General features: G+C 64.2%; 59 protein-coding genes and 1 tRNA gene (2 of these 60 running past the window's edge). 33 read left to right on the forward strand and 27 right to left on the reverse strand.

Annotation, left to right across the window (positions count from 1 at the left end):
* The 4 genes in view from AC07NT_RS11245 to AC07NT_RS11260 are tightly spaced (at most 13 nt apart) and all read left to right on the forward strand, a layout consistent with a single transcriptional unit that may run on beyond the window.
* Positions 1-396, forward strand: partial view of a hypothetical protein gene (locus AC07NT_RS11245; protein WP_498598939.1) — the 3' portion only. Its footprint begins 159 nt before the window's first position; only the last 396 of its 555 coding nucleotides appear in the window; its start codon lies beyond the left edge, outside the window; it ends in the stop codon at positions 394-396.
* A complete protein-coding gene (locus AC07NT_RS11250; RefSeq protein WP_498598938.1) occupies positions 393-1,292 on the forward strand; it encodes a PulJ/GspJ family protein in 900 nt (299 codons plus the stop codon). Before AC07NT_RS11245 ends, AC07NT_RS11250 begins: the two co-directional genes overlap by 4 nt.
* Complete coding sequence (locus AC07NT_RS11255; RefSeq protein WP_498598937.1) at positions 1,289-1,714, forward strand: agglutinin biogenesis protein MshP; 426 nt, start codon at positions 1,289-1,291, stop codon at positions 1,712-1,714. Before AC07NT_RS11250 ends, AC07NT_RS11255 begins: the two co-directional genes overlap by 4 nt.
* A gap of 13 nt (positions 1,715-1,727) precedes the next feature.
* The gene (locus AC07NT_RS11260; protein WP_498598936.1) at positions 1,728-6,032 is read left to right on the forward strand and encodes a hypothetical protein; all 4,305 of its coding nucleotides are present in this window, start codon (positions 1,728-1,730) and stop codon (positions 6,030-6,032) included.
* A gap of 167 nt (positions 6,033-6,199) precedes the next feature.
* Here AC07NT_RS11260 and AC07NT_RS11265 read toward each other — a convergent pair.
* Positions 6,200-6,284: transfer RNA gene (locus tag AC07NT_RS11265), tRNA-Leu, on the reverse strand.
* A 40-nt stretch (positions 6,285-6,324) separates the two neighbouring features.
* Between AC07NT_RS11265 and cysM the strand changes: the two genes are divergently transcribed.
* From cysM to AC07NT_RS11280, 3 genes are read left to right on the forward strand one after another with little or no spacing between them, the layout of a single operon-like run.
* Positions 6,325-7,227: a cysteine synthase CysM gene (gene cysM, locus AC07NT_RS11270; RefSeq protein ID WP_498598935.1), complete on the forward strand. Its 903-nt coding sequence runs from the start codon at positions 6,325-6,327 to the stop codon at positions 7,225-7,227.
* A gap of 11 nt (positions 7,228-7,238) precedes the next feature.
* Positions 7,239-7,787, forward strand: coding sequence for an NUDIX domain-containing protein (locus AC07NT_RS11275; RefSeq protein WP_498598934.1), 549 nt, complete (start codon positions 7,239-7,241; stop codon positions 7,785-7,787).
* 47 nt (positions 7,788-7,834) lie between these two features.
* Entirely contained in the window at positions 7,835-8,062 is a 228-nt protein-coding gene (locus AC07NT_RS11280; RefSeq protein ID WP_460489006.1) for a sulfurtransferase TusA family protein, read from the forward strand.
* 33 nt (positions 8,063-8,095) lie between these two features.
* Here the strand turns inward: AC07NT_RS11280 and galU are convergent, their stop codons facing one another.
* The 5 genes from galU to AC07NT_RS11305 form a co-directional block, all read right to left on the reverse strand.
* Positions 8,096-8,977, reverse strand: coding sequence for a UTP--glucose-1-phosphate uridylyltransferase GalU (gene galU / locus AC07NT_RS11285; RefSeq protein WP_498598933.1), 882 nt, complete (start codon positions 8,975-8,977; stop codon positions 8,096-8,098).
* Positions 8,978-9,016: 39 nt separating this feature from the next.
* Positions 9,017-11,884 (reverse strand): valine--tRNA ligase, encoded by a 2,868-nt coding sequence (locus tag AC07NT_RS11290; RefSeq protein WP_498598932.1) that lies wholly within the window; start codon positions 11,882-11,884, stop codon positions 9,017-9,019.
* Between the two features lie 100 nt (positions 11,885-11,984).
* Positions 11,985-12,179, reverse strand: coding sequence for a DUF2783 domain-containing protein (locus AC07NT_RS11295; protein ID WP_498598931.1), 195 nt, complete (start codon positions 12,177-12,179; stop codon positions 11,985-11,987).
* Positions 12,180-12,188: 9 nt separating this feature from the next.
* Positions 12,189-13,895, reverse strand: a complete 1,707-nt coding sequence (locus AC07NT_RS11300) for an FAD-dependent oxidoreductase (protein WP_498598930.1) — start codon at positions 13,893-13,895, stop codon at positions 12,189-12,191.
* Entirely contained in the window at positions 13,892-14,518 is a 627-nt protein-coding gene (locus tag AC07NT_RS11305; protein WP_498598929.1) for a VOC family protein, read from the reverse strand. Before AC07NT_RS11305 ends, AC07NT_RS11300 begins: the two co-directional genes overlap by 4 nt.
* A gap of 259 nt (positions 14,519-14,777) precedes the next feature.
* Between AC07NT_RS11305 and AC07NT_RS11310 the strand changes: the two genes are divergently transcribed.
* The 4 genes from AC07NT_RS11310 to AC07NT_RS11325 all read left to right on the forward strand — a co-directional run bounded on the left by AC07NT_RS11310 (position 14,778) and on the right by AC07NT_RS11325 (position 18,974).
* Positions 14,778-15,200: a rubrerythrin family protein gene (locus tag AC07NT_RS11310; RefSeq protein ID WP_498598928.1), complete on the forward strand. Its 423-nt coding sequence runs from the start codon at positions 14,778-14,780 to the stop codon at positions 15,198-15,200.
* 100 nt (positions 15,201-15,300) lie between these two features.
* Positions 15,301-16,650: a (Fe-S)-binding protein gene (locus tag AC07NT_RS11315; protein ID WP_498598927.1), complete on the forward strand. Its 1,350-nt coding sequence runs from the start codon at positions 15,301-15,303 to the stop codon at positions 16,648-16,650.
* 17 nt (positions 16,651-16,667) lie between these two features.
* On the forward strand, positions 16,668-17,258 hold the full coding sequence (locus tag AC07NT_RS11320; RefSeq protein WP_498598926.1) for a DUF3501 family protein: 591 nt from the start codon (positions 16,668-16,670) through the stop codon (positions 17,256-17,258).
* Positions 17,259-17,306: 48 nt separating this feature from the next.
* Positions 17,307-18,974 (forward strand): SulP family inorganic anion transporter, encoded by a 1,668-nt coding sequence (locus tag AC07NT_RS11325; protein ID WP_498598925.1) that lies wholly within the window; start codon positions 17,307-17,309, stop codon positions 18,972-18,974.
* A gap of 30 nt (positions 18,975-19,004) precedes the next feature.
* Here the strand turns inward: AC07NT_RS11325 and AC07NT_RS11330 are convergent, their stop codons facing one another.
* From AC07NT_RS11330 to AC07NT_RS11340, 3 genes are all read right to left on the reverse strand, one after another.
* A complete protein-coding gene (locus AC07NT_RS11330; RefSeq protein WP_498598924.1) occupies positions 19,005-19,715 on the reverse strand; it encodes a hypothetical protein in 711 nt (236 codons plus the stop codon).
* Positions 19,716-19,920: 205 nt separating this feature from the next.
* Positions 19,921-20,514 (reverse strand): TMEM175 family protein, encoded by a 594-nt coding sequence (locus AC07NT_RS11335; RefSeq protein WP_498598923.1) that lies wholly within the window; start codon positions 20,512-20,514, stop codon positions 19,921-19,923.
* Between the two features lie 62 nt (positions 20,515-20,576).
* Positions 20,577-21,284 carry a pseudouridine synthase gene (locus AC07NT_RS11340; protein WP_498598922.1) on the reverse strand — a complete coding sequence of 236 codons (708 nt, stop codon included), beginning with the start codon at positions 21,282-21,284 and terminating at the stop codon, positions 20,577-20,579.
* Here AC07NT_RS11340 and yaaA point away from each other — a divergent pair.
* Positions 21,283-22,059 (forward strand): peroxide stress protein YaaA, encoded by a 777-nt coding sequence (yaaA, locus tag AC07NT_RS11345; RefSeq protein WP_498598921.1) that lies wholly within the window; start codon positions 21,283-21,285, stop codon positions 22,057-22,059. The genes AC07NT_RS11340 and yaaA overlap by 2 nt on opposite strands.
* A complete protein-coding gene (queF, locus tag AC07NT_RS11350; protein ID WP_498598920.1) occupies positions 22,056-22,901 on the forward strand; it encodes an NADPH-dependent 7-cyano-7-deazaguanine reductase QueF in 846 nt (281 codons plus the stop codon). The genes yaaA and queF overlap by 4 nt, the downstream gene beginning before the upstream one ends.
* A 13-nt stretch (positions 22,902-22,914) precedes the next feature.
* On the opposite strand, the gene AC07NT_RS11355 is transcribed toward queF, so the two are convergent.
* From AC07NT_RS11355 to dinB, 4 genes are all read right to left on the reverse strand, one after another.
* Positions 22,915-23,274 carry a hypothetical protein gene (locus AC07NT_RS11355; protein WP_498598919.1) on the reverse strand — a complete coding sequence of 120 codons (360 nt, stop codon included), beginning with the start codon at positions 23,272-23,274 and terminating at the stop codon, positions 22,915-22,917.
* On the reverse strand, positions 23,258-24,103 hold the full coding sequence (locus tag AC07NT_RS11360; protein WP_498598918.1) for an enoyl-CoA hydratase-related protein: 846 nt from the start codon (positions 24,101-24,103) through the stop codon (positions 23,258-23,260). The genes AC07NT_RS11355 and AC07NT_RS11360 overlap by 17 nt, the downstream gene beginning before the upstream one ends.
* Positions 24,104-24,115: 12 nt before the next feature.
* A complete protein-coding gene (locus AC07NT_RS11365; RefSeq protein ID WP_498598917.1) occupies positions 24,116-24,394 on the reverse strand; it encodes a hypothetical protein in 279 nt (92 codons plus the stop codon).
* 68 nt (positions 24,395-24,462) lie between these two features.
* Positions 24,463-25,665: a DNA polymerase IV gene (gene dinB, locus AC07NT_RS11370; RefSeq protein WP_498598916.1), complete on the reverse strand. Its 1,203-nt coding sequence runs from the start codon at positions 25,663-25,665 to the stop codon at positions 24,463-24,465.
* A 120-nt stretch (positions 25,666-25,785) separates the two neighbouring features.
* On the opposite strand from dinB, the gene AC07NT_RS11375 reads away from it, so the two are divergent.
* Positions 25,786-26,379, forward strand: coding sequence for a putative pterin-binding protein (locus tag AC07NT_RS11375; RefSeq protein ID WP_498598915.1), 594 nt, complete (start codon positions 25,786-25,788; stop codon positions 26,377-26,379).
* Here AC07NT_RS11375 and AC07NT_RS11380 read toward each other — a convergent pair.
* The 8 genes from AC07NT_RS11380 to AC07NT_RS11415 form a co-directional block, all read right to left on the reverse strand.
* Entirely contained in the window at positions 26,364-27,521 is a 1,158-nt protein-coding gene (locus AC07NT_RS11380; protein WP_498598914.1) for an alpha-hydroxy acid oxidase, read from the reverse strand. The genes AC07NT_RS11375 and AC07NT_RS11380 overlap by 16 nt on opposite strands.
* A gap of 61 nt (positions 27,522-27,582) precedes the next feature.
* A complete protein-coding gene (locus AC07NT_RS11385; protein ID WP_498598913.1) occupies positions 27,583-28,692 on the reverse strand; it encodes a 6-phosphofructokinase in 1,110 nt (369 codons plus the stop codon).
* A gap of 40 nt (positions 28,693-28,732) precedes the next feature.
* Positions 28,733-29,221 carry a hemerythrin domain-containing protein gene (locus tag AC07NT_RS11390; protein ID WP_498598912.1) on the reverse strand — a complete coding sequence of 163 codons (489 nt, stop codon included), beginning with the start codon at positions 29,219-29,221 and terminating at the stop codon, positions 28,733-28,735.
* Between the two features lie 163 nt (positions 29,222-29,384).
* Positions 29,385-30,041, reverse strand: a complete 657-nt coding sequence (locus AC07NT_RS11395; RefSeq protein WP_498598911.1) for a cupredoxin domain-containing protein — start codon at positions 30,039-30,041, stop codon at positions 29,385-29,387.
* A gap of 1 nt (position 30,042) precedes the next feature.
* Positions 30,043-30,477 (reverse strand): group I truncated hemoglobin, encoded by a 435-nt coding sequence (locus AC07NT_RS11400; protein WP_498598910.1) that lies wholly within the window; start codon positions 30,475-30,477, stop codon positions 30,043-30,045.
* Positions 30,478-30,518: 41 nt separating this feature from the next.
* Positions 30,519-31,451 (reverse strand): DUF3034 family protein, encoded by a 933-nt coding sequence (locus AC07NT_RS11405; RefSeq protein WP_498598909.1) that lies wholly within the window; start codon positions 31,449-31,451, stop codon positions 30,519-30,521.
* 104 nt (positions 31,452-31,555) lie between these two features.
* A complete protein-coding gene (locus AC07NT_RS11410; RefSeq protein ID WP_498598908.1) occupies positions 31,556-32,329 on the reverse strand; it encodes an anti-sigma factor in 774 nt (257 codons plus the stop codon).
* Positions 32,326-32,916 (reverse strand): RNA polymerase sigma factor, encoded by a 591-nt coding sequence (locus AC07NT_RS11415; protein ID WP_498599168.1) that lies wholly within the window; start codon positions 32,914-32,916, stop codon positions 32,326-32,328. The genes AC07NT_RS11410 and AC07NT_RS11415 overlap by 4 nt, the downstream gene beginning before the upstream one ends.
* A gap of 277 nt (positions 32,917-33,193) precedes the next feature.
* On the opposite strand from AC07NT_RS11415, the gene AC07NT_RS11420 reads away from it, so the two are divergent.
* A complete protein-coding gene (locus AC07NT_RS11420) occupies positions 33,194-33,784 on the forward strand; it encodes a ferritin-like domain-containing protein (protein WP_498598907.1) in 591 nt (196 codons plus the stop codon).
* A gap of 40 nt (positions 33,785-33,824) precedes the next feature.
* On the forward strand, positions 33,825-34,373 hold the full coding sequence (locus AC07NT_RS11425; protein ID WP_498598906.1) for a DUF3455 domain-containing protein: 549 nt from the start codon (positions 33,825-33,827) through the stop codon (positions 34,371-34,373).
* 19 nt (positions 34,374-34,392) lie between these two features.
* Here the strand turns inward: AC07NT_RS11425 and argH are convergent, their stop codons facing one another.
* Positions 34,393-35,826 carry an argininosuccinate lyase gene (gene argH, locus AC07NT_RS11430; RefSeq protein ID WP_498598905.1) on the reverse strand — a complete coding sequence of 478 codons (1,434 nt, stop codon included), beginning with the start codon at positions 35,824-35,826 and terminating at the stop codon, positions 34,393-34,395.
* A 111-nt stretch (positions 35,827-35,937) separates the two neighbouring features.
* On the opposite strand from argH, the gene AC07NT_RS11435 reads away from it, so the two are divergent.
* The 3 genes from AC07NT_RS11435 to AC07NT_RS11445 are packed head-to-tail and all read left to right on the forward strand — an operon-like array spanning position 35,938 to position 38,560.
* Complete coding sequence (locus tag AC07NT_RS11435) at positions 35,938-36,975, forward strand: sensor histidine kinase (protein ID WP_498598904.1); 1,038 nt, start codon at positions 35,938-35,940, stop codon at positions 36,973-36,975.
* 58 nt (positions 36,976-37,033) lie between these two features.
* The gene (locus AC07NT_RS11440; RefSeq protein WP_498598903.1) at positions 37,034-37,783 is read left to right on the forward strand and encodes a LytR/AlgR family response regulator transcription factor; all 750 of its coding nucleotides are present in this window, start codon (positions 37,034-37,036) and stop codon (positions 37,781-37,783) included.
* Positions 37,784-37,810: 27 nt separating this feature from the next.
* Positions 37,811-38,560, forward strand: coding sequence for a TerC family protein (locus AC07NT_RS11445; RefSeq protein WP_498598902.1), 750 nt, complete (start codon positions 37,811-37,813; stop codon positions 38,558-38,560).
* A 15-nt stretch (positions 38,561-38,575) separates the two neighbouring features.
* On the opposite strand, the gene lolA is transcribed toward AC07NT_RS11445, so the two are convergent.
* Positions 38,576-39,223: an outer membrane lipoprotein periplasmic chaperone LolA gene (lolA, locus tag AC07NT_RS11450; RefSeq protein WP_498599167.1), complete on the reverse strand. Its 648-nt coding sequence runs from the start codon at positions 39,221-39,223 to the stop codon at positions 38,576-38,578.
* Positions 39,224-39,452: 229 nt separating this feature from the next.
* Between lolA and AC07NT_RS11455 the strand changes: the two genes are divergently transcribed.
* From AC07NT_RS11455 to AC07NT_RS11475, 5 genes are all read left to right on the forward strand, one after another.
* The gene (locus tag AC07NT_RS11455; protein WP_498598901.1) at positions 39,453-39,938 is read left to right on the forward strand and encodes an FAS1-like dehydratase domain-containing protein; all 486 of its coding nucleotides are present in this window, start codon (positions 39,453-39,455) and stop codon (positions 39,936-39,938) included.
* A 207-nt stretch (positions 39,939-40,145) separates the two neighbouring features.
* On the forward strand, positions 40,146-40,874 hold the full coding sequence (locus AC07NT_RS11460; RefSeq protein WP_498598900.1) for an alpha/beta hydrolase family protein: 729 nt from the start codon (positions 40,146-40,148) through the stop codon (positions 40,872-40,874).
* Positions 40,864-41,244 carry a hotdog family protein gene (locus AC07NT_RS11465; RefSeq protein WP_498598899.1) on the forward strand — a complete coding sequence of 127 codons (381 nt, stop codon included), beginning with the start codon at positions 40,864-40,866 and terminating at the stop codon, positions 41,242-41,244. Before AC07NT_RS11460 ends, AC07NT_RS11465 begins: the two co-directional genes overlap by 11 nt.
* A 10-nt stretch (positions 41,245-41,254) precedes the next feature.
* Entirely contained in the window at positions 41,255-42,121 is an 867-nt protein-coding gene (locus AC07NT_RS11470) for a CheR family methyltransferase (RefSeq protein ID WP_498598898.1), read from the forward strand.
* A gap of 8 nt (positions 42,122-42,129) precedes the next feature.
* Positions 42,130-42,999, forward strand: a complete 870-nt coding sequence (locus tag AC07NT_RS11475) for an alpha/beta fold hydrolase (protein WP_498598897.1) — start codon at positions 42,130-42,132, stop codon at positions 42,997-42,999.
* Here AC07NT_RS11475 and AC07NT_RS11480 read toward each other — a convergent pair.
* On the reverse strand, positions 42,996-43,661 hold the full coding sequence (locus AC07NT_RS11480; RefSeq protein ID WP_498598896.1) for a GNAT family N-acetyltransferase: 666 nt from the start codon (positions 43,659-43,661) through the stop codon (positions 42,996-42,998). The two genes, AC07NT_RS11475 and AC07NT_RS11480, sit on opposite strands and share 4 nt — an antisense overlap.
* Before the next feature lie 191 nt (positions 43,662-43,852).
* Between AC07NT_RS11480 and AC07NT_RS11485 the strand changes: the two genes are divergently transcribed.
* Positions 43,853-45,331, forward strand: coding sequence for a hypothetical protein (locus AC07NT_RS11485; RefSeq protein WP_498598895.1), 1,479 nt, complete (start codon positions 43,853-43,855; stop codon positions 45,329-45,331).
* 55 nt (positions 45,332-45,386) lie between these two features.
* Here AC07NT_RS11485 and AC07NT_RS11490 read toward each other — a convergent pair whose 3' ends face one another.
* Both AC07NT_RS11490 and AC07NT_RS11495 read right to left on the reverse strand, forming a co-directional pair.
* Positions 45,387-47,729, reverse strand: a complete 2,343-nt coding sequence (locus AC07NT_RS11490) for a DNA translocase FtsK (protein ID WP_498598894.1) — start codon at positions 47,727-47,729, stop codon at positions 45,387-45,389.
* A 44-nt stretch (positions 47,730-47,773) separates the two neighbouring features.
* Positions 47,774-48,451: a Crp/Fnr family transcriptional regulator gene (locus AC07NT_RS11495; protein WP_498598893.1), complete on the reverse strand. Its 678-nt coding sequence runs from the start codon at positions 48,449-48,451 to the stop codon at positions 47,774-47,776.
* 148 nt (positions 48,452-48,599) lie between these two features.
* Here AC07NT_RS11495 and trxB point away from each other — a divergent pair, with 148 nt between their 5' ends.
* The 5 genes from trxB (at position 48,600) to AC07NT_RS11520 (ending at position 51,831) form a co-directional block, all read left to right on the forward strand.
* Positions 48,600-49,553: a thioredoxin-disulfide reductase gene (gene trxB, locus AC07NT_RS11500; RefSeq protein WP_498598892.1), complete on the forward strand. Its 954-nt coding sequence runs from the start codon at positions 48,600-48,602 to the stop codon at positions 49,551-49,553.
* A gap of 138 nt (positions 49,554-49,691) precedes the next feature.
* The gene (gene rpmB / locus AC07NT_RS11505) at positions 49,692-49,925 is read left to right on the forward strand and encodes a 50S ribosomal protein L28 (RefSeq protein WP_498598891.1); all 234 of its coding nucleotides are present in this window, start codon (positions 49,692-49,694) and stop codon (positions 49,923-49,925) included.
* Between the two features lie 11 nt (positions 49,926-49,936).
* Positions 49,937-50,107: a 50S ribosomal protein L33 gene (gene rpmG, locus AC07NT_RS11510; protein WP_057676949.1), complete on the forward strand. Its 171-nt coding sequence runs from the start codon at positions 49,937-49,939 to the stop codon at positions 50,105-50,107.
* A gap of 157 nt (positions 50,108-50,264) precedes the next feature.
* Positions 50,265-50,591, forward strand: coding sequence for a hypothetical protein (locus AC07NT_RS11515; RefSeq protein WP_498598890.1), 327 nt, complete (start codon positions 50,265-50,267; stop codon positions 50,589-50,591).
* 13 nt (positions 50,592-50,604) lie between these two features.
* Positions 50,605-51,831, forward strand: a complete 1,227-nt coding sequence (locus AC07NT_RS11520) for a DUF2325 domain-containing protein (RefSeq protein ID WP_498598889.1) — start codon at positions 50,605-50,607, stop codon at positions 51,829-51,831.
* A 12-nt stretch (positions 51,832-51,843) separates the two neighbouring features.
* On the opposite strand, the gene murB is transcribed toward AC07NT_RS11520, so the two are convergent.
* Positions 51,844-52,899 (reverse strand): UDP-N-acetylmuramate dehydrogenase, encoded by a 1,056-nt coding sequence (gene murB / locus AC07NT_RS11525; RefSeq protein WP_498598888.1) that lies wholly within the window; start codon positions 52,897-52,899, stop codon positions 51,844-51,846.
* A 68-nt stretch (positions 52,900-52,967) separates the two neighbouring features.
* Here murB and AC07NT_RS11530 point away from each other — a divergent pair, with 68 nt between their 5' ends.
* The 3 genes in view from AC07NT_RS11530 to AC07NT_RS11540 are tightly spaced (at most 43 nt apart) and all read left to right on the forward strand, a layout consistent with a single transcriptional unit that may run on beyond the window.
* The gene (locus tag AC07NT_RS11530) at positions 52,968-53,453 is read left to right on the forward strand and encodes a YajQ family cyclic di-GMP-binding protein (protein ID WP_498598887.1); all 486 of its coding nucleotides are present in this window, start codon (positions 52,968-52,970) and stop codon (positions 53,451-53,453) included.
* Positions 53,454-53,496: 43 nt separating this feature from the next.
* Positions 53,497-54,108 carry a retropepsin-like aspartic protease family protein gene (locus AC07NT_RS11535; protein ID WP_498598886.1) on the forward strand — a complete coding sequence of 204 codons (612 nt, stop codon included), beginning with the start codon at positions 53,497-53,499 and terminating at the stop codon, positions 54,106-54,108.
* A gap of 41 nt (positions 54,109-54,149) precedes the next feature.
* Positions 54,150-54,631, forward strand: partial view of an HD-GYP domain-containing protein gene (locus tag AC07NT_RS11540; RefSeq protein WP_498598885.1) — the 5' portion only. The gene runs 481 nt beyond the window's last position; the window shows 482 of its 963 coding nt (coding positions 1-482); the start codon lies at positions 54,150-54,152; its stop codon lies off the right edge, out of view.

Consider the following 54,631-nt stretch of genomic DNA (forward strand, 5'->3'; position numbering starts at 1 on the left):
AAGCAGATGCTGGCCATCGCCGAGAGCGTCATGGAAGAAGTACGACTCCAGAGTCACGGCTGGTGCGACCCCGATGACGCCAATGTCGCCACGGCCACCAGCGCGGCCGGCTGTGCGGGAGGCACTCTTCCTACCGAGGCTCGTGGCAGCACGACCGCTCCCTGGGACCAGGTGACGGACTACAACGGCGCAAACATCACCGCCAGCCTGGCCAACACGGCATTTCCACTCGGCTACAACGCCACGGTCGTGATAACGCCAGAGGCACTAGGTCCGGCGGGCAGCGTTGTCCCCGCCGGTGAAGCGCTACGCATCCTTGTCACCGTCACCTTCGGCACCGAAAACGTGGTTCTTGAAGGCTACCGCACGCGCTACGCGCCAAATGCCCTGCCATGAAACGCAAGCACATACCCACACCGCGGCGGCGCATGACCGGCTTCACGCTGGTGGAAGCGATCATGGTGATCGTCATCACGGGTATCCTGGCCGCCATCGTGGCCGTTTTCATCCGCGCGCCGGTGGAAGGCTATCTCGACTCGGTGCGCCGCGCCGAACTCACCGACACAGCCGATGTGGCCCTGCGCCGTTTGACGCGCGACGTGCGCCTGGCCCTGCCCAACAGCCTGCGTGTCAGCGCGCCCGCAACCAATGGCACGGACTCTTTCTTCATAGAGTTCATCATGACCAGCGCCGGCGGCCGCTACCGTGATCCGACCGATGGTTCCACGGCTGGCGACTTCCTGAGCTTCACGAACGGGGCCGACCTGAGCTTCGATGTGCATGGTCTCATGCCGGCCATGGCCGCGGGCGATTTCATCGTGGTCTACAACCTCGGCCCAGGTAACGCGCCGGCCGACGCCTATGCACCAGCCAATGTCTCGAACGACTGCACCACGCCCTGCAACCGCGCCCGCATCACTGGCGTGGCTGGCAATGTCGTCACATTGGCCACCAACCCGTTTGCCGGCCAGGCACCCCCGTTGCCTTCACCGAGTGGACGCTTCCAGGTGGTACCGGCAACCACACGTGCTGTGACCTACAGCTGCTCGGCGGCAACGGCGGGCAACCTCACACGCTACTGGAACTACGGTTTCATCAACGCACAACCCACTCCGCCTGCTGGCGGCAGCCAGGCCCCGCTCGCCGCAGGCGGCGTCACCTGCGACGTATCCTATGTCCCCAACATCGGCGGGCGCAACGGTCTGCTGGAAGTGCGGCTCACCTTGACCTCAGGCGCCAACGCCGAGACCGTGACCCTGCAGCACCAGATCCGCGTGGACAACTCGCCATGATGCGCACCCGCTTTCCCCGGCTCCAGCGCGGCTTCACCGCCATCTCGGCCATCTTCATCCTCGTGGTGCTGACAGCGCTGGGCGCCTTCATCCTGAGTGTCTCCACCGGCCAGCAGATCGGCTCGGGCCTAGACGTGCAGGGCGTGCGTGTCTACGAGGCCGCGCGCAGCGGTGTGGAATGGGGCCTATACCAGCAGCTGCGCAACGGCAGCTGCGCCGCCACTACCAGCTTCGTCCCCACCGCGCCCACGCTTTCGGCCTATACCATCACCGTGGCCTGCACGGCCACGGCTGGCACCAATGGCGGCCCCACCACCTACCAGGTGCAATCGTGGGCCTGCAACCAGCCTACGGCTGGTGCCTGCCCCAACAACAGCCCCGGCGACCGTTATATCGAGCGGCGTCTGGATGTGACTTTCTGATGCGGATACCAACATGAAAACCCGCTTGCATCACCTGCTGATCTGTCTGGCCATGTGCATGGCAGGGGTGGCCCAGGCCGCTATCACGATCAATACTGGCGCCGCCTCGACCTTTCTAAGCAGCAATTCCGTCACCGGCGGCAGCAGTGTCAACGTCACCTTGAGCGTGACGACTTCGGGCAGTGGAACAGCAAACGACTGGAGTTCTTTCTCGTGGCAATTCAGCGGCGGCACAGTCACTTGCAACACTACTCCCAACTTCAATGGCAGCGGCACCAACAGCGGCGCCTATGGCATCACGGCACCGACAGCACCCGGGGTCTATAACCTCACCCTGATAGCCTACAACTCAAATGACTGCACGGGCGCGGCCGCCACTTTCAACGCTTACACCATGAATAACGCGCTCACGGTCTACCCGACCGTGAACAGCATTGCCATCGCGGCTGCCAGCCCTACAGCCGCTGCCAGCGTCACCTGGACGGTGACTTTCTCCGCCAGCGTCACCGGCGTAGACACCTCGGACTTCAGTCTGACCCAGTCCGGCGGGGTCACTGGCGCGGCCATCACAGGCACCAGCAGTTGCAGCGGCACCACCTGTACCGTGACCGCCAGCACGGGCAGCGGCTCTGGCACCCTGAGCCTGAATCTGGTCGACAACGACAGCATCGTGAGCAATAGCGTTGCGCTGGGTGGCACCGGTAACGGCAATGGCAGCCTGACCGGAGGCGTCGGCGCAACCTACACCATAGACCGCACCCCCCCCACGGTCAGCTCCATCGCTCTGGGCAGCGCAAACCCCACAGGGGCCACCAGTGTCACCTGGACCGTCACCTTCAGCAAAGCTGTCACTGGCGTAGGCACGGCGGACTTTGCTTTGGTCGCCACCAACGGCGTGACGGGCGCCAGCCTCACCACTGTGACGGGCAGTGGCACGACCTGGACCGTGACGGCCAACACAGGCAGCGGCAACGGCAACCTGGGGTTGAATCTGGTCGACGACGACTCCATCCAGGATGCACTGCTTAACCGCCTGGGCGGCACCGGCACGGGCAACGGCAACTTCACCGGCGCGGTCTACGACATCGACCGCACGGCCCCGACGGTCAGCTCCATCGCCGCTGCCAGCCCCAACCCGACGGCGGGCGCGGCCAGCGTGTCATGGACTGTCATCTTCAGCGAAAGCGTCACAGCCGTGGACGCAGCCGACTTCGCCCTGGTGCAGACCGGCGTGAGCAGCGCTGCCATCACCAGTGTCACGGGCAGCGGCACGACCTGGACGGTCACGGCCAGCACTGGCGTGGGCCTGGGTACCCTGGGCCTGAACCTGGTGGACAACGACACCATCCTCGATGCTGCGAGCAACCGCCTGGGCGGCACGGGCACCGGCAACGGCAACTTCACCGGCGAGGTCTACAACGTCACCGATGCCCCTTGCAACCCGCCGACCAACATCCCCAGCGGCGTCAACGTGACCTGCGTCTGCGACAACTTCAACCGCACCAGCCTGGACCCCTCAACCATCTTTGGCCAGAACTGGATCACCTCCATCAGCGACAGCACCGGCATCCAGCCCAGCATTGCCAACAGTAATGTGCTGCGCCTGACCAACAACACTGGCAACAATGCCAAGGCAGCCACCGTGCCAGCCGCTTTCCCGGCCGCCGGCAACTACATCTCTGTCGAATTCCTGCACTATGCCTACAACGGCAGCGGCGCCGACGGCATTGCCGTCACGCTGTCGGACTACACCGTGCCGGCCGTTCCTGGCGCTTATGGCGGATCACTCGGTTATGCGCAGCAGACCGCCATCAACGGGTTCGCCGGCGGCTGGATCGGCGTGGCGCTGGACGAATACGGCAACTACCAGAACCCGACCGAGGGGCGCGTGGGCGGCCCGGGCTTTTATGTCGATTCAGTTGGCATAAGGGGCTCAGGCACCGGCACCACGGGCTATCGCTGGCTGCAGGGCACGGCCGCCAACCTGTCACCCGCCATCGACAACGCCGGCTCCACCACACGCTCGCCCGGACACCGCTACCAGATCGTGGTGGACGCGCGCAATGCCGGTGCCACCACCCCGCAGACCTTCGTGGTCGTGAACCGGGACACCACGGGCGTAGGCAACAGCTACACGGCCCTGATCCCTTCCTTTGACGCCTTTGCCCGTGCCGTCACGCTGGGCTTCACACAGGCCGCGGTGCCCGCCAACTGGCAGATCTCCTTCACCGGCTCTACGGGCGGTTCGACCAACATCCACGAGATCGACAGCCTGCGCATTTGTGCAAGCGCTCTCGTGCCGCCCAGCGGTGGCGTAGCTTCGGGTTTTGCGGTCATCGACGAGGCCTATGGCACACCCGCCATCGCAGTACAAAACTACCTGACCGGCCGCATCTACACCAAGCTGGCCGGCATCCCCTTCAAGCTGAACGTGGCCGCCATCAGCAACAACCAGATCCAGACCGGGTACGTTCTCTCAGGTACCAAGAATGTCAACGTCAAGCTGGTGGACAACAGTGACGGCGCCTGCGTGCTCAACAGCTCGCAAGCCAACTACTGCAGCGCGACTTGCCAGAGTAAAAGCGCCGTAACTGGCGGTACGCAAACCCTGAGCTTCGCAGCGTCGAACGCGGGGCAGAAGCAGAGCGCCGACTTCACCATCAACAACGCCTGGAGCAACCTGGTGGCATTGGTCAGCGACGGGACCACCATCAACGCCAACGGCACCTGGGCCTGCTCCACCGACGCTTTCTCGGTGCGTCCGCTCAATTTCAACAGCCTCACGACCACCGCCAGCAACAGCACGTACACGGGCACGCCCGTCTTCCGTGCCGGGACCGACACTTTCACCATGACGGTCGGCACGGCCACGTCCGGTTATGCCGGGGCAGCCGCCGTGCCCACCATCAACAACACCACGGATTCCGCCTTTACCCCCCCCCGGGGCGTGGCCATGAGGACCGATACCACCAGCTGGACTCTGGGCACGGTCAGCCCCGGCAGCTTCCCGGTGGCCAGCGCGTCAAGCTCCACGGGCACCTTCACCTACAGCGAGGTGGGGCACTTCCAGTTCCTCGGCTACAACCCGGCCAGCGACACCACTTCAGCGCGGGGGGTGTACGACAGCACCTGGACTGCGGTAGACCAGACCTCTGACTGCATCGCCAACAGCTACGCCAATACACGCGACACCAGCGGCACTTTCCTCACCAACACCAATTACGGGAAATTCGGTTGCAACTTTGGCATCACGGCCACCACCGCCTTGTTCGGCCGTTTCATCCCGGACCATTTCACCCTGGTCTCGGGCAGCGTCACACCCTCCTGTACCGGGACCACGCGCAACTTCACCTATATGGGCCAGGCACGCCTGGGTGTGGCCTACCAGCTCGAGGCACGCAACGGTTCCGATGCCAAGACCGTGAACTACGCAGCGGCCCTGTATGGGGCGGGTGTGTTGCCGACACCGGCCCTGGTGGCCGAAGACCAGACCGCGGCCAACCAGAGTTGCGATCTGGTCAGCCGCCTCAGCGGCGCGCCCAGCGCCACTTGGGTGGCCGGGGTCTACACGGCCTCGACAGCCACCGCCAGCTTCAGCCGCCCGGGCACGGCCGCACCGGGCGCACTGGATGCCAGCACGCCGACGCAATGCACCAGCACACGCGCGAACGCCGGTAACCCCTTCTGGAGCCTGGACCTGGGCGTGCAGGTCACCGACGGCACAGCCGTCATGGCTGCAGCCGATATGAACGCCGGCAGCACGGGTACCTGCAGCGGCGCAGCCTGCAACGCGAAAAAACTGGGTAGCACGGGCATGGTGCTGGGGCGGCTCAATCTGCTCAATGCCTATGGTTCCGACGCGCTGCCCTTGCTGGTGCCTGTGCGCGCCGAATACTGGAACGGGACAACTTGGCAGCTCAACACCGATGACAAGTGCACGACGCTGGGCGCCACAACCCTGGCCGTGGGTAATGTCACCCCGGCCAGCGGCTCCAGCCTGAACGTCACCAGCGCCAGCTTGGCGTTGAGTCCTGCCGCCACGATGACAGGCGGCGTCACCAACTTTCGCATTACGCCAGTTGTCAAGGGCGCTGGCAGTTTGGACCTGGTGCTCAACCTCGGCGCGGGCGTAGCCAACAGCAACTGGTGCGGCAACTGGACCACGGGCCCGGCGGCGGGCACCGGCACCGCCCCCAGCCCCGACCTGAGTTTCCTGCTGGCCAACTGGTGCGGCAGCAGTGCCGACCGCGCCCCCGCCGCCCGTATCCGTTTCGGCAGTCCCAAGGCTCCGTACATCTACCTGCGCGAACGCTACTGAGCAGGCGCACATACGCCAGCCATGCACACGCCGCTGGCTTGAGAAACATCAGATCGGGGAGCAAGGTGCCCGGGGCCGGAATCGAACCCGGGCATGAAGTGCGCTTCAACAATACCGCCTTGGGCGGGCCGGTTCGCGAGTGCAAACCGACCAATTATTCAAGGAGGTGGTGCCCGGGGCCGGAATCGAACCGGCACGCCTTGCGGCGGGGGATTTTGAGTCCCCTGCGTCTACCAATTTCACCACCCGGGCAAGAGGGAGAGAAGGCCGAAATTATGGCACAGTGGCGGTCATGAACTACCCGACCATTGAAGACGCCATCGGCAAGACGCCGCTGGTGGCCCTGCAGCGCATCGGCGCCGCCGAAAACACCGAACGCGGCAACGTCATCCTCGGCAAGCTCGAAGGCAACAACCCGGCCGGTTCGGTCAAGGACCGCCCCGCCCTGTCCATGATCAAACGCGCAGAAGAGCGCGGCGAGATCAAGCCCGGCGACACGCTGATCGAAGCCACCTCGGGCAACACCGGCATTGCCCTGGCCATGGCCGCGGCCATCAAGGGCTACCGTATGGTGCTGATCATGCCGGAGGACCTGTCCATCGAACGGGCGCAGACCATGAAGGCCTTTGGCGCCGAGCTGATCCTCACCCCGAAGTCTGGCGGCATGGAGTACGCGCGCGACCTGTCCGAGCAGATGGAAAAGAGCGGCAAGGGCCGTGTGCTGGACCAGTTCGCCAACCCGGACAACCCGCGCATCCACTACGAGACGACGGGCCCGGAGCTCTGGGAACAGACCAAGGGCAACATCACGCATTTCGTGAGCGCCATGGGCACCACGGGCACCATCACCGGTGTGTCGCGCTTCCTCAAGGAAAAGAACCCGGCTATCAAGATCATCGGCGCCCAGCCCAGCGAGGGCTCGCGCATTCCCGGCATACGCAAGTGGCCCGAGGAATACCTGCCCAAGATCTACGATCCCAAGTCCGTGGATGAACTGGTCTATGTAAGCCAGAGCGACGCCGAGGAGATGTGCCGCCGACTGGCGCGCGAGGAAGGCATCTTCGCCGGCATCTCGGCCGCAGGCGCCTGCTGGGTTGCGCAGCAGATCGCCGCGCGCGAGAAGAACGCCACCATCGTTTTCGTGGTCTGCGACCGCGGCGACCGGTACCTGTCCACCGGCGTTTTTCCCGCCTGACTTTCGGCCTGATGAGCCAGAACTTCCAGTACTGCCCGGCCTGCGCCACCCCGCTGGCTCTGATCAGCCAACAGGAAGACGGCGGCGCCAAGGAGCGCCTGCGCTGCCCGGCCTGCGCCTGGACACATTGGAACAACCCCACCCCGGTGCTCGCCGCCGTGGTGGAATACCAGGGCCATATCCTGCTGGCGCGCAATGCCGCCTGGGAAGGCAAGATGTACGCGCTGATCACCGGATTCATGGAGGCTGGCGAGACCCCACAAGAGGGCATTGCGCGCGAAATCCAGGAAGAGACCAACCTGCAGGCGATAGAGCTTAGCCTGATAGGCGTCTACGACTTCCAGCGCATGAACCAGGTGATCATTGCCTACCATGCGCGCTGCGAAGGCGAGGTGAAGCTTTCGCCCGAGTTGGTGGACTACCGGCTGTTCACGCCCGACAAGGTCAAATGCTGGCCCGCGGGCACCGGCTACGCCCTGGCCGACTGGCTGCGTACCCGCGGCCATGAACCCCAGTTCATCGAGTGGTCACGACCAGCCGACCCCACACCAGCCATCTGATTTCCGGATTGCTTAAAATAAGCAGTTCTTGATATACCGGACTTGTGATGAACATCGACCGAGAACTCGACACCCGCGGCCTGAACTGCCCCCTGCCCATCCTCAAGGCCAAGAAGGCCCTGGCGGAAATGACCAGCGGCCAGACGCTGCGCGTGGTCGCCACCGACTCCGGCTCGGTGCGCGACTTCGCGGCCTTTGCCAAGCAGACCGGCAACGAACTCCTGGAACAGGTCACCGAAGGCAAGGACTACATCCACGTCCTCAAGCGTCGATGAGACACCCGGCCGGCTTCGCGCCGGCCACCAGCCTCATACCTTCAGGGTCTTGAGGTATTCACGGAAATGGGCACCCACCTCGGGGTGCGCCAGGGCCAGTTCCACAGTGGCTTCCAGAAAACCTTCCTTGCTGCCGCAGTCGTAACGCTTGCCGGCATAGGTGTAGGCGTAGGCCGCCTCGTGCTTCAACAGACCGGCAATGCCATCGGTGAGCTGGATCTCGCCGCCCGCGCCGCGCGGCTGCTGGCGGATCTGATCGAACACGGCCGGGGTCAGGATGTACCGACCCGCCACAGCAAGGCGCGAGGGCGCGACTTCGGGTGCCGGCTTCTCGACAATACGCTCGATCTGCATGAGCCGCTCCCCTGCGCTCGTGCCGGCTACGATGCCGTAACGGCGCACCTGGTCCTGCGGCACCTCCTGCACCGCCAGCACCGAGCGCCCCAGACGCTGATAAACGTCGGCCATCTGGGCCAGCACATGCTGGCCACCCGGCGGGCCCATCATCAGGTCGTCCGCCAGCAAGACTGCAAAAGGTGATCCTTCGGTCAGATGCTCAGCGCAAAGCACGGCATGGCCCAGACCCAGGGCGCGCGGCTGGCGCACGTAGGTGCAAAGCATGTCACTGGGTGAGACCGAATGCACGAGGTCCAGCAGGGCCTGCTTGCCGGCATGCTCCAGCTCGTTCTCCAGCTCGTAGGCGGTGTCGAAATGGTCTTCGATGGCACGCTTGTTCCGCCCGGTCACGAAAACCATGTGGCGGATACCGGCGGCGTAGGCCTCTTCCACCGCATACTGGATCAGCGGCTTGTCGACCACTGGCAGCATCTCCTTGGGCGCCGCCTTGGTGGCGGGCAGGAAACGCGTGCCCAGGCCGGCAACGGGGAATACGGCGGTCTTGATCTTTTGTGTCATTCGAAGATTCTCCCTTAGCAATGTGTCAATTCTGTCTTGTCACTTGAGCCTCGCAAGCTGGTCACGCAACTTCGCCAGCGTCGCCGTGAAATCGTTCACACGTTTGTTCTCCTGCTCGATCACGGCCGGCGGCGCCTTGGCCACAAAGGCCTCGTTGGACAGCTTGGCCCGGGCTTTGGCAATCTCGCCCTCCAGGCGCGCGGCTTCCTTGGACAAGCGAGCCTTCTCGGCCGCCACGTCCACTTCCATGTGCAGGCAGAGGCGGGCCTCACCCACCACGGCCACGGGCGCAGCCTGGGCGGCAGCGGCCCACTCGGCTTCGACCTTGAACACCTTGACCTCGCTGAGCTTGGCCAGCGCCTGCAGCACCGGCGCCCACTGCTCCAGGAACGCTGCCTCATTGGCGTTGCCAGCCATGGCGTACAGGGGCAGGCGGGTGGATGGCGAGACGCTCATCTCGCCGCGCAGGTTGCGGCAGGCATCGACGAAGAGACGCAGGCGGGCCACTTCGGCCATGGCTGCGGTGTCGATGCGCTCGGGCTGGCTCACCGGGTAGGCCGCCACGCTGACCGACTCGCCGGCACGGCCGGCCACCGGGGCGACCTTCTGCCAGAGCTCTTCGGTGATGAAGGGAATCAGCGGATGCGCCAGGCGCATGATGGTTTCGAGCGTGCGGATCAGGGTGCGACGCGTGCCTCGCTTTTGCGCGTCGTTGCCGCCGTTGATCTGCACTTTGGCGATTTCCAGGTACCAGTCGCAGAACTCGTTCCAGACAAAGTCGTAGATGGTGTTGGCCACCACATCCAGGCGGTAATCGGCAAAGCCCTGGGCCACCTGCGCCTCGACCTGCTGCAGCAGCGAGACGATCCAGCGGTCGGCCGCGCTGAACTCCAGGTAGCCACCAGGCAGGCATTCCCCGGCACCGTGTTCCTTGAGGCCGCAGTCATGGCCCTCGCAGTTCATCAGCACGAAACGCGTGGCGTTCCAGAGCTTGTTGCAGAAGTTGCGATACCCCTCGCAGCGCTTGCTGTCGAAGTTGACGCTGCGGCCCAGCGTGGCCATGGCCGCGAAGGTAAAGCGCAGCGCATCGGCGCCGTAGCCGGGAATGCCCTCGGGGAATTCCTTCTCGGTGTTCTTGCGCACCTGAGGGGCACTCTCGGGTTTGCGCAGGCCCTGGGTGCGTTTTTCCAGCAGCTGCGCAAGCGCGATGCCATCGATCAGATCGACCGGGTCCAGCACATTGCCCTCGGACTTGCTCATCTTCTTGCCCTGCGCATCGAGCACCAGGCCGTGGATGTAGACGTGCTTGAAAGGCACCTTGCCCGTGAAATGGGTCGTGAGCATGATCATGCGGGCGACCCAGAAGAAGATGATGTCGTAGCCCGTGACCAGCACGGACGAGGGCAGATAAAGATCGAAGTCTTCGGTCTGCTCGGGCCAGCCCATGGTGCTGAAGGGCACGAGACCCGAGGAGTACCAGGTGTCAAGCACGTCTTCGTCACGCACAAGCTTCTTGCCCGGCGCCTTGGCCTGTGCCTCGGCTTCGCTGCGCGCGACGATCACATTGCCGTCTTCGTCATACCAGGCCGGGATCTGGTGGCCCCACCAGAGCTGGCGAGAAATGCACCAGTCCTGGATGTTGTTCATCCACTGGTTGTAGGTGTTGACCCAGTTCTCGGGCACGAACTTCACCTGGCCGGTCGCCACGGCGTCGATGGCCTTCTGCGCGATGCTCTTGCCAGTGGGGTCCTTGTCGCTCACCTTGCTTGTGGCCACGAACCACTGGTCGGTGAGCATGGGCTCGACGACCTGGCCCGTGCGCGTGCAGATGGGCACCATGAGCTTGTGCTTCTTGGTCTCGACCAGCAGGCCCTGGGCCTCCAGGTCCTTGACGATGGTCTTGCGCGCGACAAAGCGGTCCAGGCCGCGGTAGGCCTCGGGGGCGTTGTCGTCGATGGTGGCCTGCAGTGTGAGGATGCAGATCATCTCCAGTTTGTGGCGCTGGCCCACCTGGTAGTCGTTGTAGTCGTGCGCAGGTGTGACCTTGACCACGCCGGTGCCGAAGGTCTTGTCCACGTACTCGTCGGCGATCACGGGGATCTGACGGCCCACCAGTGGCAGAGTCACCATCTTGCCGATCAGGTGCTTGTAGCGCTCGTCCTCGGGGTGCACCATCACGGCCACGTCGCCCAGCATGGTCTCGGGGCGTGTGGTGGCCACCACCAGACTGTCCGAACCATCGGCCAGCGGATAGCGGATGTGCCAGAGCGAACCGTCCTTCTCTTCGCTCTCGACTTCCAGGTCGGAGACGGCGGACTGCAACACCGGGTCCCAATTGACCAGGCGCTTGCCGCGGTAGATCAGGCCCTGTTCGTACAGGCGCACGAAGGTCTCGGTCACCACCTTGGACAGCTTGTCATCCATGGTGAAGTACTCGCGGCTCCAGTCCACGCTGTCGCCCATACGACGCATCTGCGTGGTGATGGTGTTGCCCGATTGCTCCTTCCACTCCCAGACACGGGCCACGAAGTTCTTGCGGCCCAGGTCGTGGCGGCTGATCTTCTGTTCCTGCAGCTGGCGCTCCACCACGATCTGCGTGGCGATACCCGCGTGGTCGGTGCCTGGCACCCAGACCGTGTTGGCCCCCGCCATGCGGTGGTAACGCGTGAGCGAGTCCATGATGGTCTGGTTGAAGGCGTGACCCATGTGCAGCGTGCCCGTCACATTGGGCGGCGGCAGCTGGATGGCGAAGGACGGCGCACCCGCCTTGGCCTTGCCCGTGCCGCGGAAACCGGCAGCGCCATAACCCCGCTTTTCCCACTCAGGGCCCCACTGGGCCTCGAGCGCGGCCGGTTCGAAGGACTTGGACAGGCTGTTGAGGCCCGGTTGCTGGACGGTGTCGGTCATGTGCGTACTGGAAATGCGAAACGGCGCCCAAAAGAGCGCCGTTCCTTGGTGTGTCTGGGAACTGCCCCGATTTTACCGGGCAGGCCGCCTGAAAACCGTCTTAAGCCGTCTGTGGCAGCTCGCGGGCCGCCCGGATGCATTCGGCCAGCACGTCGCGGCTGCCAACCTGGTTGGCCAGCAACAGGATCAGCCGGGCATTGAGCAACTCGGATTGTTCACGGGTCAGGCCAGCGTGGGCGTCCAACAGCTGCTCGTAGAAGGTGTCGGCATCCTGGAAATGGGGGGTGGTTTTCATGTCTTCTCCTCAGGGCTGGATGCCGATGGCGCGTTCGATCGCCTGGATCAGGCCGGCGTCCACGCTTTCCCCGGTAGCGGCAATGTAGGCATCGGGCCGGACCAGGGCCCAGGCATGGCCGAAGACGTGGCAGGCGCCCTGCAGATGGCCCTGGGGGTCGATCACGTGCTCCACGGCTTGCGGCATCGTGTCCGGCCCCAGAACCTGCACGCAGCGCACCGGGGCGGCAAGGCCCAGATGCTGCAGACGCTGGGCCGCCGCTGCGGAGATGTCCCCAAACACCAGCACCAGCAACTGGCCAGCGGCCCAGGCGATCAGCTCGTTGACGCATCCCGTCCTGCCATCGGCCCAGCGAAAGTTCACGTTCTGCACCGAGAGACCACCCGTGCGGTCGCAGATGCCGGAGTGCGTGTAGCTGTTGGCCACAGCCATGCGGCCGGTGTTGATCAGCGCGCGGGCAAAGGGGTACTGGCGCGCCAGCCCGATGGCCGCAGTTCGGAAGGTGCGCTCCATGCCATCGGCCGGGCGCAGGAAACGCGCGGTGCGGTTGGTCACCATGACGTTCTGCACAGCAGCCTCGTGGCGTTCCTCCTGGTAGCTGTCCAGCAGGCTCCCCGGCGCCTGGCCGCGCAGCACGGCGGCGAGCTTCCAGGCCAGGTTGTCGGCATCGGCCACACCGGTGTTGCCGCCGCGCGCGCCAAAGGGGCTGACGATCTTGGCCGTGTCACCCATGAAATACACGTTGCCGACACGCAGCTGGTCCAGGCACTGGCTTCGGTAGGCGTAGGGCCCCACCCAGACGATCTCGCAATCCACATCCGGGCCGAACTGCCCCTTGAGACGCTCGCGCACCACCTCCTCGCGGCTCACGGCCTCGGGGTCGGCACCAGGCTCCATCTGGTAGTCGATGCGCCAGACTTCGTCGCCCATCAGGTGCTGCCAGACGGCGCGGTTGCCATTGAAAGGCGCCTCGATCCAGGTGTGGCGCTCCTGCGGCGGGCGATGCTTGAAGCGCACGTCGGCAATGCACCAGCGGTCGTCACCGCGCCGGGAACTCATGGTGACACCCGTCCAGGCATGAAATGGCGTGTGCGAGCCGCTCGCGTCGATCACGTGCTCGGCTTCCAGTGTGTAACTGCCGGCGGGCGTGTCCACGGTCAGCGCGGCGTAGCCCTGCTGCTGGCGGAAGCCGCTCACGCGGGATTTCCAGCGCAGGTCCACATGGCCCAGCTCATGGATGCGTTCGACCAGATAACCCTCGATGTAGAACTGCTGGATGTTGATGAAGGGCGGCTGGGCCGAAAGGCTGTAGCTGCTGTTCTGCCGCAGGTCGAAGGCATAGACCTCGTCCCTGCCGGCAAAGGTGCGGCCCACGCTCCACTGGATGCCCTTGGCCGCGATGCGCTCGTACACCCCCAGTCGCTGGAAGATCTCCAGCGATTTCTGCGTGTAGCAGATGCCGCGCGAGGACGCGCCCTTGACACCCACGGTGTTGTCCTCGTCCAGCAGGATGGCGTCCACCCCCAGCCTGGCCAGGCTGCAGGCCAGCGTCAGGCCCGTGATGCCCGCGCCCACGATGACGATCTTGTGGCGCCGGACCGCGCCGTTTTTGAGTTCCGGGGGTTCGACAAAGGGGTACTCGGGCAAGGCGTAGCCCGAACCCTGGGTGAATTCGTAGCCGTTGGTGTAGGCCACATCGCGATAGGCGGCATTCATGCCTGGCCTTTCTGCGAACTGCGTGCCGCGACCTCGGGCCGGTCGTTCTGCTGCGGCTTGAGTGGTGCGGCCACCTTGCCGGCGGCGCGCTCCTGGCGCCAGACGGCCTTGCGCGCACTCCACTCGTTCAGGCGTGCGTGGGCCGTGGTGCTTTCCTTGAGCATCTGGAACTCGTCAGCCACCTGGGCCGACAGTTCGAGCCGGATGCCGTTGGGGTCGAAGAAATAGATGCTTTTGAAGACATGGTGGTCGGTCAAGCCGATCACCTCGATGCCGCTGGCCAGCAGCCGCGCCTTCATGGCCTCGAGCTGGGCAATGCTGTCCACGCGGAAAGCGATGTGGTTGACCCAGCGCGGCGTGTTGGGGCTGGGCTCGGCGGCCACGTCGTCGCCCAGATCGAAAAAGGCGATGAAGGAGCCATCCTGCAGGCGGAAGAAGAAGTGCGTGTAGGGACAGTACTCGCCCGTGCTGGGGACGTGGTCGCTCTGGATGATGTGGTACAGCGGCAGGCCCAGGATGTCCTCGTAGAAATGCCGCGTCTCCTCGGCGTCACGCGCGCGGTAGGCGTAGTGGTGCAGTTGCTGGATCGGTGGTGGCGGGGGCAGGCCGGCGGAGCTGGACATGGTGTTTCCTCGGGTCAACAATTCACTCATGCGTAACGGGTTCACTTTAACGTAACTCCTACCACTCTCAAGCTCTCCCCTCGAAGAGCGCAGACCGATAGTTACTGAGAATAAGTCTTAATAGCAATTATCAATAGCGCAGGGCAATTCGACATATTGAAAGTGCCAATTTGACGCGGCAAAGAGCCCGGGCATACGCTGTTCCTCGTCTTTGACCTGTTCAAAGCATTCTGCGTTTTCAACCCTCAAGGAGATAGCCATGCCCGCACTGAAAGGTTCCAAGACGGAACAGTGCCTGAAGGATGCCTTCGCCGGCGAGTCCCAGGCCAACCGTCGTTATCTGTATTTCGCCAACAAGGCCGACGTGGAAGGCCAGAACGACGTGGCAGCGCTGTTCCGCTCCACCGCGGAAGGTGAAACCGGCCATGCCCACGGCCACCTCGAGTTCCTGGAGCAGTCAGGCGACCCCGCCACCGGCCTGCCCATAGGCTCGACCCGCAACAACCTGAAATCGGCTGTCGCCGGCGAAACCCACGAGTACACCGACATGTACCCGGGCATGGCCAAGACCGCCCGGACAGAAGGTTTTGACGAAGTGGCCGACTGGTTCGAGACCCTGGCCAAGGCCGAGCGCTCGCACGCCAATCGTTACCAGAAGGCGCTGAACGAGCTCGTGGACTGATCCCCCCGGCCGCCCGCTGCGCCCACCCGCGCAGCGGGTTGGAAAAAGGGCTCTCCCACGAGAGTCCTTTTCCCAACGACCACAACAATGAGGACACACCATGGCGAGCGAAGGCAATCTGGAAGCCCCGACCCGACACCCGCTGGACTGGAAAAATCCCGACTTCTACGACGAGGCCTCCGCCTTCAAGGAGCTCGAGCGCATCTTCGACATCTGCCACGGCTGCCGGCGCTGCGTGAGCCTGTGCGGATCCTTCCCCACCCTCTTCGACCTGGTGGACGAGAGCAGCACCATGGAAGTCGACGGCGTGGCCAAGCAGGACTACTGGAAGGTCGTGGACCAGTGCTATATGTGCGACCTGTGCTACATGACCAAGTGTCCATACACGCCACCGCATGAATGGAACCTGGACTTCCCGCACACCATGCTACGCGCCAAGGCCATCAAGTTCAGGAAAGGCGAGGTCAAGACCAGTGAAAAGCTGCTGGCTTCCACTGATCTGCACGGCTCCTTTGCCGGCATCCCTATCGTGGTCCAGGTGGCGAATGCGGTCAGCAAGACCCCGGTCGCGCGCCGCGCCATGGAAAGCGTGATGGGGGTGGACAAGGACGCCTGGCTGCCTTCTTTCGCCACGCAGAAATTCCGCTCCGGCGCCGCTCAAAGCCAGCCTCATGCAGTGAAGAACGGCGAGAAAACCCCCGGCAAGGTGGCCATCTATGCCACCTGCTACGTCAACTACAACGAACCCGGCATCGGCCACGACCTGCTCAAGATCCTTGACCACAACGAGATTCCCTATGTGCTTGTGAACAAGGAGAAATGCTGCGGCATGCCCAAGCTCGAACTGGGTGATCTGGACTCGGTCCACTGCAGCAAGGAAGCCAACATCCCGGTGTTGCAGCACTACGCCAAGGAAGGCTACGCCATCCTTTCCGCCGTGCCCAGCTGCACACTGATGTTCAAGCAGGAGATCCCGCTGATGTACCCGGATGATGTCGCGGTGCAGCAGGTCAAGCAGGCCATGTGGGACCCCTTCGAATACCTGATGGCACGCAAGCGCGACGGCCTGCTCAAGACCGAGTTTCCGCAAAAGCTGGGCAATGTGAGCTACCAGATCCCCTGCCACGGCCGCGTCCAGAACATCGGCCGCAAGACCGAAGAAATGCTCAAGATGATTCCCGACACCACGATCAACACCATCGAGCGCTGCTCGGGCCACGCCGGCACCTTCGGCGTGAAGAAGGCCTACCACCAGCAGGCGCTGAAGATCGGCAAGCCGGTGTTCAAGGCCATGGCCACCATGAAGGACGGAGCCCAACCCGACTACATCAGTTCGGACTGCCCCCTGGGTGGCCACCACATCGCCCAGGGTTTCGAGGTCAACGGCCTGGGCGCGCCAGAGCTGCAGCACCCGCTGTCGCTGGTGCGCATGGCCTATGGCCTGAAATGAAACGACAGGGAGACATCATGCAACTCACTGGCCATATCGCCCCTGAAAACCTCATGTCGCTGGAGGCCTACAGCAAGTGGCGCAAGGAACACAAGGGCGATGTCATCGCGCACCGCAAGCTGCGCAGCGTGCAGCTGGGCGAACACATCAACCTACAGTTCGAATCCGAAATGACCATCCGCTACCAGATCCAGGAGATGCTGCGCATCGAGAAGATCTTCGAAGAGGAAGGCATCCTGGACGAGATCCACGCCTACGCCCCGCTGGTGCCCGAGGGCCACAACTGGAAGGCCACCCTGCTGATCGAATACCCCGACATCAACGAACGCAAACGCGAACTGGCCCGCCTGATCGGTGTGGAAGATCGCATGTTCGTCGAGGTGGAAGGCTACCCGCGCGTCTACGCGATAGCCGACGAGGACCTGGACCGCGAGAACGACGAGAAGACCTCGGCCGTGCACTTCGTTCGTTTTGAACTCACGCCCGCCATGTGCGCAGCCGTGAAGGCCGGTGCCGGCGTCAAGGTGGGGTGCGACCACACCAACTACCCGGCCCACGTCACGGTCAGCGCCGAAACCCTGGCCTCACTCGCAGGCGACCTGAAATAGGCCAGCGCAGAGGCGGCCCACAGGCGCGCAGCTAAACTGTGCGCCACCATGTCGCCCGTCTCCACCCGTCTGCGTTCGCTCCTGCCCTTTCTGAACTGGCCGCGTCCTTCTGCCGAATTGCTGCGCAGCGAAGCCCTGGCCGGTTTGGCCGTGGGTCTGATGGTGATCCCGCAGGGCGTGGCCTACGCCGTGCTGGCGGGCATGCCGCCGGTGACCGGCATCTACGCCTCCATCCTGCCGGCCCTGCTGGCGGTGCTCTTCAGCGCTTCAACACGACTCTCGGTAGGTCCGACCGCCCTGACCTGCCTGCTGATCAGTGCCGGGCTCACGGGGCTGGCCCAGCCGGGTTCGGCACAGTGGGTTCAACTGGCAGTCTGGCTGGCCCTGCTTTCCGGCCTGTTGCAACTGGCCCTGGGCTTCATGCGCTTTGGCTGGCTGCTCAATGTAGTCAATGCACCGGTGTTGACAGCCTTCACCCAGGCGGCCGCCCTGCTCATCATCGGCTCGCAGCTGCCCGATCTGCTGGGCCTGGAGGACTGGCGCAGCCTGGCCTCCAGCGGACTGCGCACCTGGCATCTGCCCTCGCTGGCCTTTGGCCTGGGAACCCTGGTGCTGCTGATGGCCGCACGTCGCTGGCGCCCCGCCTTCCCTTCGGTACTGCTCATCGTTTTGGCTGCAGCCGGCCTGTCCCAGGGGCTGGGCTTCGAGACCGCGGGCGGCCGCGTGGTCGGCGCCCTGCCTGCCGGCCTGCCCGCACTGGCGCTGCCGGCCCTGCCTGATTTCTCGGTGCTGGGCCAGCTGCTGCTGCCCACCCTGGTCATCACCCTCGTGAGTTTTCTGGAGACAGCGTCCAGTGCCAAGGTCGACAACGAGCGTCGCGGCACGCGCTGGGACCAGGACCAGGATCTGATCGGCCAGGGCCTGGGCAAACTGGCTGCGGGGCTGAGCGGTGCCTTCCCGACCAGCTCATCCTTCTCGCGTTCGGCGCTCAACCTCTACGCCGGCGCGCGTACCGGCTGGGCCACGGTTTTCTCCGCGGTGGTCGTGCTACTGGCGCTTTGGCTGTTTATCCCTGTGCTGAGCCATGTGCCGCAGGCCGTATTGGCAGCGATCGTGGTGGCTGCGGTGCTGGGCCTGCTCAAGCCGCGCGAGTTCATGCGCCTGTGGCGCATCGCGCGTGCAGAAGCCCTCATCGCGGGGGCCACCTTCCTCATCACCTTGCTGGTTTCGCCGCAGCTTTATTGGGGCGTACTCGCCGGCGTGCTGATGTCGTTGAGCTATTTCCTCTACCAGCGCCTGCATCCGCGCATCATCGAAGTTGGCTTGCACCCCGACGGCAGCCTGCGCGACCGCCACCTCTGGCAGTTGGCGCCCCTGGCATCCAACACCTATGCCCTGCGCATGGACGCCGCGCTGGACTTTGCCGCAGCGGCGGAGTTCGAACGCGCCATCGTCGAGTACCTGGCCGAACACCCCGAAACACGCCACGTCTGCCTCTTTGCCCAGCCCATCAACCACATCGATGCCACGGGTGTGGACACGCTGCTCAAACTCAGCGAACAGCTGCGCCAACAGGATGTGCTGCTGCACATCAGCGGCATGAAGCTGCCGGTGGAACGCACCCTGCTGCAGGCCGGTTGGCAGCTGACCGCCCCCGGACACCGGCTGTACCGGACCGAGGCCGAGACTCTGGCAGCCCTGCGCACCTTGGGCTGAGCATGAACAGGTCGTCGACCTCTGGACGATTCAGCCGAACTTCAGGAACATGCGGCTGTAAGGCCCCTTGAGCCGGCGCAGCGCCTCCCGCGTAGCCTCTGCATCCTGGGCCATGGCGGCCCTTTGCAGCGCGGACACCGAGGCCTCCAACGCCTGGAGGGAGGCGCTGAATTCGGCGTCGTTTTGCAGCGCCTTCGGAGCCTCGACGCGCAGCCGTCTGGCCAGGTAGTCCAGTACACCCACCCGGCTCACCAGTGTCAGCATGCCTTGCTGGCTCCCCGTCATGGCGGGCCCCTGACCCAGCACATGCTCCATCTCGGCATGGTAGGCGTTCATGTGATCACTGAAGACGATGACCCCATTGCGCCGCCGCAACTCGGCCATGATGTCTCGGGCCTGCTCCAGAGTCTCATGCGCCTGCGGTAGCTTGCCCTGGCCGATCTCGCCCGCAGCCTGCTCATAGACCCGGGTCACTGCATTCAGGGAGGCGCCGAATTCGGAATCGGTGTCATAGGGTATGGGCGGCCTGGAAGCGAACCTGGACAGAATCGATTTCCAGGCCAACTGGGCTTGGCCCATCGCCTGTTCGGACTCGGCCTGTGCCTTGCTGTTGGTACGGAACAAGACGGCGCGGTAAGGCGCATAGGCCTGGTTGATGGCCTCTGTCACAGGATCGGCCGCCCGGGCAGGCAGACCTGAAAGAAGCAAAGTCGTCGTGAAAAAATAGGTAAAGAATTTCATGGCTGCTCCAAACATCAGAACACTGCGCAAGACGTGCAGTGGCCAGTCTAGACAGCCTTTGCCCGCTCGCGTTGATGCAGATCAAATATGCGTGGACAGATACCCGTCGCCGTAGGCGCGTTGAGGTATGAGCTGTTTACTGGCACCGACTGTGCCGGACCAAAGGCAACCTTCGTGGCAGCTCGCGATCGCAGCGAAGCTGCGCTCAGGCCTCGCCCGGGTGCTGGATGGATCGTTCGATCCTGCGGTCCGGCACCAGCCACAACACGGCGGCTGACACATACAGGGCCATGGCCAGCCAGGGCCAGGGTGACCACAGGGCGAAGACGATGCCGACGATGTAGATCAGCGGCGACAGTTTCCCCTTCCAGTCCTTGCCCACCGCCGTCTTCAGGGGTGAATGGCTACCCTGCGCGGCGATGATGGTCTGCTGCAATATCCAGTAGGCGATGGCGGCGGCCAACAGCACACAGCCGTAGAGCGCGGACGGCAGGGGTGCGAAATGGTTTTCTCCCATCCAGCCCGTGGCAAAAGGGAACAGCGAGAGCCAGAACAGCAGATGCAGGTTGGCCCACAGCACGCCGCCGGACACCGTGGTGCAGGCATGCAGCATGTGATGGTGGTTGTTCCAGTAGATGCCCACGTAGACGAAGCTCAGGACATAGCTCAGGAACACCGGCAGCAAGGGCGTCAGGGTGGCCAGCGTGTCACCGTGCGGCACCTTCATTTCCAGCACCATGATCGTGATGATGATGGCAATGACACCATCGCTGAAGGCTTCAAGCCGGTTCTTGCCCATGGATGACCTCTCACGGAATGGTTGAAGAAAGCAGGCAGCGCCAGCCGCCTGTTTTATAGCAGTTATCCGGAGCCCTGCCTGTAGGACGTCCAACGCGCCCATTCGGAATCGGTAGGCGCATCCACGCAAAGAGGCTCGCCACTGACGGGATGCCGAAAATCCAGGCGCATGGCGTGCAGCCACAACCTGGGCCAGCCCGTCAGTTCCGCCACGGCCCGGTTCAGCGGGCCCTTGCCGTGCGTCGCGTCACCGATGACGGGGTGCGCGATGTGCTTCATGTGCCGACGTAACTGATGTCGCCGGCCAGTCAGGGGCTGCAGTTCCACGAGAGCGCAGCGTGTCGCGGAGAAGCCGCCATAGGGCAGAGGAAGCTCATAGTGCTCCAGTGCGCGGTAGCGCGTCTGCGCCTCCTGCACCTCCACGCGCCCGGCCCGCGCATCGTCCTCAAGGCGCTTGAGCGGATGGTCGATGAGCCCGGATGCTGGCGGCCAGCCGCGCACCACGGCACGGTAGGTCTTGTGCACCTGGTCCGGCGCCTCGAAAACCTGCCCCAGAGTACGGGCCGTGCCGGCGTCCAGCGCAAAGAGCAGCACCCCGCTGGTGCCCTTGTCGAGCCGGTGTGCCGGCCAGACCGGGCGGCCCAGCTGGTCGCGCAGCAGTTGCAGGGCAAATTGCGTCTCGCCGGCATCGAGACCCGTGCGGTGCACCAGCAGACCCGGCGGCTTGTCCACAGCCACGAGATAATCGTCCTGATACAAGATACGCAACATGCTCTTTCTGCTCTCCCCCGCCAAGTCCCTCGACTATGACACGCCCGCCGGCGATATACCCCACACCCAGCCACTGTTCACCCATCAATCGGCCGAGTTGATCGGCATCCTGCGCGGGAAGTCACCGAGCGACATCGCTGAGCTCATGAATCTGAGCGACGCACTATCGGGCTTGAACGTCGCACGTTACCAGGCCTGGCGCCCGAAGTTCACCGCGAAGAACTCCAAGCAGGCTGTGCTGGCCTTCAACGGCGACGTCTACGATGGGCTGGAGGCCAAGACGCTCAAGGCCGAGGATCTGGCCTGGGCCCAGGAGCATGTGTGCATCCTCAGCGGTTTGTACGGTGTGCTGCGCCCGCTGGACTGGATGCAGCCCTACCGGCTGGAGATGGGCACGGCGCTGGAGAACCCCCAAGGCAAGAACCTCTACAGGTTCTGGGGCACACAGATCGCCGACTACCTCAACGAACGACTGCAGGCGGAAAAAACACCCGTGGTGGTGAACCTGGCCTCGCAGGAATACTTCAAGGCGGTGGACACCAAAGCATTGAAGGCCCGCGTGATCGAATGCGTGTTCGAAGACTGGAAGGGTGGCCACTACAAGGTCATCAGCTTTTTCGCCAAACGCGCGCGTGGGCTGATGGCGCGTTATGCGGCCACCAAGCGCCTGAGTACCCCCAGGCAACTGGAGAAATTCAATCTCGATGGTTACGCTTTTGACGCCAAGGCGTCGGAACCCGACCGGCTCGTTTTTCGCAGGAAAATACAGGCATGAGCAAACCCGAAGACTCGTTGCTGGGCAAAGCCACACCGTACAGGGACCAGTACGACGCCACCCTGCTCTTCCCGATCCCCCGGCTGACCAAACGCCAGGAGATCGGCGTGCCTGCCACCCTGCCCTTCATGGGTGCTGACCTGTGGACGGCCTACGAATTGAGTTGGCTCAACACCCGCGGCAAGCCCCAGGTGGCCATCGCTCACATCACCGTGCCCTGCGAGACGCCCAACATCATTGAGAGCAAGTCCTTCAAGCTTTACCTCAACAGTTTCAACAACACGAAATTCGCTGACACCAGCGAGGTGTTGGCGCGCCTGCGTACCGATCTGAGTGCAGCCGTGTGGCGTGATTCAGGCAAGACCGGCACCGTGGGTGTGAAGCTCCTGGCGCCCGAACTGTTCGACCAGCAGCCCATCCACGAGCTTGACGGTCTGAGCCTGGACCGGCTGGACCTGGAATGCACGCACTACACACCGGCCCCGCAGCTGCTGACAGCGGCTTTTGATGAACAGCCGGTCAGCGAGGTGCTCACCAGCAACCTGCTCAAGAGCAACTGCCTGGTCACCGGCCAGCCCGACTGGGGCAGCGTGCAGATCGCCTACAGCGGCCCGCAGATCGAGCAGGCCGGCCTGCTGCAGTACCTGGTGAGCTTTCGCAACCACAACGAGTTCCATGAGCAATGCGTGGAGCGCATCTATATGGACATCTGGACGCGCTGCAAGCCCGCCAAGCTCATGGTCTACGCCCGCTACACGCGCCGTGGTGGCCTGGACATCAACCCCTGGCGGACCAGCCACCCGCAGGCCTTGCCGGCCAACGTGCGCACGGCGCGGCAGTAAGCGCCATCCCGAGTCACGGGCGACCTTGCGGCCATTGCAGATCCAGCAGTTTCCAGCCTCCCCCTGCTGTCTTCTGCACCGCACACTGGTACTCGGAACGGACCATGGCCGCACCAAAGCTGGCCTGGGCATGGATCGCACCAGAGGCCAACCAGACTTCCGTCCCCCCCGCCCGGCGTTTGTCGTTCGTGGGCGCCGGTGTCGCTGGCCGCGAGGCGTCGGCCCTGGGCTTGCCCAGGGTCTTCAGGGCCGCCAGGGCATATTGCTGGCAGGCGTAGCTGGCATACAGCGCATCGTCCTTGTCAGCGGCCTGCGCCAGGCCACAAGCCAGGGCCAGGATCAAGCCTCGGCCAGCCTTACTGGCCTGCATCACGGAAAGACCGTAGGGGCGCCAGTTCTGGGAAGTTACCGGCCCGTTTTTCCTTCATGGCCGTGACGGCCTCCATCACGTGCTTGTTGCTCCAGATTGCGCCTTGCAACCAGCCCATCTGCTTGAGCGCGTCGTCCACGCCATGGTCACGTGCGTAGTGCAACGCCTGCTTGGTGCCCCAGATGGCCACCGGTGGTTTGCTGGCGATGTCCTTCGCTGTCTGCAGCGCACCGGCCAGCAGGGCTTCGGGGGTGTCGAAGACCTGGTTGACCAGGCCGTAGCCCAGGGCCTGGGCTGCCGGCATGCGACGCCCGGTGTAGGCCAGCTCCTTGACCACCCCCAGTGGCATCAGCTTGGGCAGGCGCTGCAGCGTACCCACGTCGGCCACCATACCGATGTTGATCTCCTGGATGCAGAAGAAGGCATCGGTCGAGGCATAACGCAGGCAACAGGCGGACACCATGTCCACCGCGCCGCCGATGCAACCGCCCTGGATGGCCGCAATGACCGGGATGCGCAGCGTCTCCAGCTTGGTAAAGGTGGCCTGCATGTCGGTGAGCAAATCGAAGATGGCGGCGCGCCCTTCGGCGCTACGGTCGTCCAGGGTGATGGCACCGCCAAAGGTCTCCAGCGCCATGCCTGCGCTGAAGTGCTTGCCGGTGCTGCTGATTACCAGTACCCGCGCCTCACCGCCGGCGTGCAGCTGGGTCAGCGCCTGGTCCAGCTCGCCCCAGAACTGCGGGTGCATGGTGTTCATCGCCTCGGGGCGATTCAGCACCAGATGGGCAATGTGGTCGGTGACGGAAAGGGTGAAGCAGTGCAGAGTGTTCATGCCCCCACTTTACTAGGCTGAGCCGGAGAGCCAGTCACACCTGAGACGTTGCATCAGGTGCGCATGCCGGCGCCAGGCCACGTACAGCTGCGGCGCACCGCTGGCCAACAGGCACAGCGGGCAGGCCCAGAACTGGTCCAGGACAAAAGCGGGTAGCCAGCCGACCCAGCCCATCAGCCAGAGGCAGAGCACGGCATCCCACAACTGATACTCCAGCGGATGCGCGTCCCTGTGCACCAGATGCCAGTTCCGGATGCGCTGTATCTCCGCCAGGGTAAGAGAGGGTGTCATGGAAGCCTCCTGTACGCGGCTTCAATGTAAGTTTGGCGTCAGCATCTGTCAATACCGACCCCGTGCACTCAGAACAGCGGCAGCGTATCCGCTCCTGAATCAGGAGCATCTCGCCTCGCCTGGCCATGGCTTTCGACCTGCTGCGGCGCAGCATCCTCAGCACCGGCCCGGCGCAGGGTACCCACACGCACGCCCAGCAGGCGCAGGCGACGCGTCAGGTCCACCCGCTTGAGGCACAGGCCGGCGACCTGACGTATGGCCTTGGCGTCGGCGGTGTAGTGCTCCAGGGTCTGGTCGCGCGTGACGCTCTTGAAGTCGTCGTAGCGCAGCTTGATGCCGATGGTCTTGCCCGCATAACCCTTGCGCTGCAGATCGGCAGCCACGCGCTCGCACAGGGCCGTGAAGATCGCGCCCAGCTCTGTCTTGTCACGCACGGCATGCAGGTCGCGCTCGAAGGTGGTCTCGCGGCTCAGCGAGACGGGCTCGCTCTCGGTCACCACCGGACGCTCGTCACGCCCCCAGGCGGACTCAAACAACCAGGCGCCGTAGCTCTTGCCAAAGCGCTCGATCAGCCAGCCGGGCTCCTGTGCGGCCAGTTCGCCTATCGTCCGGATACCCTGGGCCTGCAGCTTCTCGTCGGTCTTGGGGCCTACACCGTTGATCTTGCGGCAGGGTAGCGGCCAGATCAGCGCCTGCAGGTCCTCGGGGAACACGATGGAGATGCCCTTGGGTTTGTTGAACTCGCTGGCCATCTTGGCCAGCAGCTTGTTGGGCGCTACACCGATGGAGCAGGTCAGCCCCGTGGCGTCGAAGATGCTTTTCTGGATCAGGCGCGCCAGACTGCGGCCGCCGTCGCGCTGGCCGCCCGGAACTGCCGTGAAGTCGATGTAGACCTCGTCCACGCCACGGTCCTCCATCACCGGCGCGATCTCGGTGATAACCTCTTTGAACCGGCGTGAGTACTTGCGGTATTCGTCGAAATCCACCGGCAGCAACAGGGCCTGGGGGCAGAGCTTGGCCGCCTTCATCAGCCCCATGGCCGAACCCACACCGAACTGGCGCGCGGCATAGGTGGCCGTGGTGATGACACCGCGACCGGTGTAGTCCTGGAGCAGGGGGAAATCCGCCACCGGTATGTCCGACAAGGGCAGATCGGCGTGTTTGAGCAGCAGGGCATCGTCGGGCCGGCGCCGCGAGCCGCCGATGACCACGGGCAGGCCCTGGAGCTGCGGGTAACGCAGCAGCTCGACCGAGGCGTAGAACGCGTCCATGTCGAGGTGCGCGATGCGCCGGATCGGTGTGGAGGATAAGCTGGCGGGAGGAGACACCGGGCTAGCATAGCGCGCCGCCGATGCAGAATAGGGGCGTACACCACCCGCTCCGGAGACCGCATGAAAAAACGTCACTTCCTCACCGCCGCCCTGGGCGCCACTGCCCTGTCTCCAGCGGCGCAGGCCATCCCCGCAGGCCAACGCGGCCCCACCCTGCTGACGGTCACGGGCGCCATCGGCCGTGGCAACCGCGGGCCGCTGGACAAGGCCCTGGACCAGATGATGGTCAAACAGCAGCTGACCTTCGACAAGGCCCATGTCTTTGACTTCGAAGCCCTGCGCGCGCTGCCCAGCATCACGATCAAGCCGACCCTGGAATACGACGCCAAGCCCCACACCCTGCGCGGTCCGTTGCTGGGCCAGGTCATCGAGGCCACCGGTGCCCGCCTGGACAACACGCTCAAGCTGGTGCTGCGCGCCATCGACGGCTACACCGTCACGCTGACGCTGGCGCAGGCACGTCGTTACCGCTTCATCATCGCCACCCACCTGGACGGCAAACCCATGCCCCTGGGGGGCCTGGGCCCGCTATGGGCGGTGTTCGATGCCGACCAGCATGCCGATGTCATGGCCAGACCGCTGCCAGAGCGCTATGCACAGTGCCCCTGGGGCCTGTACCACCTGGAAGTACAGGCCACTCAGGCCGTCGGGTAAGTGCCCGGCAACAGGATGCTGCGGTCCACCGTGTTGATGTCGGTGTGGCCGCAGAAGGCCATGGTGATGTCGAGTTCGTTGCGGATGATCTGCAGTGCCTTGGTGACGCCGGCCTCGCCCATCGCACCCAGGCCATAGACCATGGAACGACCGATGTAGACGCCGCGCGCGCCCAGTGCGCGTGCCTTGAGCACGTCCTGCCCGGAGCGGATGCCACCATCCATGTGCACCTCGATCTGGCTGCCCACGGCCTGCACGATCGCCGGCAACGAGTTGATGCTGGAATCGGCGCCGTCGAGCTGGCGGCCGCCGTGGTTGGAGACGATCAGCGCATCGGCGCCGCTGTTGACGGCAAGTTTGGCGTCCTCCACGTCCTGGATGCCTTTGAGGATGATCTTGCCGCCCCAGCGTTTCTTGATCCACTCCACGTCGCCCCAGTTCAGGCGCGGGTCAAACTGCTGGTTGGTCCAGGCCGAGAGCGAGCTCATGTTCTCCACCCCGTGCACGTGGCCCACGATGTTGCCGAACTCGCGGCGCTTGGCGCCCAGCATGCCCAAGGCCCAGCGGGGTTTGGTGGCGATGTTGATGATGTTCGGGATGGTGAGCTTGGGCGGGGCCGACAGGCCGTTCTTCAGGTCCTTGTGGCGCTGGCCGATGATCTGCAGGTCCAGCGTGATCACCAGGGCCGAGCAGTTGGCAGCCTTGGCACGATCGATCAGGCGCTCGATGAAGTCGCGATCTTTCATCATGTAGAGCTGGAACCAGAAGGGGTGACCGCCCGTGCCCTCGGCCACGTCCTCGATCGAGCAAATACTCATGGTCGAGAGCGTGAAGGGGATGCCAAACATCTTGGCTGCGCGCGCCGCCAGGATCTCACCATTGGCGTGCTGCATCCCCGTAAGACCCACGGGGGCGATCGCAACCGGCATGGCCACCTCCTGGCCGATCATGGTGCTGCGCGTGGTGCGGCCGTCCATGTTCACGGCCACACGCTGGCGCAGCTTGATCTTCTGGAAGTCGCTCTCGTTGGCGCGGTAGGTGCTCTCGGTCCAGGAACCGCTGTCGGCGTAGTCGTAAAACATGCGTGGCACGCGTTTCTGGGCCAGCACACGCAGGTCTTCGATATTGGTGATGACGGGCATCGTTTTGTCTCCTGAATATTTCCCGATGTTAAATGCTCGGGGCCTGGCCTCGCCGCTCCCCTCAGTCTCCAAAGCAGATACCGAGGTCGCGCCCGGTCTGCAAGGTATCGCTGTCGGGCGGCACCGCTTTCATGCGCCCGGCCACATCGGCCAGGGGCACGTAGATGACGTTCGGATGGGACAGGGCCACCATCACCCCTGATTGGCCCTCGTCCAACGCACGCACGGCCGCGGTGCCGAAGCGCTTGGCCGCCAGCCGGTCGAAGGTGGTGGGGCTGCCGCCGCGCAGCAGATGCCCCAGCACCACGACCCGCGCGTCTTTGCCGGTCAGCGCGGCCAGTTCCCTGGCCACCTGCTCGCCGATGCCACCCAGACGCTCGGCATGGCCGGCCTCGGCCGCCGCCAGCACCGCGCGCTGCCCCTGCCGCGGCAGGGCGCCTTCGGCCACCACCACCAGCGAGTACAGGCGGCCATGAGCATCGCGCTCACGGATAGCGGCCGCCACCTTCTCGATGTCGTAGGGCATCTCGGGCATCAGGATGGCATGCGCACCGCCGGAAATGCCTGCGTGCAGGGCGATCCAGCCCGCGTAGCGCCCCATGACCTCCACCACCATCACACGCTGGTGGCTCTCGGCCGTGCTGTGCAGGCGATCCAGGCATTCCGTGGCGAAGGAAACCGCGGTATCGAAACCGAAGGTGGTGTGGGTCTTGTCGAGATCGTTGTCGATGGTCTTGGGAACACCCACCACACGCAGGCCACGACGGTGCAACTCGTTGCCGATGGTGAGCGTGCCGTCACCGCCGGCGATGACCAGCGCGTCTATGCCCTCGCGCTGGAAGTAGTCCAGGACCTCACCGGAACGGTCCAGCTCAACCTTGCTGCCATCGGCCTGGCGCACGGGAAAGTGGAAAGGGTCACCCTTGTTGGTGGTACCCAGGATGGTGCCGCCCAGGTGGGCAATGCCGCGCACACGGTCACGGCTCAGCAGCTCGGTGCCGCCGCGGGGGTAGCGCTCGGGCTGCAGGATGCCATTGAAACCGTCGCGGAGGCCCACGCATTCCCAGCCGCGGTTGGCCGCAGCCCAGACCACCGAACTGATGACGGCGTTCAGACCCGGGGCGTCACCGCCCCCGGTGCTGATGGCAATGCGTCGGATGGGTTGCTGCATGGGCACGTGATGTCCGGAAGACGCATCGCCCTTGATGCCATCAGGCGCAGGGCTCACCTGGCTCGTGGCCACACGAAGGCAGCGCCACATCGGCGGCCAGGGCGCCTTCCTTGAAGGTCTCGGTGCTGGTGTCGTAGCCCTTTTCCTGCAGATAGCTCACCAGGCCGGCGTCCATGCTGCTCGCATGCCCGGGAAACCACTCGACCAGGGCCTCGATCATGCTGTCGATATAGGCCATCTCCCCGTTCAGGGCGCGACGCTCGACTTCCTGCATCACCTGCAGCACGCTGGCATGCTGGCCGAAGTGGCAGAAATCCGGCTGAATACCGCAGGCCGCCATCCAGCGCTCTTCCTGCGCGAAGTGCTCGACGGTATGCGCGAGCAGTTGCTGGTAGACCGGCAGCTTTTGCTCAGGCACGGCGGCCGTGGTGGCGTTGACCAAGTCCACGAACTCCTGGTGGGTGTGGTCGGTGCGGGGATCGCCGAGCAGCAGCTCATCGCTCCAGCTCAGGGTGTGGGTGGCGGACATGGTCATTCCTTCTCGGGCCGGGTCGGCAAGTGTTCCGGACCTGGCGCTGAACGCGTGAAAACGCGTTGCATGGCCGGGGCCGCAGGTCCCCGGTCAGGGGATAACGCGGAACAGGGGCAGGCTTGCCAGATAACGTTCCAGGATCATAGCCCAGCCCCGGGTCTCAGAGCCTGCGTCGGCGGGGTACCACACCCAGTTGCACGGTCTGCTGCAGGGTGCTCGCCCCCAGCTGCAAGGCCTGTCGCGGCGGCTCGACCAGCAGTTCCGGATGCCAGACGCGCAGCTCGACCTTGCCGGCCGGCAGACCCTCGAAACGGGCCATGCCGCTCTCGTCGGTCTTGAGTGTCCAGGCCGAGTCACTCACAAAAACATGCCCGCGCATGGAGCCGTGCAGATGGCAGCCCAGCAGCATAACGCCGGGTTTGTCCAGCACCATTTCCATGGCAGCCGGTGGCTGCCCGGCCGTGCGGCCCGCAATGCGGAACTCGAAACCTGGTGGCGCATTCGGGTCCAGCGCAGCCAGGCCGGTGGCCAGCGTACCGCGCACATGGTGGTCCCAGCGGTCGAGATTGGCAAAGCGCAGGCGCGTGCCCGGTACCACCACGGTCAGGGCCGGCACGAAGCGCATGCGCTCCTGCTCGATCAGCACCGGACCCGGCGGAACCGACAGTGCCGGAGACGTCATCCCGACCGGGTAAAGCACCACCACGGCTTCGGGCAGGGGTTTGCCCTCCCGGTCCTGCACCTGGACATGCAGGCCGGAGGCCTGCGCGGCCCAGCAGACCAACTGGGTGGAAGCAATGCAGAGGAATCTGCGCATCTCAGTGCTCCGAGATGATGTCGCGATGCATGGGCGCCAGCAGGGCGAGCAGGCGGTTCTGCTGTGCAAAGGGGATGCCTCGGGTGTCCATGGCGGCCTGCAGGTCTTCCACCAGGGCGTGGAACTCCTGCTTGCGGATGCCCATCTCGGCATGCGCAGCCTTCATGTCAGCGCCTTCGTACTTGCAAGGGCCACCGCTGAGCTGGCAGATCTGGTCGCTCAGGCTGGCCTTGAGGGTTTGGGCATTGGTGTCCTTGAAGTGGTGCTTGATGCGGGCATCCTGCAAGACGCGTCCGACAAACTCGTCCATCAGGGCGGTGATGCCGGCCTTCTGGCCCAGGGACTGGTAGAGCGATGCCGGAGCGGGCAGGGTCTGGGCCTGTGCGCCCAGCAGGCCGCCCAGACACAGGCAGCAGGTGTATAGGAATTTTTTCATGAAGGATCTCCGTTTGTTGAAGAAGCAATGCGGCCACCGGCTCAGAAAGCGACCTGGCCCGACAGGTAGTACCCGGTCTGGCGGCGACCTGCCGTGATGCCGGGCACGATGCGGCCCAGGTCGATGTAGGCCAGGGTCAGCGAAAGGTGCTTGCTGGGCGCCCAGGCGACGAACAGATCCTTCCAGTCGTCCTCGGCCAGGCCATCGCCCAGGCCGGCAGCGGCGCCCGCCGCCTCAAGGTTGTTAGGCTTCTTTCGGTATTCGGCCCCGATGGCCAGGTTCTTTTGCAGCAGGTAGGCCGCCGAGATTTCCGTTTGCAGGCTGCGGCTGCTGCTCGCCGGGGATGTGCCGCCGAAACCGAGCAGGCCGTTCTGGTTGGCGTTGGTGGAGCGCAGCGTGGCATTGAGCAAGAGGCTCTGACCCAGCAACAGCTTGGTGGCGTTGACATACACGTCGGTGCCGTTGTTCTGCACGCCCAGGAAGTCGAAGACGGACTGCAGGGAACCGGGGCGGACCTGCTTGTGCTCCAGACCCACCGCGATCTGCGGCATCCAGCTGTCGCTGTCGAGGATGGCGTCGCCGGCGACCTTGACTTTCAGACCGACCACGTCCATCTGGATATGCTGGCCCGGCGTTACGCCAAAGGCGGCCACGCCATTGAGCGCGATGGTGGGCGAGGCATCCAGATCCTGCCGCGCCAGCGACAGCTCGACCCGGTCTTTCAGGCCGATGGCGACGCCGTAGCTGTTGAGGCTGTAGTCCTGGGTGGTGGCGCGTGTCAGGTAGCTGCTGACACCGATCTCGCCTTCGGTGGCATTGGTGCCGATGGCGGCCCAGGGCGTCAGCCCCCCACCGGCCGCGCCAGTGACGGAGCTGACACCGCCGGTGAGCAGGAGTTTGCCGGTGTCGGCCTGGGCCAGGACGGTGGTGCAAGCAAGGCAGGTGAGCGTGGCGTACCGGAAGAGTTTCTTCATCAGGGTGGCTCCTAGTAGATGTACAAGCGCGCTGGCCTGTCTACTGGATACGCACCCCGGATGCGATCGGATTCAAAAAAGTGGAAATATTTTCGGCTGCCGCCTCAAAGCATGCGCTGGATCAGGCTGCCCTTGAACAGCACGGGGCCGGTCGGCCCGCCCGCGCCGGGCACGCCGCCCAAGGGCTCCAGGCTGATGGCCAGCGTGGGCACCTCGCGCACATCGGACTCACCCGCGGTAAGCTTGACCAGCGGCCCCTGCCCCAGCACCCCCAGCGAGCGAGGTGCGCCGGCCGGCGGCAGGGCCCAGAGCTGCAGCGATTTGTCACGCCCTTCCTGGAAGCCGCCCACCCGCTGCAGGACCAGGGTATTGTTCCTGGGGTCGAAGGTCACCAGCATGGAAGCCGCCGACCGGTCGTCGGCCAGCACCGCCACATACTGGATCTGCGGCGCCGCCTGCAACTGCTGGCGCAGTTCGGCGATCTGTGCGCCGGCCTGCGCGCGCAGCCCCTCGTTGACCTGCAGGCCCACGACCACGGCCGTCAAGGTGGCGAACACTCCGGCTGCGGCCGCACTGCGCCAGACCAGCAGACTTTGCCACCAGCCGGGACCAACCGAAGGCGTCATGCCGGACGATGTCTGCGCCCGGGCCTGCAACTGGTTTTGGATGCGGGCCCAGACATAGGACGGCGGCTCGATCGCCGGCTGCAACTCGGTCAAGCCGGCTAGGCGGCCCTGCCAATGCTGACAGGCCTGCAGAACGGCGGGCTGCTGCCGCGCCAGGGTCTCGAAGCGGCGACGCGCGCCACCACGCAGCGTGCCCAGGGCGTAGCTGGCCGCCAGGCGGTCCAGCAGTTCGGGATGGTCATGCAGTCTCATGGTCGCACCTCCGTGGGTGCCGCGGCCATGCAGCCGCGCAATTGGTTCAGACCACGCCGGATCCAGGTCTTGACCGTGCCCAGCGGCAGGCGCAGCTGCTCGGCCAGCTCATGGTGGCTGAGGTCACGCAGGTAGGCCAGGCTGAGCACCTCGCGCTGACCGTTCTCCAGCTGCTTCAGGCAGCGGTGCAAGGCACGCGCCTGCTGGCTTGCGTTGACCTGGTCCATAGGATCGGGTGCATCGCCTTCCAGGGTCTCGGCCAGGGCGTCGTCAAGCTCTTCGGTGCTGTCGGCGCGCTCGGCCGTGCGCCGTCGCAAAAAGTCCAGGGCACGGCTGCGCACGATCAGGCCCATCCAGGCCATCGGAGGGCTCAGGCTGGCGCGGTAGTCATTCGCCGAACGCCAGATGTAGAGGTAACTCTCCTGCACCACATCCTCCGCCCATTCTTTGTGGCGTACCACCCGCATGGCCAGGCCGAACAGCAGGGGTGAGGTACGGGCGTAGAGCGCTTTCAGCGCCGCCGCGTCCTGCCGGGCCACCTGATCGAGCAGGGCCGTCAGTTCCAAATCATGGGCTTCATGAATCATGGCGCGATTGTCCTTGATCCGGGCGCGGTCCACACGCGGGCGGTCATGCCAGCCCGCAGGCTGGCGCGTCAACCTGGGCAGGGCAGGACATACGAGAAGCATGTACTCAATACGGCCCGCGGCCCGCAACGGTTTCAGACCGGGCCCATGCCCCGGGGACAGCTGGGGTCTTTTGAATCCGGGCGGGGCCACACCACGTATTCAAGGTGTCGGCCAGTCTTGTGCCGATGCCGGACTGGCCGGCCCCTTCACTCTAGAACCCTGCAAGGAAACCATCATGACCTCCAAGATTGACATCACCTCCCTGCCCTCCGTTGCGCGCCGCTCCTTCATGAGCCGTACCGGCACCCTCTCTGCCGTGGCCGTGGCCATGCTCGCCGGCAAGGAAGCGCTGGCCCAGGGCATGGGGGCCGACACCAGTGGCGATCTGCAGATCCTCAACGTGGCCCTCGGCCTGGAACATGAAGCCATCAACGCTTACCAGCTGGGCGCCGCCAGCGGCCTGCTGCAGAAGTCCGTGCTGGACGTGGCCGTGCAATTCCAGGGTCACCACAAATCGCACCGCGACGCCCTGATCGCCACCATCCAGAAGCTCGGTGGCAAGCCCGTCATGGAGATGAAGCTGGACGACTACGCTCGCGCCCTCAAGGCCGACACGCTGAAGAACCAGGCCGATGTGCTGAGCCTGGCGGCGCGGCTGGAACTGGGTGCGACCAACGCCTATCTGGGCGTGATCCCCGCCTTCGGCAGCAAGGAGCTGGCCAAGGTCGCCGCGCGCCTGGCCGCTGACGAGACCATGCACTACACCGTGCTGACGCAAGCACTGGGCCGCGCCCTGCCGGCTGGCGCCCTGAGCTTCGGCGCCTGAACTTCACTCTCACTCACCTCATAGCCAAGGACAGATAACCATGATGAACCGCACCCTCACGGCCCTGGCGGCCGCCTCCCTGCTCTCGGCCTGTGCCATGTCCGGCGGCATGTCCATGTCCAGTTCGGCACAGACCGGTGTGCCCGATGCCGTGCGCGTCCCCGCTGGTCACAGCGTCGTGCTGGAAACCGTCGGCGCGGGCGAGATCACCTACGAATGCCGCGCCAAGAAGGACATGGCTGGTGCCTTCGAATGGGTCTTCGTCGGCCCCGATGCCCGCCTGATGGACCGCAGCGGCAAGGCCGTGGGTCGTTATTACGGCCCGCCCGCCACCTGGGAAAGCAACGATGGCTCGCGCATCACCGGCACCCAGCTCGCGGTTGCCCCCGGCGGTGACGGCAACATCCCGCTGCAGCTGGTCAAGGCCAACCCGGCCATGGGCATGGGCGCCATGCAGGGCGTGAGCCACATCCAGCGCCTGGCCACCCGGGGTGGCGTGGCACCGGCGATGACCTGCGGCGCGGGCAACGCGGGTCAGAAATCGGTGGTGAAGTACCAGGCCGACTACATCTTCTGGCGCGCGGCCTGATCCAGCACCGCGGCGCGGCTCAGGCGAGCCGCGCCCGGTGGCGTTCGATCTGTGCCCGCACCTGGACCGGCGCGGTGCCGCCCAGGGTGTGGCGCGCGTTGAGCGAGCCGCGCAGCGACAGCACGTCGTAGACGTCCTTCTCGATGTTCTTGTTGAACTGCTGCAGCACCGTCAGCGGCAGTTCGGACAGATCGCAGGCATGGCTGATGGCGGCCTTCACCGCATGGGCCACGGTCTCGTGCGCGTCACGGAAAGGCAGCCCCTTATTGACCAGGTAGTCGGCCAGGTCGGTGGCTGTGGCGTAACCCTTGAGGGCGGCCTGTTCCATGGCAGCGGCGTTGACGGTGATGCCGCCTTCGAGCTTGCCGCTGGCGGGGTTGAGCTGCCCACCCACCATCTCGGTGAAGATGCGCAGCGTGTCCTTCAGGGTGTCCACTGTGTCGAACAGCGGCTCCTTGTCTTCCTGGTTGTCCTTGTTGTAGGCCAGGGGCTGGCCCTTCATCAAGGTGATCAGGCCCATGAGATGGCCCACCACCCGTCCGGTCTTGCCACGCGCGAGCTCGGGCACATCGGGGTTCTTCTTCTGCGGCATGATGGAAGAACCGGTGGTGAAGCGGTCGGCGATCTTGATGAAACCGAAGTTCTGGCTCATCCACAGGATCAGCTCCTCGCTCAGGCGGCTGATGTGCACCATGACCAGGGAGGCGGCAGCCGTGAACTCGATGGCGAAGTCGCGGTCGCTCACGGCGTCCAGGCTGTTCTGGCAGACACCGTCCATGCCCAGGGTCTTCGCGACGCGCTCGCGATCCAGCGGGTAGCTTGTGCCCGCCAGGGCAGCGCTGCCCAGGGGCAGACGGTTCACGCGCTTGCGCACGTCGGCCATGCGTTCGGCGTCGCGCGCGAACATTTCCACATAGGCCAGCATGTGGTGGCCGAAGCTCACGGGCTGGGCCACCTGCAGGTGGGTGAAGCCGGGCAGGATCACTTCTACGTTCTGCTCGGCCACGGTCACCAGGGCTTTTTGCAGGTCCACCAGCAGGTTGCTGATGAGATCGATCTCGGTGCGCAGCCACAGGCGCACATCGGTGGCCACCTGGTCGTTGCGGCTGCGGCCGGTGTGCAGACGCTTGCCGGCGTCGCCCACCAGCTGGGTCAGGCGGGCCTCGATGTTGAGGTGCACGTCTTCCAGGTCCAGCTTCCATTCGAACTTGCCGGTCTCGATCTCGGCGATGATCTGGGCCATGCCGTCGCGGATGGCGGCCAGGTCGGCCGCAGCGATGATGCCCTGCGCCGCCAGCATCTCGGCGTGCGCCAGGCTGCCGGTGATGTCGGCATGCCACAGGCGCTTGTCGAAAAAGACGCTGGCCGTGTAGCGCTTGACCAGATCGCTCATGGGTTCGGAGAACAGCGCCGACCAGGCTTGGGATTTCTTGTCGAGTTGGTTTTGGGACATGGCGGGCGGGTTTATAAGAGGAAGGGATGCCGGGCTGGCAGGATAGCCATTGTGCGACCACAGCCAATTCACCAATAATGGGGTCGGCCACCAGGCCGCTGCCCTGCACCTATGAAAGACACCCAGATTTTATCGGCCTTCCAGGAGCTCACCCCGGAAACCCCGGCGGCGACCGTGACCGACGCATTGCTCTACGACGCGTGCCAGGTCGGCGTGGCTCTGCGCGCCGTGCTTTTCGTGGAGACCGCCGTCGCCGTGGGCGCCATGTTCGGCACCAGCACGGCGCTGGACTGGATCGTACGCCTGGCCCTGCTGACCGGCAGTGCCCTGCCCGCCACGGTGTTCTGGCTGGTCGTGGCCTGCCTGTGCAAACGCCCCCTGGGGCGCCTGCCGCGACCGGCCCAGTACGCCGCCGGTGTGCTGCTCGGCGCGCTGGCCGGCCTCTACGGCTGCAGCATGCTGATGCTGGCCGGCCTGCTGGCCCCGGCACCCTGGCTGGCCAGCGCCAGCAGCGGCGCCCTGCTGGCCGGGGTGCTGGTAGCGGTACTGGCGCTGCGCGCGCGCGGACGCACGCCGGCCGATACGGCGGCGCGCCTGTCCGAGCTGCAATCGCGCATCCGCCCGCATTTCCTCTTCAACACGCTCAACAGTGCCATCGCCCTGGTGCGCGCCGAGCCGGCCAAGGCCGAAGCCCTGCTGGAAGACCTGAGCGACCTGTTCCGCCACGCCCTGGTGGACCAGGGCGCTGCGGTCACGCTGGCCGACGAGATCGCATTGGCAAGGCGTTACCTGGACATCGAGCAGGTTCGCTTTGGCGAGCGCCTGCAGCTCGAATGGGCGCTCGACCCCCTTGCCGATGGCGCCCGCCTGCCGCCCCTGCTGCTGCAGCCTCTGCTGGAAAATGCCGTGCGCCATGGCGTGGAACCCAGCGCCAGCGGGGCCCAGGTCCGCATCTCCACCCAGCGTCGCGGTTCCACCGTGGTGATCAAGGTCACCAACACCGTACCGGCTGGCCCGGGCCCTCACGGCCATGGGGTGGCCCTGGGCAATGTGCGCGACCGCCTGCGCCTGCTGCACGACGTGCAGTGCAGCTTCCACACCGTGAACAAGGACGGTTTGTATCAGGTACGCATGGAGGTACCGGCATGAGCGCCGCCCGGCCGTCCGAAGCTGCTCGCACAGCAATGCACAGCACGGAGCTTTCCTCATGACGCTGGGTCTGCGCACCCTCATCGTCGACGACGAGACGCTGGCGCGCAGCCGCCTGCGCACCCTGTTGGGCGACTGCAAGGCGCCGCTGATCAGCATCGAGGGCGAGGCCGCCAATGCCAGCCAAGCCATCGAGCTGCTGCGCCGCCAGCCCTATGACCTGGCCCTGCTGGACATCCACATGCCCGGGGCCGACGGCCTGACCCTGGCCCAGACCCTGCGCAGCCTGCCACTGCCACCGGCCGTCATCTTCGTGACGGCCCACGCCGAACATGCCGTCCAGGCCTTCGAGCTCGAAGCGGTGGACTACCTGACCAAGCCCGTGCGACTGGAGCGCCTGCAGCAGGCCCTGCAGAAGGTGGAACGCCTGCTGCACAGCCGGCCCGGCACAGGCACGGCAACACCCGAAGAAGTGCTGCTGATCCAGGAACGCGGGCGCACCGAACGCGTGCCCCTGGCGGAAGTGCTCTACTTCAAGGCCGAACTCAAGTACATCACGGTGCGCACGGCGGCCAAGACCTATATCCTGGACGGGGCACTGAGCGAGCTTGAGGAAAAATACGCGACCCGTTTCATGCGCGTGCACCGCAACGCCCTGGTGGCCCGCCGGGCCGTAAGGGCACTGGAGAAACACTACGATCCCGAAGAGGGAGAAGGCTGGGCCGTGCGCCTGAGCGGCACCGACGAGCTGCTGGCGGTGTCACGTCGTCAGCTGGCTGCCGTGCGTGAAGCCATCGCTTCCAACTGAGACCCACGGTCACGAAAGGACCTCAACATGCTGGAACTGCTGACAGACCCCCAGGCCTGGATCGCCTTCGCCACCCTGACCACACTGGAGCTGGTGCTGGGCATTGACAACATCATCTTCATTTCCATCCTGGTCGACAAGCTGCCCCCCGAGAAACGGGTACTGGCACGCCGCCTGGGCCTGTTCATGGCCATGTTCATGCGCATCGGCCTGCTGCTGGTGCTGAGCTGGATCATCGGCCTGGTGGCGCCGCTGTTCAGCGTGATGGGGAAGGACATCTCGGGACGCGACCTGATCCTGATTGCCGGGGGCCTGTTCCTGATCTGGAAGAGCACAGGCGAGATCCATCAGTCGCTCGAAGGCGAGGAAGGTCACGCCTCCGGGGCGGTGCAGGCCACCTTCGCGGCCGTGATCCTGCAGATCATGGTGGTCGACCTGGTGTTCTCGCTGGACTCCATCATCACCGCCGTGGGCATGGTGGACGAACTGGCCGTCATGATCGCCGCCGTGATCGCCTCGGTCGCGCTGATGATGGTGTTTGCGGGCGCCATCGGCCGCTTTGTGTCGGACCATCCCAGCATCAAGATGCTGGCCCTGTCCTTCCTGGTCGTGGTCGGCGTGGTGCTGATCGCCGAAGGCTTCGACCACCACGTGCCCAAGGGTTACGTCTACTTCGCCATGGCCTTCTCGCTGGGCGTGGAGATGCTGAACATTCGCATGCGCAGGCGTTCGGCTAAACCGGTGCAGTTGCACACGGAGTACACGCGCGAGCCCTGAGCGGCCAATGCTGCGTTATTGACGGATCACGTCGGCGCCGACCGGCGGTTTGAAGCGGAAGGTCTCGGGCGGCAGGTTCACATTGAGCTGCACGCGGCTGAAAGTCAGCAGCGATCGCTGGCCGAAGTTGTCGACGATCTCCAGCGCCGCCAGTTCAGCCGTCTTTTTGCCGCCCTGCTCGACTTCCCGCAGTCCCACGCGCACGGTCTGCACCTGGCCGTCGCGCGCGCGCGGTGTCGCAACCACCCACTGCAGGCCGTCGCGCTCGGGCGCATTGGCGAGCTGGTAGTCGGCCTGCAAGGCGCGCATGTCGGGCGCTGCGGCGATCAAGGCTGCCGGTGTGCTACCCAGGGCGCTGGCCTGGGCACGTGCGGTTACCTGGTTCAGATCGACGTCGTGCAACCACAGGGTCTGACCGTCGGCCACGATGGTCTGGGCCAAGGGCTTGCCATAGACAAAACGGAAGCGGCCGGGGCGCTGGAACTCGAAAGTCCCCCCCGAAGTGCGCACGCGTGGCGCCTGGCCCTCGCGGGGTGGTGAGGTCACGGTCTGGCTGAACTCGGCCCGCCCGCTCTTCGCACTCTTGAGAAACAGGTCCAACGCATCCACACCTTCGGCCCGAGCCAGACCGCCAGCCGCGCAAAAAGCCCAAGCCCACACCATCGTGTAGCAACGACCATTCCAACCCAGTTTTTCAAGCATGGCGAGATGAGATATTAATGAGGGCCGAGCCCCCGGATGCATTCAGGAAATACTCACCGGCCCTGTCGGATTTGTGGCAGTTTGCCGGGCGATTCCGAGGCATGGTAACCCAGTCGTCCTCGGCTCTGGACAGGCAGATAAATTTGTTTTATCGTCAACAGATGAATAAAAGAGACCGGGGAGATGGCCTATGAATGCGCCGATGCAGCCGGGCACCGGCGACTTTCTCTCCGACGAGATCCGTGCCCGCATCGGACTTGAGCGCAAACGTCACTGCCTCGTCACGGCGCGCGACATCCGCCGCTTCGCACAGGCCATCGGCGAGACCAGCCCCCTGCACTCGGAGGACCGCCACGGCCCCGTAGCCCCTCCACTCTTCTACCAGTCGCTCGGCTACGAGGAACTGCCCTTGGAGCAGTTGCCACCCGACGGATCGCCCATTGAACTCGACGTGCCGATTCCTGCGCCGCGTACGGTGGGGGGCGGGAGCGAGTACACGATACACCGTCTCGTCAGGGCTGGCGAAACGGTGACCGTGACCTCATCGCTCAGGAGCGTGGAGAAGAAGACGGGCAAAAGCGGAGATCTTTTTCTGGTGAAGGTGGAAACACGTTTCACCGACGAGCAGGATCGGCCCCTGGCTTCAGAGATCGCCACCTACATCAAGCGTCAATAATTGCACATGCACCCACTCAAACGTTGGCAACGAGGGGTTACAGCGCAACTTGCCCGCTTGTATGAAAACAGTGCCCAGTGGCAGGCCATCATCGGCGCCAGGCCGCCACGTCCGCCGGGATTGTCAGATCGCCTACGGGCGTTTCTCGGCTTACCGCTTTTCAACCGAAGGATCCGCCAGTTTCATACCGGACAGAACAATCCTGCCATGTTGACGCAACTGGCAAGCCGCCCAGGCTGGAAGCTGGACTGGGCCGAAGTCGCACCCGGGGTCCGCTTGACAGGTGCGGTTTCTCCACCTCGCGATCCCTCGGCACCGTGGGTGCTGTATTTTTTAGGTAATTGGGGCGATCAACTCGTCAAAAGCCAGATGTGGCTGGAACAGTTGCGAGGGGCACACGATTGGGGTTTGGCCATGTGGGCTCCGCGCGGGTATGAAACCTCCTCAGGCGAACCGAATATGCACGACATTTGCGCCGATACGCAGTTCTTGCATGAGCTGCTGGTGCAACGCCATGGTGCCCGAGAAGGGGGCATCCACCTCGTGGGATTTTCACTGGGGGCTATTCTGGCCAGCGCCTTGGCCAGTGCGTTGACGCAGGCTGGCAAGCCCCCCGTCAGCCTGACGCTGCTGGCCATGCATCCCTACGGTTTTGCGATGCGACGCAGGACTTCGGGGTGGGCCTCCCATTGGCTGACACCGGAATGGTTCGCCCCGATGGTGGATCCGAAATGGCTGCCCGGACCGACCCTGGTGATTCACGCCAAGGATGACACGCTCGAACCGGTGGAGGATACCCGGCGTTTCGTGGCCAGCCTGGGCGAGCATTGCCGCTACGTGGAGTTGTCAGAAGGCGGCCATGAAGGCCCCATCAGTCCCGACGCCATCGCGCTGACGCGCCGATTCATAGTGGAAAATAAAGCGCATGCTGCCTGAAACACTGCCTCCGCTCGAGGTGACACCCGGTACCGGGCACATATTCATGTTCAGCGCGATAACGTGGAATCGCCACCATATCCATTACGACAAGGACGCCGCCCTGGCCGAGGGGCATACCGGCGTCGTCGTGCAACGGGCGCTCCTGGGCAACTACCTTGCCCGTCTGGTGACGCAGTGGCTCTCAGACCAGGGCGAACTGCGTACGCTGTCATGGCGGGTCCAGAAGAGTGCGTTGCCGGACAAACCGCTCACCTGTCAGGGTGAGGTGGTGGGTCGCGAAGGCCATACCTGGAAATGCGAGTTGCGCATCCTCGATCAGACGGGTGCGGTGGTTGCGGCCGGTGAGGCGCAGGTCTTTGTAAAGTAAGGACACAGGCATGAACAAGTCCGGTACGCCGTACCAGGCGGCACGCGCACTCTACCGTTTCGTCAAATGGGATGTGGTGATGGGCGGCCTGTTGTTGCCCTACGGCCGTGCCCGCCACCACAGGCTGTTGCAGCGCACCGATCGAAGCAACGATCACACGTACACCAGTTTCTACCGTTCACCACCCCAACTGGATGCGCTGACGGGTCCGGTGCTGGACCACATCGAACAACAAGGACACCAGGAGGTATCGATCCTTCTCTTTGCCGCCTCGAACGGCGCGGAGCCGTACACACTCGCCTCCGAGCTCTTGCACCGACGGCCTGATCTGCGCTTTCGCATCCGGGCTTCCGACCTGCACGAAAAAATGGTTGCCAAGGGTGCATCAGGTCTTTACACGCAAGACGAAGTGATGCATCCAACCGTGCCGCAAGACTTCATCACACGCACCTTCGATCGCGTTGACGGGCTCTATCGGGTGAAACCACAGATCCGCGAGCGGGTGAGCTTCGAACAGGCCGACCTGCTGGACCCGAAGCTGCCCGAGCGCTTCGAACCTGCGAACATCGTGGTGATGCAGAACGTGCTGTTTCACATGCCGTCTGACCTGGCGCGCAAGGTCTTCGCCAACGTCATCCTGACGCTGAAGCCAGGCGGGGTGTTCTTCATCGAAGGCATGGAACTCGATATGCGTGTGGAGTTGACCCGGCGGGCGGCGCTTGTGCCACTCGACTACCGGGTCAAGGAGATCCATCAGCATGCCCGCCTGCACTTTCCCCTGCGGTGGTGGAACTACTACTACGCCAGCGAACCTTACTCGCTGCTTGCCTCCGACCGCTTGGCCCGCTACGGCACCATCTTCTTTGCACCCGCATGAAGGCGTGGATGGCACTGGCTCTGCTTGCGCTGGGGATCGTAGTCGTGACGCCCTGGCTGCTTGTCGGGCTGGTCATGCCATCCCTGCACGCGCCCGGCCCACTGCCCACAGAACGCTCGCTCGCTACCGCGGAAGGAAACTGGCGCTACGAAGACGTGGGAGAGGGTGACAGCGCATTGCTGCTCCTGCACGGCTTCAACCAGGGCCTTGACCAATGGGACGGCGTGTGGGCAAAACTATCGGCCTGTGGCCAGCGGCGGATCAGAGTGGACCTGCCCGGCTTTGCAGGCTCCCGTTTCGGCAGCGATGATTTCAGTCTGCCCAGGCAGGCCGAACGTCTGCTAGCCTTTCTCGACGCGCGTGGCATCCACAAGGCGACCCTGGCCGGATCGTCCATGGGCGGGTCCCTGGCGGCGTGGTTTGCAGCAAAACACCCGGAACGTGTAAGCCAGATGGCGCTGTTCGCGCCCTCGGGGTATCCACAAGCGCTGACCTACTCTGGCATGTTCGGGGTGCTGGTGCAACCGGGCCGGCTCAACCATGCCGCGACGTGGATCGCCCGCACGAAGCCGTTCTCCCTGCTGTTTCCGCAGAGTGCAGCGGTGCAGGCACTGACGGTCACGGCGAGCTACGGGGCCCCCTGGATGGAAGCGCTCTCCCAGATACGCGCGCCGACGCTGCTGGTTTGGGCGCGGGTCGATCCGGTCGCGAGTGCAAGCACCGCTGCTTCCGTTGCACGGATGATCCCCAACAGCACGCTGTTGTGGCTCGATGCGAGTGCGGGGCACTCACCGCCCAATACACAACCTGAGCAGGTAGCCAGCCTGTTGTGCCGCCTGGCCAAGGGTTCGCCTCCCGCCGAGGTCGCCTCCCCTTAACTCTGGATGGGTCCTGAGCGGATGGCCTTGGCCCAGCAGCTCTCGTCTACCGAGATGGAGAAGTGGACCTGGCCTTTGCGGTTGACACCACGGACGACACCGATGCGCTGGTAGCCACTCTTGCGCACGCCATGGAGCGACTTGTAGTTCATGTGGTCGACGTAACCCAGAAGGCGACGTTTGCCTTCGGCACGGGTATGTTCCAGCACCTTGAGATGGCGTAAGCCCTGGTAGGCCGTGCCGCGGTATTCCGGTGCCGTATAGCCGTTGTAGTTGTAGACCATGTCATCGGGCATGTTGAAATGAAACCCCCACATGATCTCGATGAGCGGCGCGGAACTGATCCATGTGTAGCCGACCAGCGCCTCGCCATGGGTCTGGAGCAGGCAGCGACAGCCGTTCTTGAACGAGGCGATGTCGCGTTCATAGATGTGCGACTCGGGCCTCTGTTTGAGGCGCTCAAGGTCCTCCAGGGTGGCAAAGCGGAATGTGTGGTCCTTGGCTGCCTGAACGGCTGCAGGCGCGGGGCGAGGGGTGTCGAGCACGATGAGGAAATAGCGCGAGACTGTACCGCCGGGCACAAAGGCCAAGGCGCGGCGAGCGATGTGCGTGAACAGCCCACCCACACCGAACTGCCACGCTTTATCGAATGCTTTCGCCATTTTCTGCATCTTGCCCCCCGAATCGAAGTACCCGCTTTGCGGGCTCAGTATGCCAACTTATTCACTGCTCACTGGAAATTCTCTCGCCAAGCAGACCTGATTTGATCCAAATTGATTATGCTAGCAATTGGTGGCTTTCTACGGGGGGCAGCCTGCCCAGGCTTCCACAACAGACAAAAATGGGGGCTCGAATGGACGGCGATATTCAGTTTGGCGTGAGCGGCATGAGCGTGTACGTACCACGCCTTCGTGTGCCATTACAGGCCTGGTGCGACTGGACTGGCAATTCTTGGGACAAGATCCAATCGGTGGTGGGCAGGAGCTTTCGCATACCCAGTCGGCATGAGAACGTCTACACGATGGCGGCCAACGCTGTGATCCGCCTGATCCAGCAATACGACATTGACCCCACGCGGGTCGGCTTCCTGGGTCTGGGTACTGAATCAAGCACGGACAATGCGGCCGGAGCCGTCATCGTGCGCGGGATGGTGGATCGTGGATTGGAGGCCTTGGGCCGCCCACGCCTGTCCCGTCACATGGAGGTGCCCGAGTTCAAACACGCGTGCTTGGGGGGCATGTACGCACTGAAGGCTGCGTTGCGTTACGCCGCGTGCGACGCGGGTGATCGCCTTGCGATCGTGGTGTGTGCCGATATCGCGGAATATGAGCGCGGCAGCACGGGTGAACAGACGCAGGGCGCAGGCGCAGTGGCCATGCTGGTCTCACGCAACCCACAGTTGTTCACAGTGGACCTGGCACACGCCGGATGTGCTTCGGACTATCGCGGCCCCGACTTTCGCAAGCCTTTTGCCAGGCACTTCACGAAGGACTACGCGCCGAACACGCAGCGCTTGAACGACTTCCCGGTGTTCAGCGGCAGATACTCGACATTTTCGTATCTGGACGAGACTGTACATGCCGTTGAAGACATGCTCCGGAAGCTGAAGGTCCCAGCCAGTGCCTACTATGACAGCGTTCATTCGCTGTTCTTTCACCGTCCCTATCAGATGATGCCGGTGCAGGCGTTGTCATTCCTGTACATACGCAGCCTTGCACATGGCGAACCCCACTCGGGTGATCTCCAGGCCTTGTGCGACGAAGCCGGTGTGCAGATGGAGGACGTGATCGCAGAGTCGCTCACGACACCAGACCTGTACGCCCAGGTGAGTGAGCACGGCGCCAACGTGAGTGACCCTTACCAGGCCACGACAGCGGTCGCCTCGCTGGCGCGAAAGTCCAGCCGCCGATTCCGCGAGCTGCTGCAGGCCAAGATGCGCCTGGGCTCAGGTCTCGCATGCGAGCTTGGGAACCTGTACTCTGCAGCACTCCCTGCTTGGTTGGCCGCCGGTTTCGCAGAAGCCGCCGCTGCGCGGATGGAACTCACCGATTGTGAGATGGTGGTGGTAGGTTACGGCAGTGGCGATGCTGCGGAATCATGGCCGATCCGTGCCGTATCAGGCTGGGAGCAGGCCGCCGCGCGCATCCACGTGCAAGGCGCACTCGAAAACCCGATAGATCTCACCCGTGAACAGTATGAAGCCTTGCACGATGGGCGCGAGGTCGACACAAGCTACACGCCACAAGATGAGTTCGTGATCACCCATGTGGGCGAGCAGTATGGCCCCGCCTTCCAGGACCTTGGCATCGAGTACTACAAGTACGCAGGCTAAGCGCCGCGCTATCTGCTCTGGCGACCATACCCAGTTTCTGCGCGCCAGCGGCCACTCACTCAGCGCGCGCCGGCACCAGGATGTCACGCTGCCCGTTGGTGCTCATGGCGCTGACCAGCCCGGCCTTCTCCATGTCTTCCACCAGGCGCGCCGCGCGGTTGTAGCCGATCTTGAGATGACGCTGCACCAGCGAGATGCTGGCCTTGCGGTTCTTCAGGACGATTTCCACGGCTTGGTCGTACATGGGATCTTTCTCGCCGGCAGGCCCCCCCTCGCCCAGGGGACCGTCTTCACCGTCGACCGTACCGCCTTCGAGCACGCCTTCAATGTAATCAGGCTCACCCTGGCTCTTGAGGTACTTGACCACGCGGTGCACCTCGTCATCGCTGACGAAGGCGCCATGCACACGGATCGGCAGGCCAGTGCCACTGGCCATATAGAGCATGTCGCCCATACCCAGCAGGGCCTCGGCGCCCATCTGGTCCAGGATGGTGCGGCTGTCGATCTTGCTGCTGACCTGGAAGGCGATGCGCGTGGGAATGTTGGCCTTGATCAGGCCCGTGATCACGTCCACGCTGGGGCGCTGCGTGGCCAGGATCAGGTGGATGCCGGCGGCGCGTGCCTTCTGCGCCAGGCGGGCGATCAGTTCTTCGATCTTCTTGCCCACCACCATCATCAGGTCGGCCAGCTCGTCGATGACGACCACGATGTGCGGCAGGCGCTGCAGCGGCTCCGGGCTCTCGGGCGTGAGACTGAAGGGGTTGTAGATGAACTGTTCCTTGGCCTTGGCTTCGTCGATCTTGTGGTTATAGCCGGCCAGGTTGCGCACGCCCAGCTTGCTCATGAGCTTGTAACGGCGCTCCATCTCGGCCACGCACCAATTCAGACCGTGCGCGGCCTGCTTCATGTCGGTGACGACAGGCGCCAGCAGGTGCGGGATGCCTTCGTAGACCGACATTTCCAGCATCTTGGGATCGATCATCAGCAGGCGTACGTCGCGTGCCTCGGCCTTGTAGAGCAAGGACAGGATCATGGCGTTGATCCCCACCGACTTGCCCGAGCCCGTGGTTCCGGCCACCAGCACGTGCGGCATCTTGGCCAGGTCGGCCACCACCGGATTGCCCACGATATCCTTGCCCAGGCCCATGGTCAGCATGGACTTGGCCTCGTTGTACACCTGCGAGCCCAGGATCTCTGACAGCTTGATGGATTGGCGCTTGGCGTTGGGCAGTTCCAACGCCATGTAGTTCTTGCCCGGGATGGTCTCGACCACGCGGATGGACACCAGGCTCAGCGAACGCGCCAGGTCCTTGGCCAGGCCCACGATCTGCGAACCCTTGACGCCGGTGGCCGGCTCGATTTCGTAACGTGTGATCACCGGGCCGGGCTGGGCCAGCACCACGCGCACTTCCACGCCAAAGTCCTTGAGCCGCTTCTCGATCATGCGGCTCGTCATCTCCAGCGTCTCGGGTGCCACGGTTTCCTGCCGTGTCTGCGCACCGTCCAGCAGGTCCACCTGGGGCAACTTGGAGTCGGGCATGTCGCTGAACAACGGCTTCTGGCGTTCCTTGGCCACGCGCGTACTCTGCGGCACCTCCACCAGCACTGGCTCAATCAGCACGGGGGGGGCGTGGTGCTCGATGATCTCCTCACGCTCCTCCAGCACCACTTCCTCGCGTTCCCGTGCCGCCCGCTGGCCCAGGGCCAGGTCCTGTGCCATTTCACGGCGCGCGCGGCGCGACTCGATGAAGTCCTGAATCCAGCCGCCTATACCTTCGGCCACATGGCCCCACGAAAAGCGAAACACCAGGGCCACGGCCAGCACCCACAGGCCGATAGCGAGCAGGGCCGAACCCGTCACCCCCAGCCAACGCGCCGCCAGCGGCCCGATCCAGTAGCCCATCACACCGCCGGCGTGCCCCGGCAGGCGCGGCTCCAGGCTGTAGAAACGCGCCCACTCGATCGCCGTGCTGGCCAGCATCAGCAGAAACAGGCCGATCCAGAAACTCCAGCGGCTGGCCAGGAAGCGCGCCAGCAGCGCCGGAGCCGCCGCAGGCTCTGCCTCCGGCAGCTCGTGGGCACGCAACCAGCGCGCCAGCGCCGAGAGCCAGCCGCGCACGGCGGCGGCAAAACACCACCAGACCGAGAAACCAAACAGGTAGAAACTGGCGTCGGCCAGCCAGGCGCCAAGCTGTCCACCCCGGTTGCGCACCGGTGCGCCGTCGCCCGAGGTAGACCAGGCGGCATCCAGCAGGCTGTGACTGGCCAGGGCCAACAGCCAATAGACCAGCAGCACCAGACTGACGAAGAGCAGCACTTCGCCGGCAAAGCGGCCCCGGCGGGCGGGCGCCGCAGCGCCGGAGTCTTCAGAATTGAGCGTGTGGAGTCGGTAGGTCATGTAGGCAGAAAAAGGGCGTCTTCACCCGGGGTGAAGCGCCGCATTCAGCGCGGCTTGGAGCGGCGTTCCTTGACGCGCATGGCGCCGCCTTCGAGCGGGGTCACGAAACCCTGCTCTTCGAAGTCCTTCATGACGCGGCTGACCATCTCGCGCGAAGCGCCGACCATCTTGGCGATATCCTGGCGCGAGAGCTTGTCACGGATGGTCATGTCACCTGCCGGGTCGATCTTGGCCGCGTCGAGCAGCACATTGGCCACGCGGCCATAAACACTCATCAGGGCCAGGGAACCGATCTTGCGATCGGCGTGGCGCAAGCGCTGCACCAGGCCACGCATGATGCCGTAGGCCATGGGCGCACTGTCGGCCAGGCTGCGCAGGAACTCGTTGCGAGCCAGTTCCAGCACGTCGGTCTGGGTTTCGGCCTCGACCGAGGCGGAATGCACATCGTTGTCAATCAGGCTCATCTCGCCGAAGTAGTCGCCCGTCTGCAGTGTGGCCAGGATGACCTCACGCCCGTTGCCGGTGTCGGTCATGAGTACGCGCGCGCGCCCCGAAAGAATGATGGACAGGGCATCGGACTTCTGGCCCTGCGTCACAACCCGCTCGCCCCGCTTGACGCGACGCTTCACCACGGCGGTCGCCAGCGCCTGCAACTGCTCGTCCGAAAGCATGGAGAACAGCGGAACCCGGCGCAACAAATCCTGATTGGTCAGCATTGACATAGTTCGGTCATTCTGCGCGTGCGTTGTTGAGTTCATACAATGACGAGTCGGCCGGTTTTCCGGTCTCCTCCCTCGCCATGCACCGCGGCACGTTGCGCGGCGCTACCGATTATTGACCAAAAGACCCCGAAAAACGAAGGCTTAAAGAATGTCGCAGAACAAACACGCCAAGGTCCTGATCCTGGGTTCCGGCCCAGCCGGCTACACCGCCGCCGTTTACGCAGCCCGCGCCAACCTCAAACCGGTGCTGGTCACCGGCATGGCCCAGGGCGGCCAGCTCATGACCACCACCGAGGTCGACAACTGGCCGGCCGACACCGATGGCGTGCAGGGCCCGGAGCTGATGCAGCGTTTCCAGGCCCATGCCGAACGCTTCAAGACCGAGCTGGTCTATGACCATATCAACAAGGTCGATTTCAGCAAGCGTCCCTACACACTGATCGGCGACAGCGGCACCTATACCTGCGATTCACTCATCATCGCCACTGGCGCCTCGGCCAAGTACCTGGGCCTGCCCTCTGAAACCGCCTTCATGGGCCGCGGCGTCTCGGGCTGCGCCACCTGCGACGGCTTCTTCTACCGCGACCAGGTCTGCTGCGTGGTGGGCGGCGGCAACACGGCCGTGGAAGAAGCGCTTTACCTCTCCAACATCGCCAGCAAGGTCTACCTGGTGCACCGCCGCGACAAGTTCAAGGCCGAGCCCATCCTGGTCGACAAGGTCATGGAAAAGGTCAAGGCCGGCAAGATCGTCCTCAAGACCTTCAGGACCCTGGACGAAGTGCTGGGTGACGCCAGCGGCGTGACCGGCGTGCGGCTCAAGAGCACGGTGGACGGCAGCACCGAGGACCTGGAACTCAAGGGCGCGTTCATCGCCATCGGCCATGCCCCCAATACCGAGATCTTCCAGGGCCAGCTCGAGATGGAAAACGGCTACATCGTCACCAAGGGCGGGCTCAAGGGTTTTGCCACCCAGACCTCGGTACCGGGTATCTTTGCCGCAGGCGACGTGCAGGACCATGTCTACCGTCAAGCCATCACCAGCGCCGGCACCGGCTGCATGGCGGCACTGGATGCCCAGCGCTTCCTGGAACAGGACACCTGAGCCTCGGGTGGCCGATTAGGCTATAATTGCGGGCTTTGCTGGGCTTTGCGGTCCATCATGGGTTACCGCCACCCTACTGGCGAGGTGAGGCCCCCACTGCTCAGGTGGCGGCCGTTTTGAAGAAAGCGAAGTGTCCTCATGGCACGCGTATGTGAAGTAACGGGTAAAGGCCCGATGGTCGGGAACAATGTTTCCCACGCCAACAACAAAACCAAGCGCCGGTTCCTGCCGAACCTGCAATACCGTCGTTTCTGGGTCGAATCGGAAAACCGCTGGGTCCGTCTGCGCGTTTCCGGCGCCGCCCTGCGTCTGATCGACAAGAATGGCATCGACTCCGTGCTCGCCGACCTGCGCGCACGTGGCCAAGCTTAAGGAGCTGAATCATGGCAACCAAAGGCGGACGCGAAAAAATCAAGCTGGAATCCACGGCCGGCACCGGTCATTTCTACACGACCAGCAAGAACAAGAAAACCATGCCCGAGAAGATGGCGATCATGAAGTTTGATCCCAAGGCTCGCAAGCATGTGGAATACAAGGAAACCAAGCTGAAGTGATTCAGCCCATCTCCTGAAAAAAGCCCGCTTCACGCGGGCTTTTTGCTTTTTGACACGGGCACAAGACCCTGGTGGTGAGTCGGTCTAATGATTGTAATGAGATTTATTCTCATTACAATCATTGCAACAAACGGCTGTCACCTTCTGGAGGAACCCGATGTCCTGTCACCATGACGAGTTGAACCCGCCCTGCCTCGAATCCCTCGTGGCCGGCACCTTTGCACTCATGACTTGCTGGGCCACGCCCCAGGCCGAAACCGGCGCGCCCGGCAGCCGGCAACGCACGATGATGGCGCGCAAGATTGTCTCCAACCTGTTTTGCCTCAAAGGCCATCCCCACGCCAGCCCCGGCCTGCGCCAGGTCATGGCGCGTGCACACGAACGCTGGGTGCTGCTGACCGAATCAGCCGGCGACGCCTCGGTGGTGACCCTGGCCTCGGACCCGCTGGCCGCCCTGCCAGGTGGCGGCGGTCTGCTGCATTGAGCCGGAGACGTCCATGTGCCAACGCCAAGCCACAACAAACGCCCTGCAGATCGGCCCCAAGGCGGTCGAGTCCACCATGACCCTGCCTGGCGGCTCGCGCCGGCGTCGCTTGTGGGAGCTTGATGGCCACGCCTACTGCCCGGTGGTCGGGGTCTGCCTGCCCCTGCCCCAGCTGCGCCGTCTGGCCGAAAAGACTCTGGGCCGACTGGACCGCTACAGCGACTACGAGGTGCATTGCACCGTCGTGACCGAATGCAGGCAGCGCTCGCCCCTGTCCGAGACCCTGCACAAAGAGCTTGAAAGCCGCTATGCCCTGGTGTTGCGGTCTGCGCAACAGCTCAAGAACACCGAGGCCCTGGGTGTCTGGTGGAAAGACTGCCGGGCCAGCGCCGACTGGGCCGGTGCCCTGTGGGCGGCACTGACCCACCCGCGCTGCGATGCCGAGCTGGAACAGCGCATCCTGGGCGAAGTCCATATGCTGCAGCATCAGGTCGGCATGGCCTGCCGTGCCGACCTGACACGGCTGGAAAACCTGCACGAGGAAAACGCCATTCTGGCGCGTGAACTGGCCGGCGCGCAGGAGCGCAGCCAGCAACAGACCGGCCAGCACCGCGCCCGGCTGGAACAGCAACAAGCCGAGACCTTGCGCCTGCGTGCCGATCTGGTTCAGGCCCAGACCCGCCTGCACCAGCAGGAGGAAACATTGGTGCAACTGCAAGCCAGCGCGCCCAACCTGGCGGCTCGCCAGGAACTGGCACAACAGAACCGCTTGCTGGAGGATGAGCTCCAGACCTTGAAACGCCTGCTGAAACAGGCCCGACAGGAAACGCAACAGCAGCGGGAACGTGCCGAGGCCTTGCAGGACAGGCTGGAAGCCGCACAGCGTGCCCAGACCAACGCGCCAGAAGCACCGGTCGCGCCACCGGACCTGGACCAGCGCTCGGTGCTCTGCGTTGGGGGGCGCACGGCCAGCGTGCCCATCTACCGCCAGGTGATCGAACACACCGGCGCGCGTTTCCTGCACCACGACGGCGGCACGGAAGACAACAGCAATCTGCTGGACGCTACCCTGGCGGCAGCCGACCTGGTGATCTGCCAGAGCGGTTGCATCAGCCACAACGCCTACTGGCGTGTGAAGGACCATTGCAAGCGCACGGGCAAGCAATGCGTGTTCATCGAGACACCCAGCCGCAGCGCGCTGGAGCGGGCGCTCGGCGAGATCAACCCGGGCACAAGTTGAGGCCGCACCGCCTCAGACCACCACCGGCTCAGGCTCCAGGCGGATCCCGAAGCGTTCGTAGACGCTGGTCTGGATGGCCTTGGCCAGGGTCATGACCTCTCCCCCCGTCGCCCCCTGCTCGCCACCGCCCCGGTTGACCAGCACCAGGGCCTGCTTCTCGTAGACACCAGCCTGGCCTATGGATTTGCCCTTCCAGCCGCAGGCGTCGATCAGCCAGCCGGCAGCCAGCTTTACCGTGCCATCGTCCAGCAGGTAATGCACGATCTTGGGCTCACGCGCGATGATGTCAGCGCACTGCTCGGGGCTGACGGTGGGATTCTTGAAGAAACTGCCAGCATTGCCGATCTGGGCCGGATCGGGCAGTTTGGCGCGACGGATCTCGCAGATCCACTCATAAATCTGGCGCGCCGTCGGTTCGCGGACGCCGGTCTCGGCCATCTTGCGCTCCAGGTCCAGGTAACCGAGCACTGGTTTCCACGCCTTGGGCAGCGCCAGGCGTACCCGGGTGATCAGGGCGCGGCCCGCCAGCCCGAAGCCCGGGACAGCGCCATCAGCGACATGTTTGAACACCGAGTCACGGTAGGCAAAACCGCACTGCGCGGCATCCAGCGTGAAGACGCGCCCGGTTTCCAGGTCGATGGCGTCGAGCGACTCGAAACGGTCCTGCAACTCCACGCCATAGGCACCGATGTTCTGCACTGGCGCCGCACCAACAGTACCAGGGATCAAGGCCAGGTTCTCCAGACCGGGCCAGCCCTGGTCCAGCGTCCAACTCACAAAATCGTGCCAGTTCTCGCCGGCGCCGGCCTCGACGATCCAAGCCTTGGGCGTCTCCTCGACCAGACGCCGGCCCATGATCTCCACCTTGAGTACCACCGCCTTCACATCCCCGGTCAGCACGATATTGCTCCCCCCACCCAGCACAAACTTGGGTGCCGGGCCGAGCGCGGCATCGGCTAGCAGAGCGCGCACGTCGGCCTCCTGCAACACCCGGACCAGGGTATGGGCCCGGGCGACGATGCGGAAGGTGTTGTACGGCTGGAGCGGGACGTTTTTCTCGACTAACATTGGCCCTCAGGGGGGTCGGCAACAGACCCTGATTCTCTCACTTGCATCAGCCTCAGAAAAATACCGTCATGCCTTCTTTTGACACCGTCTGCGAAGCCGATATGGTCAAGGTGAAAAACGGTGTGGAGAACTCCGCCAAGGAGATCAACACCCGCTTCGACTTCAAGGGAACTTCGGCCCACATAGAAATCAAGGACAAGGAAATCACCGTCACCGGCGATGCCGATTTCCAGCTCGAACAGATTCTTGAAATACTGCGCAACAAGCTGACCAAGCAGTCCGTGGACGTGCGTTTCCTGGACATCGGCGATCTGCAGAAGATCGGCGGCGACAAGGTCAAGAAACTCATCAAGGTGCGCAACGGCATCGAGGCTGAACTGGCCAAGAAGATCCAGCGCCTGATTAAGGACAGCAAGCTCAAGGTACAGGCCGCCATCCAGGAAGACAAATTGCGCGTCACCGGCGCCAAGCGTGATGACTTGCAGGCGGTGATGGCCTTGCTGCGTAAGGAAGTCAGCGACGTGCCCATCAGCTTCAACAACTTCCGCGATTGAGGCCAGCGTCATGAACCGCCGGGCCCTCCTGCTGATATGCGCCTTGACTTTGACGCTTGCGGTGCGGGCGCAGACTGTGGAACTGTCTGGCATCCTGGGCGGCAAGGCCCTGCTGGTGGTCAATGGCGGCGCCCCCAAGAGCGTGGCGGTGGGCCAGAGCCACCAGGGCGTCAAGCTCATTGCCGCCGAAGCCAACCAAGCCATCGTGGAAGTCGACGGCATACGCCAGACCCTGCGCCTGGGCGAGGCCCCCTTCAATGCCGACGCCCAGGCTGAAGGCGGTGACAGACGCCGGATCATCCTGCACGCCGGCACCAACGGGCATTTCCGCACCCCGGGACAGATCAACGGACGCGCGGTCAATTTCATCGTGGATACCGGTGCATCGGTGGTCTCGCTCAGCGTCACCGATGCCGACGCCATCGACCTGCCCTACAAGTCGGGGCAGACGGTGCAGGTCGGCACCGCCAACGGCGTTACCGTGGGCTGGGTCACCAAGCTGGCCACGATACGCCTGGGCAGCGTGGACGTCTACGACGTCGAAGCACTGGTCACCCCATCGCCCATGCCCTATGTGCTGCTGGGCAACAGCTACCTGACCCGCTTCCAGATGACCCGTACCAACGACCAGATGGTGCTGGAGCGCCGGTATTGACGCTGCTGGTATCCTAGGCTTCAATTCCCTGAGCGTGCACCGTGACTGTTCAAAACGAAAACGAGTACGAAGACCTGCTGGGTCTGTGGTCGGACCTGGAGTCAGGCCTGGGCATCCTGCTGGGCAGCCCGTTGAGCGTGCAGGAGTTCGAGCAGCGCATCTGGCAATACGATCGCTGGATGCAGGCACTGCTGCAGCGTGATGCCGATGTCGGCCTTTACCTGCTGTTCCAGCTGGCCACCAACTCCTCGGTAGGCTACAGCGCCTCGCACAGTCTGGTCTGTGCCACCCTCTGCCACCTGATCGCCGCCGAACTCAAGTTGGTCCCCAAGGAGCGTGACAGCCTGGTCCATGCTGCGCTGACCATGAATATCGCCATGACCGAGCTCCAGGACCAGTTGGCCCTGCAGACCGAGAAACTCTCCCCCCCGCAACTCGAAGCCATCCGCCTGCATGCGCCCAAGGGCGGCCTGATGCTGGCCAACAGCCTGGGCGTGAACGATCCGCTGTGGATCGAGGTGGT

This window comes from Hylemonella sp. GW821-FHT10B10 (genome assembly GCF_059415585.1).

Excerpts from the sequence above, each read along its gene's own strand:
- AC07NT_RS11250 (WP_498598938.1), top strand. The coding sequence starts at position 393 with ATGAAACGCAAGCACATACCCACACCGCGGCGGCGCATGACCGGCTTC.
- AC07NT_RS11255 (WP_498598937.1), top strand. The coding sequence starts at position 1,289 with ATGATGCGCACCCGCTTTCCCCGGCTCCAGCGCGGCTTCACCGCCATC.
- AC07NT_RS11260 (WP_498598936.1), top strand. The coding sequence starts at position 1,728 with ATGAAAACCCGCTTGCATCACCTGCTGATCTGTCTGGCCATGTGCATG.
- cysM (WP_498598935.1), top strand. The coding sequence starts at position 6,325 with ATGAACTACCCGACCATTGAAGACGCCATCGGCAAGACGCCGCTGGTG.
- AC07NT_RS11275 (WP_498598934.1), top strand. The coding sequence starts at position 7,239 with ATGAGCCAGAACTTCCAGTACTGCCCGGCCTGCGCCACCCCGCTGGCT.
- AC07NT_RS11280 (WP_460489006.1), top strand. The coding sequence starts at position 7,835 with ATGAACATCGACCGAGAACTCGACACCCGCGGCCTGAACTGCCCCCTG.
- galU (WP_498598933.1), bottom strand. The coding sequence starts at position 8,977 with ATGACACAAAAGATCAAGACCGCCGTATTCCCCGTTGCCGGCCTGGGC.
- AC07NT_RS11290 (WP_498598932.1), bottom strand. The coding sequence starts at position 11,884 with ATGACCGACACCGTCCAGCAACCGGGCCTCAACAGCCTGTCCAAGTCC.
- AC07NT_RS11295 (WP_498598931.1), bottom strand. The coding sequence starts at position 12,179 with ATGAAAACCACCCCCCATTTCCAGGATGCCGACACCTTCTACGAGCAG.
- AC07NT_RS11300 (WP_498598930.1), bottom strand. The coding sequence starts at position 13,895 with ATGAATGCCGCCTATCGCGATGTGGCCTACACCAACGGCTACGAATTC.
- AC07NT_RS11305 (WP_498598929.1), bottom strand. The coding sequence starts at position 14,518 with ATGTCCAGCTCCGCCGGCCTGCCCCCGCCACCACCGATCCAGCAACTG.
- AC07NT_RS11310 (WP_498598928.1), top strand. The coding sequence starts at position 14,778 with ATGCCCGCACTGAAAGGTTCCAAGACGGAACAGTGCCTGAAGGATGCC.
- AC07NT_RS11315 (WP_498598927.1), top strand. The coding sequence starts at position 15,301 with ATGGCGAGCGAAGGCAATCTGGAAGCCCCGACCCGACACCCGCTGGAC.
- AC07NT_RS11320 (WP_498598926.1), top strand. The coding sequence starts at position 16,668 with ATGCAACTCACTGGCCATATCGCCCCTGAAAACCTCATGTCGCTGGAG.
- AC07NT_RS11325 (WP_498598925.1), top strand. The coding sequence starts at position 17,307 with ATGTCGCCCGTCTCCACCCGTCTGCGTTCGCTCCTGCCCTTTCTGAAC.
- AC07NT_RS11330 (WP_498598924.1), bottom strand. The coding sequence starts at position 19,715 with ATGAAATTCTTTACCTATTTTTTCACGACGACTTTGCTTCTTTCAGGT.
- AC07NT_RS11335 (WP_498598923.1), bottom strand. The coding sequence starts at position 20,514 with ATGGGCAAGAACCGGCTTGAAGCCTTCAGCGATGGTGTCATTGCCATC.
- yaaA (WP_498598921.1), top strand. The coding sequence starts at position 21,283 with ATGCTCTTTCTGCTCTCCCCCGCCAAGTCCCTCGACTATGACACGCCC.
- AC07NT_RS11340 (WP_498598922.1), bottom strand. The coding sequence starts at position 21,284 with ATGTTGCGTATCTTGTATCAGGACGATTATCTCGTGGCTGTGGACAAG.
- queF (WP_498598920.1), top strand. The coding sequence starts at position 22,056 with ATGAGCAAACCCGAAGACTCGTTGCTGGGCAAAGCCACACCGTACAGG.
- AC07NT_RS11360 (WP_498598918.1), bottom strand. The coding sequence starts at position 24,103 with ATGAACACTCTGCACTGCTTCACCCTTTCCGTCACCGACCACATTGCC.
- AC07NT_RS11365 (WP_498598917.1), bottom strand. The coding sequence starts at position 24,394 with ATGACACCCTCTCTTACCCTGGCGGAGATACAGCGCATCCGGAACTGG.
- dinB (WP_498598916.1), bottom strand. The coding sequence starts at position 25,665 with ATGGACGCGTTCTACGCCTCGGTCGAGCTGCTGCGTTACCCGCAGCTC.
- AC07NT_RS11375 (WP_498598915.1), top strand. The coding sequence starts at position 25,786 with ATGAAAAAACGTCACTTCCTCACCGCCGCCCTGGGCGCCACTGCCCTG.
- AC07NT_RS11380 (WP_498598914.1), bottom strand. The coding sequence starts at position 27,521 with ATGCCCGTCATCACCAATATCGAAGACCTGCGTGTGCTGGCCCAGAAA.
- AC07NT_RS11385 (WP_498598913.1), bottom strand. The coding sequence starts at position 28,692 with ATGCAGCAACCCATCCGACGCATTGCCATCAGCACCGGGGGCGGTGAC.
- AC07NT_RS11390 (WP_498598912.1), bottom strand. The coding sequence starts at position 29,221 with ATGTCCGCCACCCACACCCTGAGCTGGAGCGATGAGCTGCTGCTCGGC.
- AC07NT_RS11395 (WP_498598911.1), bottom strand. The coding sequence starts at position 30,041 with ATGCGCAGATTCCTCTGCATTGCTTCCACCCAGTTGGTCTGCTGGGCC.
- AC07NT_RS11400 (WP_498598910.1), bottom strand. The coding sequence starts at position 30,477 with ATGAAAAAATTCCTATACACCTGCTGCCTGTGTCTGGGCGGCCTGCTG.
- AC07NT_RS11405 (WP_498598909.1), bottom strand. The coding sequence starts at position 31,451 with ATGAAGAAACTCTTCCGGTACGCCACGCTCACCTGCCTTGCTTGCACC.
- AC07NT_RS11410 (WP_498598908.1), bottom strand. The coding sequence starts at position 32,329 with ATGAGACTGCATGACCATCCCGAACTGCTGGACCGCCTGGCGGCCAGC.
- AC07NT_RS11415 (WP_498599168.1), bottom strand. The coding sequence starts at position 32,916 with ATGATTCATGAAGCCCATGATTTGGAACTGACGGCCCTGCTCGATCAG.
- AC07NT_RS11420 (WP_498598907.1), top strand. The coding sequence starts at position 33,194 with ATGACCTCCAAGATTGACATCACCTCCCTGCCCTCCGTTGCGCGCCGC.
- AC07NT_RS11425 (WP_498598906.1), top strand. The coding sequence starts at position 33,825 with ATGATGAACCGCACCCTCACGGCCCTGGCGGCCGCCTCCCTGCTCTCG.
- argH (WP_498598905.1), bottom strand. The coding sequence starts at position 35,826 with ATGTCCCAAAACCAACTCGACAAGAAATCCCAAGCCTGGTCGGCGCTG.
- AC07NT_RS11435 (WP_498598904.1), top strand. The coding sequence starts at position 35,938 with ATGAAAGACACCCAGATTTTATCGGCCTTCCAGGAGCTCACCCCGGAA.
- AC07NT_RS11440 (WP_498598903.1), top strand. The coding sequence starts at position 37,034 with ATGACGCTGGGTCTGCGCACCCTCATCGTCGACGACGAGACGCTGGCG.
- AC07NT_RS11445 (WP_498598902.1), top strand. The coding sequence starts at position 37,811 with ATGCTGGAACTGCTGACAGACCCCCAGGCCTGGATCGCCTTCGCCACC.
- lolA (WP_498599167.1), bottom strand. The coding sequence starts at position 39,223 with ATGGTGTGGGCTTGGGCTTTTTGCGCGGCTGGCGGTCTGGCTCGGGCC.
- AC07NT_RS11455 (WP_498598901.1), top strand. The coding sequence starts at position 39,453 with ATGAATGCGCCGATGCAGCCGGGCACCGGCGACTTTCTCTCCGACGAG.
- AC07NT_RS11460 (WP_498598900.1), top strand. The coding sequence starts at position 40,146 with ATGTTGACGCAACTGGCAAGCCGCCCAGGCTGGAAGCTGGACTGGGCC.
- AC07NT_RS11465 (WP_498598899.1), top strand. The coding sequence starts at position 40,864 with ATGCTGCCTGAAACACTGCCTCCGCTCGAGGTGACACCCGGTACCGGG.
- AC07NT_RS11470 (WP_498598898.1), top strand. The coding sequence starts at position 41,255 with ATGAACAAGTCCGGTACGCCGTACCAGGCGGCACGCGCACTCTACCGT.
- AC07NT_RS11475 (WP_498598897.1), top strand. The coding sequence starts at position 42,130 with ATGGCACTGGCTCTGCTTGCGCTGGGGATCGTAGTCGTGACGCCCTGG.
- AC07NT_RS11480 (WP_498598896.1), bottom strand. The coding sequence starts at position 43,661 with ATGGCGAAAGCATTCGATAAAGCGTGGCAGTTCGGTGTGGGTGGGCTG.
- AC07NT_RS11485 (WP_498598895.1), top strand. The coding sequence starts at position 43,853 with ATGGACGGCGATATTCAGTTTGGCGTGAGCGGCATGAGCGTGTACGTA.
- AC07NT_RS11490 (WP_498598894.1), bottom strand. The coding sequence starts at position 47,729 with ATGACCTACCGACTCCACACGCTCAATTCTGAAGACTCCGGCGCTGCG.
- AC07NT_RS11495 (WP_498598893.1), bottom strand. The coding sequence starts at position 48,451 with ATGTCAATGCTGACCAATCAGGATTTGTTGCGCCGGGTTCCGCTGTTC.
- trxB (WP_498598892.1), top strand. The coding sequence starts at position 48,600 with ATGTCGCAGAACAAACACGCCAAGGTCCTGATCCTGGGTTCCGGCCCA.
- rpmB (WP_498598891.1), top strand. The coding sequence starts at position 49,692 with ATGGCACGCGTATGTGAAGTAACGGGTAAAGGCCCGATGGTCGGGAAC.
- rpmG (WP_057676949.1), top strand. The coding sequence starts at position 49,937 with ATGGCAACCAAAGGCGGACGCGAAAAAATCAAGCTGGAATCCACGGCC.
- AC07NT_RS11515 (WP_498598890.1), top strand. The coding sequence starts at position 50,265 with ATGTCCTGTCACCATGACGAGTTGAACCCGCCCTGCCTCGAATCCCTC.
- AC07NT_RS11520 (WP_498598889.1), top strand. The coding sequence starts at position 50,605 with ATGTGCCAACGCCAAGCCACAACAAACGCCCTGCAGATCGGCCCCAAG.
- murB (WP_498598888.1), bottom strand. The coding sequence starts at position 52,899 with ATGTTAGTCGAGAAAAACGTCCCGCTCCAGCCGTACAACACCTTCCGC.
- AC07NT_RS11530 (WP_498598887.1), top strand. The coding sequence starts at position 52,968 with ATGCCTTCTTTTGACACCGTCTGCGAAGCCGATATGGTCAAGGTGAAA.